At 57.8% G+C, this 57671-nt stretch carries 40 protein-coding genes (1 of these 40 running past the window's edge); 12 read left to right on the forward strand and 28 right to left on the reverse strand.

The window, feature by feature from the left end:
• Positions 1 to 176 precede the first annotated feature (176 nt).
• The 13 genes from MRX98_RS11735 to MRX98_RS11795 form a co-directional block, all read right to left on the reverse strand.
• Positions 177 to 647 carry a class I SAM-dependent methyltransferase gene (locus tag MRX98_RS11735; RefSeq protein ID WP_281432323.1) on the reverse strand — a complete coding sequence of 157 codons (471 nt, stop codon included), beginning with the start codon at positions 645 to 647 and terminating at the stop codon, positions 177 to 179.
• A gap of 87 nt (positions 648 to 734) precedes the next feature.
• The gene (locus tag MRX98_RS11740; RefSeq protein ID WP_246908101.1) at positions 735 to 1295 is read right to left on the reverse strand and encodes a class I SAM-dependent methyltransferase; all 561 of its coding nucleotides are present in this window, start codon (positions 1293 to 1295) and stop codon (positions 735 to 737) included.
• On the reverse strand, positions 1288 to 2262 hold the full coding sequence (locus tag MRX98_RS11745) for a glycosyltransferase family 2 protein (RefSeq protein ID WP_246908103.1): 975 nt from the start codon (positions 2260 to 2262) through the stop codon (positions 1288 to 1290). Before MRX98_RS11745 ends, MRX98_RS11740 begins: the two co-directional genes overlap by 8 nt.
• Positions 2263 to 2412: 150 nt before the next feature.
• A complete protein-coding gene (locus MRX98_RS11750; protein ID WP_246908106.1) occupies positions 2413 to 3678 on the reverse strand; it encodes an FkbM family methyltransferase in 1266 nt (421 codons plus the stop codon).
• Positions 3679 to 4145: 467 nt separating this feature from the next.
• The gene (locus MRX98_RS11755; protein ID WP_246908109.1) at positions 4146 to 7925 is read right to left on the reverse strand and encodes a glycosyltransferase; all 3780 of its coding nucleotides are present in this window, start codon (positions 7923 to 7925) and stop codon (positions 4146 to 4148) included.
• Complete coding sequence (locus MRX98_RS11760; RefSeq protein ID WP_246908112.1) at positions 7925 to 10549, reverse strand: methyltransferase domain-containing protein; 2625 nt, start codon at positions 10547 to 10549, stop codon at positions 7925 to 7927. The genes MRX98_RS11755 and MRX98_RS11760 overlap by 1 nt, the downstream gene beginning before the upstream one ends.
• The gene (locus tag MRX98_RS11765) at positions 10546 to 10953 is read right to left on the reverse strand and encodes a metallophosphoesterase (protein WP_246908123.1); all 408 of its coding nucleotides are present in this window, start codon (positions 10951 to 10953) and stop codon (positions 10546 to 10548) included. The genes MRX98_RS11760 and MRX98_RS11765 overlap by 4 nt, the downstream gene beginning before the upstream one ends.
• Positions 10934 to 12253: an ABC transporter ATP-binding protein gene (locus MRX98_RS11770; RefSeq protein WP_246908126.1), complete on the reverse strand. Its 1320-nt coding sequence runs from the start codon at positions 12251 to 12253 to the stop codon at positions 10934 to 10936. Before MRX98_RS11770 ends, MRX98_RS11765 begins: the two co-directional genes overlap by 20 nt.
• Positions 12253 to 13074, reverse strand: a complete 822-nt coding sequence (locus MRX98_RS11775; protein WP_343217760.1) for an ABC transporter permease — start codon at positions 13072 to 13074, stop codon at positions 12253 to 12255. The genes MRX98_RS11770 and MRX98_RS11775 overlap by 1 nt, the downstream gene beginning before the upstream one ends.
• A 284-nt stretch (positions 13075 to 13358) precedes the next feature.
• A complete protein-coding gene (locus MRX98_RS11780) occupies positions 13359 to 13937 on the reverse strand; it encodes a winged helix-turn-helix transcriptional regulator (RefSeq protein ID WP_246908129.1) in 579 nt (192 codons plus the stop codon).
• A gap of 352 nt (positions 13938 to 14289) precedes the next feature.
• A complete protein-coding gene (locus tag MRX98_RS11785; protein ID WP_246908132.1) occupies positions 14290 to 16701 on the reverse strand; it encodes a PKD domain-containing protein in 2412 nt (803 codons plus the stop codon).
• A gap of 17 nt (positions 16702 to 16718) precedes the next feature.
• A complete protein-coding gene (locus MRX98_RS11790; protein WP_246908135.1) occupies positions 16719 to 17522 on the reverse strand; it encodes a hypothetical protein in 804 nt (267 codons plus the stop codon).
• Positions 17523 to 18215: 693 nt separating this feature from the next.
• Positions 18216 to 20015: a hypothetical protein gene (locus MRX98_RS11795; protein ID WP_246908138.1), complete on the reverse strand. Its 1800-nt coding sequence runs from the start codon at positions 20013 to 20015 to the stop codon at positions 18216 to 18218.
• 233 nt (positions 20016 to 20248) lie between these two features.
• Between MRX98_RS11795 and MRX98_RS11800 the strand changes: the two genes are divergently transcribed.
• The 5 genes from MRX98_RS11800 to MRX98_RS11820 all read left to right on the forward strand — a co-directional run bounded on the left by MRX98_RS11800 (position 20249) and on the right by MRX98_RS11820 (position 32887).
• The gene (locus tag MRX98_RS11800; RefSeq protein WP_246908141.1) at positions 20249 to 27580 is read left to right on the forward strand and encodes a beta-ketoacyl synthase N-terminal-like domain-containing protein; all 7332 of its coding nucleotides are present in this window, start codon (positions 20249 to 20251) and stop codon (positions 27578 to 27580) included.
• Entirely contained in the window at positions 27577 to 28617 is a 1041-nt protein-coding gene (locus MRX98_RS11805; RefSeq protein ID WP_246908151.1) for a 3-oxoacyl-ACP synthase III, read from the forward strand. Before MRX98_RS11800 ends, MRX98_RS11805 begins: the two co-directional genes overlap by 4 nt.
• 5 nt (positions 28618 to 28622) lie before the next feature.
• Positions 28623 to 29552 carry an alpha/beta fold hydrolase gene (locus MRX98_RS11810; protein WP_246908154.1) on the forward strand — a complete coding sequence of 310 codons (930 nt, stop codon included), beginning with the start codon at positions 28623 to 28625 and terminating at the stop codon, positions 29550 to 29552.
• A 273-nt stretch (positions 29553 to 29825) separates the two neighbouring features.
• On the forward strand, positions 29826 to 31523 hold the full coding sequence (locus MRX98_RS11815) for a fatty acid CoA ligase family protein (protein ID WP_246908156.1): 1698 nt from the start codon (positions 29826 to 29828) through the stop codon (positions 31521 to 31523).
• A gap of 275 nt (positions 31524 to 31798) precedes the next feature.
• Positions 31799 to 32887, forward strand: a complete 1089-nt coding sequence (locus MRX98_RS11820) for an NAD-dependent epimerase/dehydratase family protein (protein WP_246908158.1) — start codon at positions 31799 to 31801, stop codon at positions 32885 to 32887.
• Positions 32888 to 32911: 24 nt separating this feature from the next.
• Here the strand turns inward: MRX98_RS11820 and MRX98_RS11825 are convergent, their stop codons facing one another.
• Positions 32912 to 35755, reverse strand: coding sequence for a DEAD/DEAH box helicase (locus tag MRX98_RS11825; RefSeq protein WP_246908161.1), 2844 nt, complete (start codon positions 35753 to 35755; stop codon positions 32912 to 32914).
• A gap of 349 nt (positions 35756 to 36104) precedes the next feature.
• Here MRX98_RS11825 and MRX98_RS11830 point away from each other — a divergent pair, with 349 nt between their 5' ends.
• Positions 36105 to 37370 carry a hemolysin family protein gene (locus MRX98_RS11830; protein WP_246908164.1) on the forward strand — a complete coding sequence of 422 codons (1266 nt, stop codon included), beginning with the start codon at positions 36105 to 36107 and terminating at the stop codon, positions 37368 to 37370.
• A gap of 29 nt (positions 37371 to 37399) precedes the next feature.
• On the opposite strand, the gene efp is transcribed toward MRX98_RS11830, so the two are convergent.
• Positions 37400 to 37963 (reverse strand): elongation factor P, encoded by a 564-nt coding sequence (gene efp, locus MRX98_RS11835; protein ID WP_246908167.1) that lies wholly within the window; start codon positions 37961 to 37963, stop codon positions 37400 to 37402.
• Positions 37964 to 37987: 24 nt separating this feature from the next.
• Positions 37988 to 38803: a phosphoribosylanthranilate isomerase gene (locus tag MRX98_RS11840; protein ID WP_246908187.1), complete on the reverse strand. Its 816-nt coding sequence runs from the start codon at positions 38801 to 38803 to the stop codon at positions 37988 to 37990.
• 255 nt (positions 38804 to 39058) lie between these two features.
• On the opposite strand from MRX98_RS11840, the gene guaA reads away from it, so the two are divergent.
• Positions 39059 to 40588, forward strand: coding sequence for a glutamine-hydrolyzing GMP synthase (gene guaA, locus MRX98_RS11845; protein ID WP_246908294.1), 1530 nt, complete (start codon positions 39059 to 39061; stop codon positions 40586 to 40588).
• Positions 40589 to 40595: 7 nt separating this feature from the next.
• Positions 40596 to 41465 carry a hypothetical protein gene (locus MRX98_RS11850; RefSeq protein ID WP_246908297.1) on the forward strand — a complete coding sequence of 290 codons (870 nt, stop codon included), beginning with the start codon at positions 40596 to 40598 and terminating at the stop codon, positions 41463 to 41465.
• Positions 41466 to 41735: 270 nt separating this feature from the next.
• Here the strand turns inward: MRX98_RS11850 and MRX98_RS11855 are convergent, their stop codons facing one another.
• Both MRX98_RS11855 and kdsB read right to left on the reverse strand, forming a co-directional pair.
• Positions 41736 to 43454, reverse strand: a complete 1719-nt coding sequence (locus MRX98_RS11855) for a long-chain-fatty-acid--CoA ligase (RefSeq protein WP_246908300.1) — start codon at positions 43452 to 43454, stop codon at positions 41736 to 41738.
• A gap of 71 nt (positions 43455 to 43525) precedes the next feature.
• Positions 43526 to 44263, reverse strand: a complete 738-nt coding sequence (gene kdsB, locus MRX98_RS11860; protein WP_246908304.1) for a 3-deoxy-manno-octulosonate cytidylyltransferase — start codon at positions 44261 to 44263, stop codon at positions 43526 to 43528.
• 186 nt (positions 44264 to 44449) lie between these two features.
• Between kdsB and larB the strand changes: the two genes are divergently transcribed.
• Positions 44450 to 45199: a nickel pincer cofactor biosynthesis protein LarB gene (gene larB, locus MRX98_RS11865; RefSeq protein ID WP_246908331.1), complete on the forward strand. Its 750-nt coding sequence runs from the start codon at positions 44450 to 44452 to the stop codon at positions 45197 to 45199.
• Here the strand turns inward: larB and MRX98_RS11870 are convergent.
• Entirely contained in the window at positions 45190 to 46578 is a 1389-nt protein-coding gene (locus MRX98_RS11870; protein ID WP_246908334.1) for an HD domain-containing phosphohydrolase, read from the reverse strand. The genes larB and MRX98_RS11870 overlap by 10 nt on opposite strands.
• Positions 46579 to 46593: 15 nt before the next feature.
• Positions 46594 to 47901 (reverse strand): response regulator, encoded by a 1308-nt coding sequence (locus MRX98_RS22030; RefSeq protein WP_281432324.1) that lies wholly within the window; start codon positions 47899 to 47901, stop codon positions 46594 to 46596.
• Positions 47902 to 48176: 275 nt separating this feature from the next.
• Between MRX98_RS22030 and MRX98_RS11890 the strand changes: the two genes are divergently transcribed.
• The 3 genes from MRX98_RS11890 to MRX98_RS11900 are packed head-to-tail and all read left to right on the forward strand — an operon-like array spanning position 48177 to position 50869.
• Positions 48177 to 49337 (forward strand): HD-GYP domain-containing protein, encoded by a 1161-nt coding sequence (locus MRX98_RS11890; protein WP_246908337.1) that lies wholly within the window; start codon positions 48177 to 48179, stop codon positions 49335 to 49337.
• Between the two features lie 9 nt (positions 49338 to 49346).
• Positions 49347 to 50141, forward strand: a complete 795-nt coding sequence (locus MRX98_RS11895) for a motility protein A (RefSeq protein WP_246908351.1) — start codon at positions 49347 to 49349, stop codon at positions 50139 to 50141.
• Positions 50141 to 50869 (forward strand): flagellar motor protein MotB, encoded by a 729-nt coding sequence (locus MRX98_RS11900; RefSeq protein WP_246908354.1) that lies wholly within the window; start codon positions 50141 to 50143, stop codon positions 50867 to 50869. The genes MRX98_RS11895 and MRX98_RS11900 overlap by 1 nt, the downstream gene beginning before the upstream one ends.
• A gap of 388 nt (positions 50870 to 51257) precedes the next feature.
• On the opposite strand, the gene flgL is transcribed toward MRX98_RS11900, so the two are convergent.
• From flgL to flgA, 8 genes are all read right to left on the reverse strand, one after another.
• Complete coding sequence (gene flgL, locus MRX98_RS11905) at positions 51258 to 52133, reverse strand: flagellar hook-associated protein FlgL (protein WP_246908357.1); 876 nt, start codon at positions 52131 to 52133, stop codon at positions 51258 to 51260.
• A gap of 27 nt (positions 52134 to 52160) precedes the next feature.
• Positions 52161 to 53558, reverse strand: coding sequence for a flagellar hook-associated protein FlgK (flgK, locus tag MRX98_RS11910; RefSeq protein ID WP_281432325.1), 1398 nt, complete (start codon positions 53556 to 53558; stop codon positions 52161 to 52163).
• Positions 53559 to 53658: 100 nt separating this feature from the next.
• Positions 53659 to 54147, reverse strand: coding sequence for a flagellar protein FlgN (locus MRX98_RS11915; RefSeq protein ID WP_246908362.1), 489 nt, complete (start codon positions 54145 to 54147; stop codon positions 53659 to 53661).
• A gap of 16 nt (positions 54148 to 54163) precedes the next feature.
• Complete coding sequence (flgM, locus tag MRX98_RS11920) at positions 54164 to 54502, reverse strand: flagellar biosynthesis anti-sigma factor FlgM (RefSeq protein WP_246908364.1); 339 nt, start codon at positions 54500 to 54502, stop codon at positions 54164 to 54166.
• A gap of 351 nt (positions 54503 to 54853) precedes the next feature.
• Positions 54854 to 55174 carry a rod-binding protein gene (locus tag MRX98_RS11925; RefSeq protein WP_246908366.1) on the reverse strand — a complete coding sequence of 107 codons (321 nt, stop codon included), beginning with the start codon at positions 55172 to 55174 and terminating at the stop codon, positions 54854 to 54856.
• The gene (locus MRX98_RS11930) at positions 55174 to 56310 is read right to left on the reverse strand and encodes a flagellar basal body P-ring protein FlgI (RefSeq protein WP_246908368.1); all 1137 of its coding nucleotides are present in this window, start codon (positions 56308 to 56310) and stop codon (positions 55174 to 55176) included. Before MRX98_RS11930 ends, MRX98_RS11925 begins: the two co-directional genes overlap by 1 nt.
• Before the next feature lie 54 nt (positions 56311 to 56364).
• The gene (locus MRX98_RS11935) at positions 56365 to 57063 is read right to left on the reverse strand and encodes a flagellar basal body L-ring protein FlgH (protein ID WP_246908371.1); all 699 of its coding nucleotides are present in this window, start codon (positions 57061 to 57063) and stop codon (positions 56365 to 56367) included.
• A 199-nt stretch (positions 57064 to 57262) separates the two neighbouring features.
• Positions 57263 to 57671, reverse strand: the 3' portion of a protein-coding gene (gene flgA, locus MRX98_RS11940; RefSeq protein ID WP_246908374.1) for a flagellar basal body P-ring formation chaperone FlgA. The gene runs 590 nt beyond the window's last position; only the last 409 of its 999 coding nucleotides appear in the window; the start codon falls outside the window, past its right edge — the gene reads right to left on this strand; it ends in the stop codon at positions 57263 to 57265.

A 57671-nucleotide genomic window follows, 5' to 3' on the forward strand; every position in this document is an offset into this window, starting at 1 on the left:
TTCGATTTTCATCCGGTTTCTTTCCTGACCCGTGCAGTTGATTAACACTACTATAACACGGGTTTTTGAAACCGGATTATTCCTCCTGTAAGGGCCGCTGTCGAACGAACGATACGTTAATGGCAAAGGGCAACGCGCATTGTAAAACGATGGGCTCTGAAGGCCCACACTTGCCCCTATGCTTCAAACAGGAGCAGTCCTTGCTGCCACTTCATTTTTGCTTTTTTCGTGAAAAACCCTGTCAAGTCTTTTTTTCTGTTTTTGAAAATTTTCCGCTGAATAGTAACTACAACGTTTAAGTAAGGCATTACAAAATCAATGAATTGTTCAGCAGTTAAGCCTAATCCCGGGTTTTCGAGATGTTCAAGCACTTCGCAGCATACGATCAGATCGGCACTATCGCGGCCAAGCTTAATATCATATATACTGCATACTAAAAAAAACATCTGACGGCAGGTCGCTGTTCTGCGCATTCTACGCGCTATTCTAATGACTTTGTCCGAAAAATCGCCTCCTCGCGCTTCGATACCCTGCTGGTTCCAACCGAGCACCCAGTAACCTCCTTCACATCCTATCTCGTGAATAGTGCGAGGTGCAACTTTCGATATAAGGCCGAAAGCGCATCGGAAAACCCCTTCATAATCCAACGCACGATAGGGTTCCCTGAGCCGTATTTATCGTTCGCATTCACAATAATTACCCAGCCCTCTTGCATTCCACCAGAAATTTTCATTCTATGGATTCCTCGCGAAAACGGCTAATTGATTACCCCCAAATAAAAAACGGGAGTACTTGACCATCATTAGTCCGACAGACTTACTAAGCGTAGAAAGTTCTTCTCGATCAAGCAATTTTTCATGCTCGTCATTCGCATGTTTAGAGAATAAGCCGATGGAAGCGCCTATACAATGTACCCAGTCTATTGATGGGTGAGGTGTTGTGATTACGATGCGTCCATTGGGTTCATCTTTCAAGCATTGCGTGAGAGTTCTTAGAAAATTTGCAGGATTTTGAACATGTTCAATCACTGCTAGCGACACAACAGTGTCAAATTTTTCCTTCACTGAGTGAAGTTCTTTTTGAAAAGAATGACGCGGAAAAGCATTTTCAGCAGTCTTCAATGAAGCCTCATCTATTTCAACACCAACATATGATTCGGGGTTTATCAACCCCGCCAAAGCTCCAGAACCGCAACCAACATCTAGAATACGGCCCATGAGAAACGGCCTGACAGCCATAATTCGATGTCTACGCAAAAAAGGAGAAAGCAATCCTTCAGTACCCTGATCAGCCATTGTCGGGTGCTCCCCCATGAATATTCTCGTTCCGGCAAGTTAAAACATTTAAATTAAATCTCACATTCTCCAAAAGCTTCCGGTTTGCCGCCTGTAAATCGGCAATAAAGGCAATGAGGAAAGCTTGGAACCCCATGCCCATAAGCACGCTAGCAAGAATAAGCGACTGAACGTGCCCATCACCGTTTCCCAATATAAAATGCCAAAGAAAGCGCAGCCCTATTAAAAAACCAGAACCGAATAGCACAGCACCAATTAAGCCAAAAAAACGGAAGGGTCGGTAGATCACAAAGATACGAACAATAGTTACAATGCTGCGCTTAATGTATTGCGGGATGTTCTTTACAAGGCGGGAGGGGCGAAGATCTTCATTCACCCGGATCGGTACCGATGCGATGGCCATGTTTTTCTGGCCTGCCTGAATGATGGTTTCCAACGTATAGGTGTAATCATTAAATACCATCAAGTGCTGAGCGGCAGCGCGGCTCATCGCCCGGAATCCACTGGGTGCGTCAGGGATGTCGGTCTTGCTGGCGACGCGCACCACCCAACTCCCGAGTCTCTGAAGTATTTTCTTGATCGGAGAGAAATGCTCTATGGTCTCTATTGGACGGGCGCCTACCACGATATCAGCGCGGTGCTCCATAATGGGCCTCGTTAAGGTCGGGATGTCGTCAGCGTTGTATTGATTATCCGCATCGGTATTTACAATGACGTCAGCACCAAGTCGCAAACAGGCGTCCAGTCCAGTCATGAAGCCTCTGGCCAGACCTTGATTGCGGGTATGGCAAACGACGTGATCAACACCGTTTTCACGGGCGATGCGTAAAGTTTCGTCGGTGCTGCCATCGTCGATGACGAGCCATTCAACGGAATCGAAACCGGGCACTTGACGCGGCAACGCACCCAGAGTGATAGCAATTGTGCCAGCTTCGTTATAGCAAGGTATCTGTATAATGAGTTTCAATGAGCATTTCTCCCTATCTCAGTAATATTTACCGCCTTTGCTTGATCAAAACCGGATAAATAATATTGCCCACTGATGGTGCAAGAAGGATTAGTGTACACGAAACTGCGAGGAAGCGGGTCAGTCGAATGATGCTATGTGTATGTGCACTTAAACAACTGCTACCGATGCATTTACACATTTGAACCCCATGTCTTCAAACCAGCAAATACCTTCTTGGACTACTGTTAGGATCAATTTGAAGTCTCCCTTTTCGCTGGGCGCAACTATTTTAACAATATCCTGTACAGACTCTCCGGGGGGTACGACTTGACTCGACAGTTGTGTCCGCAAGCCTTCATAGGCATGGAAACTACCATCAATATTTTGCCAATGGTAGGAAAGGAACACTGGGTGAATACCCGAACCATCCCAAGGTTCATTGCTTTCGTTGGTTAAGGTGACTGGAATTTCAAGGACTTGTCCGATCTGAACGGAAGAAGGGATTAGTTCTGCCTTCAGTGATCCGTTTGGTATAGTTACCGTCGTTTTGTGGTCAGAATTGCTTTGTGAAATTAAACCGGTGGCCTTGTCGAAAACCGATCTTACACGCCCCACGAACGAATTTTCAATATTCATTGAAGTAGCAGCAGAAAGCGCGTTCAATTTGGCCTTAAGCGATTGATCAAATCCGCCTACAATATTTGGGAATCGCTGTCGAACCACATGTTCATGCATAACATAATAGGACCGATCTGCATCATGAAGATCAATGATGGTTGAGTTGTCCGTGTCAATCGCAAACAGGTAAGGAAAAGCCGAGCGCATGAAATCCAGAAAATCCGGAATTGTGATCCTCTGAAGAACATCCAGACAGAAATGATTCATTTCCATTACCACCGTTGGTCTGTGTTTCTGTAGGAATCCCATTCCACCTTTAATTACATCCAGCTCGAACCCTTCAACATCAATTTTCAGGAAATTCGGTATTATTTCGGCATTGCCAAAATAATGATCGACTGTATCAATCCGAATGTTTTCTGTCACATGCCCTGTTTCTATCCTAATTTTATTACTAACAAAGCCTCCAGAGCGGTTGTTTATTGCGAATGTGATGGTCAGTGACTCAGCTATGCTACCAAATCCGAGACTAAAAGCCTCAACGTTATTTGCACCGGCCTGAAAAAGGTTCCCAATAAGGATCTTATAGGTCGATGGGCTCGGTTCAAACGCAAAAACCTTACGAGCCAAGGAAGCAAACAATATCGCGGTCATTCCTATATTTGCACCGATATCAGCCACCACATCATTTGAACCGATGAGGGTGCGAAACAACTGCACCATGTGGGGTTCGAAGTCGACGCCCACCGCATCCAGATAATTATCATCCGACGCGATGGAATAAACTTTGTCACCTATCCTGACGTTTTTATTCACAGCATGTCTCCCGCAATTTACAATTGTAGAGTTGCGCAGTAATAACGATTTTCATTAGCCATCCCGCTCTTTGCTTCCAAGTCATGAATAGCATTGCTTCCGAAAGTGGGACGCATTTTTTCTCATAAAGAGCGATCCACTCCAACACCGCGTTTTTTAACCCCTCGCAATTGTTGGCTTTGAAATAAAAAGCTTTCGCTTTTGCCACCTCAAGAAACACAGGAATATCCCTTGCAAGGTTCGAGTTCATCTGCGACTGGCTTCGAAATCCAAACAGCATTATCAAATTTGGTGATTACATTTAACCATTGTTGATGCACTATGTCAGCGTGATGTTTCACTTCCAAAAAATGAGAGAATTTTATCGGCATCAAATCATAAACCAGGAATACTATATATACTCCCGCACGATTCATTGCTTCCAGATAACATTCATGAACTCTTGGTATATAAGGCGTGTTGGCCTCTTATCCGATTTTCATTGCTGTCTGGGGATCTTTACTAAGAATTCTTTGCAAGAGTTGTGCAGCACTTGCTTTCCATGTCGACCAAGGCATGCTTGTGGACTTAGGATGCTTGTCTGCTGAGAGGAGTGTCAGCCATTCCGTGACCGCCTGCGCGATACTTTCTGGTGATTTACCCTTGAAATAAAAGGCATATTCGCCTGCAACCTCTCGAAATACAGGGATATCACGCGCAAGTATAGGCAGTTTGTGCTGAGCCGCTTCAATAAGTGGCAGGCCGTAACCCTCACCATAGGATGCAGCGATTAAGCAGGTACTGGTCGAATAAAGCTCTTCAAGGTTAGTATCTGTAACGGAATCCAACCAAAAAAGATGATTATCTAGTTCAGGGTGGGTTACAATGCGTTCGATTATCTGAGGAATGTCGCGGCGCAATTCTTCAGGTATACCTTTCCAGCCTTCTTTGCCAACAATTACCAGGTTTACATCAAGACCCTTGTTCCAAAGATGGCTGAAGCCTTCAATCACCTGAGTATAGCCTTTGCGAGGCTCAATTGTACCAACCATAATGAATGTAGGTCTTGTTTTAAATTGGTCTATTGCCCATTGAGGGGTGTCGTTGAATCCTTCTATAAAAGGAAAATTGTTGAAATCAGCGCCGAGGTGAAACCAATCTATTTTGAAAGTTCGTTCACTCGAAACACCATTCTCTTCAATCCATTCACTAAGCTCTTCAGCCACCACTTTTGAAATGCAAATGGCCCCCTCTGATTTCGCCACGATTTGCAGCCAGTTATTATGGGATATGTCCGCACCCGGCGGAAAGAACTGAGGCATTTTGACAGGCAATAGATCATACACAATAAAATGAATTGAAACACCGGTGTTTCGATAGAATTTCAGTAATCCTTGAGCTTCCGCATCGATTAACATTTGTCCGGACAAGTCGACGCATAACAAGATGTCTCCATTAATTGGCTCTACCACCTCATCATGAAATCCGTTGGTGGGACATTTAAGCAACTCCAAGGTGTACATAGTGGCATACCTATAATGCCAGAAACCACCCCTATCACATAAATAGACGGGTTCTACCCTGTACCCTTCTAATGGTCCTTCAATCAGACCCTTTACCAATGCTGATACTACACGCTCAATGCCAGTTTTCAAATATGTTCTGCATGTGGCCGATATATCGACCAGGATTTTTTTTGCCGGTTGCTTAAGAGGAAAAGACTGCGCGATTGATTGGGACAGCGACTTGCATTCATCGTCTGTAGGCTGGTGGCTGTCCAGGTTGATGATGAAATCGAGCAAGGCATGCGTATCACATAGCGATGCGGTATGGAAATTTTCAATGGCTTCAGCAAATTGTTGAGCGCAATTGCTCGGAGAATGGCGATTCTGGATATATTCTTGAGAACGCTTTCCGAGCAATTTGCATCTTTCTCTATCTTGTCTCAGGTGTTCAAGTGCCTCTGTAAGTTGGCGTACTTCGAAATTTTCCGGAAGCATCCACACTGCATCGAAAGGTAATTCAGCCATGGCACCATTAGCATTTACTATTGTAGGTACCCCGTGATTCATGCAATCCAGCACTGTTCCAGATGTCTCACCACGTGAAGTTGAACGTAGCTGGACAGCGATATCGGTAGCGGAAAGGTAGGTCCAGAAGGTCGACATGTCCACCCATCCAGTCATTCGAACTCCTTTATCCGAATCGCTGGAATTTAGAATTTTGTTAAGAAGGGCACCATACTTTCCACCATGCTTGGCGCCAACGAAGATCAGCACGCAATTTTTGTCTTTAGCTAAATTCGAATGTATCCAGGCATCCAAAAGGAGGTGGTTCAGTTTTGAAGGATCCATTCCGCCAAAACAGCATACCACAAAATCATGCATCCCGAGACCGAGTGCTGCACGGCTTTGGGCACGGTCGCGTTGTGCAATGAATTTCCGAGGATGAGGTACTACTTTCCAATCATTATCAAAAACCGCCCCGTACCATTCCGTTGCTAAACTGCGTGAATATTCAGAGTGCACTATAATACCCTTTGCGCACTGAAGAACATCAAAATTGGCTGGATATTTAACCTTTACATCATAAGAGTTATCAGAATGGTAGCGTTCTTTAGTGGCAGGATATCCATGAGAAAGGTAAAGCGATTTGGCCCAGCTGTTTTGGCCAACTCCGTTTTCTTCCAGGTAGCCCAGCATTGAACTAAGAAAAAAATCGTGGAGCACCACGGTGCCAGGAATGTCTATAATTAGGGACAGCATGTGTTGATGAAAGGGCGAATTGCCGATATGGTATAGAACACGATCCAAATTATGGGCATTTTCCCTTAACCATTGTACATCCCGGATAGGACAATTGCTATGCACCCATTCATCGGTAACACTTTCTTGATTTACGACTGCAACGATGTCGTAATATTTGGTTAGCGCAGGTATAAATTCAGCACTATAATTGGCAATTCCTGTTTGTTCAGGGGGAAGAGGCGAAACGTATGCTAACTTAGGACGATGATTTGGTGTTGCGATTGCGCGTCTTTCTGATTTGTTTGCATAAAGCTTCTCATAAGCTGCAATTGCCATCTTTGCGCAATGATCCCATGAAAACATGCGTGATTGCCTGAGACCATGCAACCTGAGCTCTTTCCTGAATTCTACCGAATCTAATATTTGGGCGAGTTTTTGTGTAATTGCTGCTTCATCATAGGGATCGAAAAGTGCATCCTTGCAATTTAAAACCTCTGGTATGCTTGTAACATTGGCACCAATTACCGCCGCTCCGCAGGACATTGCTTCCAGTGCAGTTAGCCCAAAACCCTCGTGCAAAGACGGAAGCACGAAGACCGTACACAAATTATAAATTTGAGCCAGAACTTCATCGCTAATGTAACCCGTGAATAGTAAGCGATCTTTACTAAGGTTTATCGACTTGGCCAATTGCTGCAGCTCAGTCATTTCGTTGCAGTTGATTTTGCCTACCAATACCAATTGATGTGTTTCGTACAAAGATTTTGGCAAGTGCGCGTAGGCTCGGATCAACCGTTTCAAATTTTTCCGTTCATCTGCCCCGCCTGAATACATAATGAAAGGTTGCGTGATCTGAAAATGATTGAAAAGTTTATGTTTTTCAATATTAGAAATTTCTATTGGACGAAAAATTGAGTCGCAGGCGCTGAATATATTCACAATTTGATCATTGGAAAACTTCAACTGGCTTCGTGCTTCTAATGCTGCCGATTCGGATATAGCTAAAAGCATCCTTGCCCGTTTTAGGCTCTCAATCTTTCGATGATAGTAGCTTGAATATACAGGGTTAGGCTTGAGATAAGTATCTTCTTGCAGTAAGGGAATTAAATCATAAAGTATTACAGCCGTAGGACAATGAGAGGAAAAAACCCCGATACTCGTCACAGCATCATCAACATAACCTTCAAACAAGCTTGATATTTGCACCACGTCAGGGTTTAAGCTGGATAGAAATGCTTCACGGATACCCTCTGCAACTTTTCTCCGCCAAGAATTGCCGGATACACAATCACGCACTGGTCCAGGAGCGTGCCACGTCCGTATGTTAGTTTGAGGCAATATATTATCGAAGGTTTTGCGTATCGATTCGATTGTGTCAGGAAACAGCCCACTTAAAGCTAAAATAATTTCATTATTTCCCCTATTTTGAGCAATAGCCTTGGCAAGTGACATTGTGTATCGGCCGATACCGCGAAACCGGCTTTCCGATTGTGCCCCCTGCATGTCGATAACAATCCTCATTACCTTACTTCTCCATTCCTTTCTATAGCGATTTTGAGATCATTGTAAATCCTTCTCGTCCTGGGCGTAAAATTTTGTATATTCAACAATCTTTCGTTTTCTTCGAAATAAGAATTTTCGACCTGTGTTGTAAAAGCATCTTTGGGGGCATCGACAAACTTATTATCACTAAAACAATCCCTTTCAGAAATATGACAAGAATTGTCATGGGCAACCAAACCTTGATTGCAGGCGAATAGTTTGAGATGAGCATGTATTAAAGGGTAACCGCTTAATCTTCTATTCAACCAATTCCTTAAGTAAGGTTTGTTGAAAATTCTCCGCATCGTCACCCGTAATAGCTGCCGCGCAATGGCTTTGAAAAATCGTATCGGAATCCTGCAAAACCACCTTAAACCAGCCGTCAGTATACGCAATGGCCATGTGATACGCCAAGAGTTGCTTTGCAAAATGGCTTGCACACGCTCTTCATGAGAAGTTGCGAGTACTCGCCAATGATTGGACGCTTCGAGTGATGCGGTCAATTGCGCTTGCAAGGTTTGAACTTGCGCCTCTTTTTCTTGAGCCTTAACGTACCAACTATGTGTATTGTCTAGCGAGGCTCTGTGGTCCTCCTGAAGTTTGAGAAGTTGCTCCTGCAGAGATTCTTGATTTATCCGCGCTTCATCAACCCTACCGATGGATAGTTGCAATTCTCGGTTTGTTTCCTCTAAGCTTGATTCTAAACGAACAATTGTTTCTCTATTTTTGGATGCTTCCTTTTTAAGAACGTCTCTTTCTTCCTTCAGTACGCCTATATTTTCATTAAGTTCCGCAAACTCTCTTTCCAGCTTGCGGATTTTCGCATTTGAATTTACTAAAATATCTTCAATCTTTTGCTTTTCGGTCAGCAGATTCTTGATTTCCGATTTTGCCTGTTGTTCCGTTTCCCTCTCCCGGGTCTCTGCGGCAATAGCTCGCTGCTCAAGCTCAGCAGCACGCGTCTCGGTTTGCAACAAGCGATTTTCCATGCGGGAAAATTGATCCTTGGACCACGCAACCTGTTTCTCGAGATGTTCAGCAAGGGAAAACCTGTCTCTGAGGGAATTACCTATGTGGGATATGGATTGGCTTAGGGTGGTGATTTCTCTTGCATAGGTCTCCATGGAGGCTTGCACTGTGGCGCCCACTCGATGCTCCCCTTCGTCCAGCCGATGCTTTAGGTGCTGCATATACAGCTTTTGCGCCTGTAAGGCTTCTTCAATCGCTTTGAACCATATGTCGGAGCTTTCCGGAGGTTGAGTCTCATTTTCCCTGATCGGAATTGCATCAAGCGTGTCGCGCATCAGTTTGAAGCACCATTCCTTTAGCGGTCTTTGCCACAGCAGAGCGGCCCATCCCTGGAATGGTTGCGGCAAGGTGAAAGGGCTGATGGAAACGGTGCGTAATGGATCCGGATCATCCACAACCCCTGTGGTTAGTTCTCTGACGAAAATGAAAAAGGATAAGAAGAGGTTTTCAGGCCAGACGCAATCTTGGGCAATAGATGAGATCGATCCGTAATCGATCAGGCTTGCATTTCCATTTTGGGCGATAAGAATATTCCAGGTTCTAACATCGTCATGATACAAGTTTTCAGCTTCTAGTGCTGCAAGTTGATCCAAGATGTCTCGTAGTATGGAGATGGGGTCATAATGAGCGCCCTCACGTATTAAATCCAGCAGCAATTTGCCCTCATCACGGGCTATCACAACCCATCCTTCACTTTCATTTGAACCTGAAACAATGCATTGCGATGTGGGAAAACAGGGTGGCGGATTGGTAAGAAAGAAGGTTTCGCGACCGAATTCCGCTCTGTTTTTAGGTCCGAGGCGGTGTTGGAAATTGTAAAATTTCAAAATTTTATTATCACTGAAGTAGTAGCGCCGGCTTCCGGCGTGGGCTCCCCTGGCCATGAAATGCGGATCGGTTGTCCATTCATCGAATCGGTCCGCATAACCACCCAGGACCCAACACAAATTACTCGCGATGCACAATGGACGCTTAATCGGGGCAAGGTGGGTTTCATGTCGTGCCAATTCATGAACGAAGGCGCAACCCTCCAATAGGCTGCGAGGGTCCTCGGGCTGGGAAGGGCCCCAGTAGAGCGGCTCTTCCCGCAACGCCAGCTCCAGGATCATGGCGCCGGCTTTGTCGAGCGTTTGATGAATCAGGTTTTTTGCTGCATCCACACCCGACTCATGTATAATGTGGTGAAATACGCTGAGCCCAAGAACAAGGTCGTATTGATCTTTCTCAATCCGTCCGAGTACGTTCTCCACGCGCCCGATTTCAAATGTCACTTTCATATCGGGATTTTCAACGGCCACCGCATTACAGATTGCAATGTTCTTATCCAGGTAGTCGACCCCGTGGACGGTAGCGCCCCTGGCTGCAAGGCTCAAGCTGAAGAACCCCTGGGCGCATCCGAGATCAAGAACTTTAAGAGGTCGATCAACAACCTTTTGCAGAGCGTCGTAAACGCTGATGATGGTCGCTAACCGATCCGTACAAGGCCTTGCAACAGCCTCCGACAACTCGGGGTGCCCATAAATCGGCTGGTAGACCTCGGGAAGTTCCTTGACAAGTACTGTCAATGGGTTCATTGCCGCACCCCTTGCGCTTGAATGACGACAACGTCATCCACCAGGTCCTCTTCGATAATGAAACATGGAGGCCCTAATCGGTCCAGTGCGTTTTTAACCGTCGGAAGTAGGTCCGGCCGGTCATGAACAAGGTCGCCCAGAAATACGACAAAATCGAACGGTTCTTCCTGATGCAAGCGATTCAGGGCTTCAATCAATTTGTTGTAATCCTGTTCAAACGGGGTATCGGGTTGCCCCCAATGCCCATCGGCGGCAACGGCGAAACGCAATTTGGTATCATGCCCGCTTTCGTGGGTTTCCGAAGCGCATGCCGTGATGTGCAGGAAAAGCAGTACGATTTGCACAAATGTCGCGATATGTTGAAGTCCGATCTTGGCGCGCCTTTCAGTTGCAGGTGTGGCCATTCAGTTGCCTTTGCTGTTCGATGGTTTCAAAAGAGGCGGTGAGGTCGACGAGCCCCCAAAACTGTATCGTTCGGCCGACATGTATCATTACGGAATCGTAGCGACGCTCGATGGGCTCCAAATTCGTGAGCGGGTCTCCAGATGAAATGCCGAAGGAAATCAGGTAGTGGCCTTCATTGAGTGCCATGGGCAGGGAAAACCGGAACACTTTGATGTTGCCGGCTTCGGCGGCGAGGTGCGACCGGCCTTCATTGGCGATAAAGGAGTTGGTGCCGTAGAGAAAGATGCCCTCGAGGGTTTTAATTAGAAAACCGGGTACGACGCTGGAAAAATCATTGTCGAAACGAACCTTAAAATAGAAATCGGTTTGTGCATTGCTTTCTATGCGCGAGGGGTAATGCTCGCCCTGGGCCACGATGAGATAATCGAGAATAGCGCCGCCGCCCTGTCCCCAGCGATGCTCTTCCACGCAATACCCAGGCCTGGTGTGAAAAACATCATCGTCGCCATTGAGCATTTGGGTGCCCGCGCAGCCGAATTGACAAGAACCTTGAACCTCAGGGCAAGGGGACTTGCCGAAGAGTTCGTCCAGGTATCGGTTGGTGACTTGTCGCGACGACCCATCCTGTTCGACATGCCCGTTTTTGAGCAGGATTGCGCGTTCGCAGTGCTTTACGATGTCACCCACGCTGTGGGAGACAAGCAAGAGGGTTGTTCCCTGTTGCTTGAATCGGGCGATTCGCTGAAAGCATTTTGCTTGAAAATAGGCATCGCCAACGGCCATTGCCTCATCGATGATCAGGGTGTCCGGGCGAACGGCGGTTGCGGCGCTGAACGCCAGTCGCATTTGCATTCCGCTGGAATATATGCGCACCGGTTGATCGATGTAGTCGCCGATATCGGCGAACTTTTCGATTTCCGGCAGCAAGTCTTTGATCTCATCGATGCCCAGACCCATGAGTTGCCCCGCCATGAAAACATTTTGGCGGCCTGTAAAATCGGGGTGAAAGCCCATGCCCAGTTCCAACATTGCCGCCAGGCGCCCGTGGGTCTGAACAGTACCCGTTGAAGGCTGGAGAGTGCCGGTGATCAGTTTGAGCAAGGTGCTCTTGCCTGCGCCGTTGACACCGACAATGCCCACCGCCTCTCCGGGGTCGATGGTGAAGTTGATGTCCTGCAAGACCCACTTGGGTATGTGATGGGGGCGGTTTCCCGGCAAAATCCATTCGGCAAGCCGTGCCCAACGCGTGGGATAATGTTTGAAAGCTTTGCCAAGGCCGTCGACGGCGATTGCAACCATTATAGTTCGTCCACCATTTCGCCGGCACTTCTGCGGAAAAGCAACATGCCCCAACTGCACAGCAAAAGTGCCAAGGCTGTTACCGGCCAGAGCGAGATCCAATCGGGCCATTGGCCGGTGACAAGAATAGTCTGGTAGGCAGCCATTAGTTGGGTCATCGGGTTGAAGGCGATCATGCCGCGCACTCTCTCCGACAGAATGGAGATGGGATAAACGATCGGGGTGAGCCAGAACCAAAACTGCAACACCACGGTAAACAGTTGGCCGACATCGCGAAAGAAGACATTGAGGACGCCAATAACAATGCCAAGACCGATGGCAAAGGCGATTTGAACGGCCAGCACCGGTAATAGCGCCAGATAGGTCCACCCGGGAAAGTTGCCGGAGAGAATCAGAAAACAGGTGAAAAGACCGAAGATTATGGCAAAGTTCAAACCTGCGCCGGCCACCACGGTTACCGGCAGGCAGAGCCGGGGAAAATTGATCTTTTTAAGTAGATTGGCATTCTCGAGAAATATGTTTTGCGCCCTCGTGGTGATTTCGGCAAACAAGCCCCAGGTCAACAATCCGGCGCAAAGGTATATACTGTAGGCAAAGGTGCTGTCCACCTCGGGAAGCTTCATGCGCATGATTTGCGAGAAGATCACCGTATAGACGATGATCATCGCCAGGGGGTTGAGGAATGTCCACGCTGCCCCCAGTATCGAATTGCGATATTTAAGCTGAAACTCCCGCTTAACGCTGCCGGCGATGAAGCTTCGATAATTCCACAGAGCATGAAACATCGGAAGAAACGGGCGGCTTTTGACAATCGAGCTCACTGGGACGCAACCTTTTTGTGATCGGTCAAGATGGTAATGCGCGTCAATGAAAGGCCGAGGCGGCGGGGAACCACCAAAAACCAACGTTGCCGGCGCGATCCGCTGGACGAGACGATGGCGCAGTGCCGGTATTTGTCTTCGAAGCTGTGGCGCCGGATGCGGCCCGAGCGGGTCGATGATGGCGGAGATGTTGTCGAATCGCTCGCGCTTGCGGGTAGTGGCTGTTTTGTATTGCTCATGATCTCTTGTTGCCCGTCACCCGTGGCGCCATGTGCCGGTGCGGACTAATATTGAATCATGGGTACTTGTTTTTTGCGTGGCACGGGCAATGGTTTGTATTTGCCGCCTTCCGGCGGGATCCGGGTGTCCAGCAGTCGATCGAAATGGAGGTCGATGAGCGCGCTTGCGGGGATGACGGTTTGACCCAAAAAAAGCTGGCCTGCTTTTTCGTCGTCGATGACGGCCGCAAGCTCCAGGTTGGTTTGCTTGAGGGCCAGGTAGGCGATTTCGGCGATTTCGTTGGAACCGTAGAGTACAATGGTGCGCACGCCTTCTTGTTCCAACTGCTTCAAGGTGTTCTCGAGTTTGGATTTGGCCATTCTGTAGAAATCAAGGGAGTGCTGGATAAAGTCGCAGGTCAGGCGGGTTTTTTCCAGCAGGCCCTTGGGGGTGAGCAGGTACCCTACCCTGTTCCTGGGATAAGTGCGAATTTTAAAATAGCTTTTTTGCACCAACTGCTTGATGTAGAGGTTGACCAATCCCAGGGAGACATCCAGTCGTTCTGCCAGTTCCCGCTGGGTGGGCGGATTCTCTTTGTCCATTTCCTGCAGTAGTGTGAGGGTGCGGATGTCGCGCAGCTTCATTGGGTCGGAGTCGGTGTCGAATTTGCGGGGTTGCTGGTGAGCTGGAGGTAGCTCCGCCTGGTGGATTACGGATACAGATCCAGTCGATGAGAGGGCCGCGGTCGTGAGTTCATCGGCATCATGTCGCCTTCGTCCATGGCACGGTTCCATCCGGAAGCGCGAATATGATGGGCTTGAGAATGTGTTCAGCGCTTCTTGTTCATCAATTGAACATGATTCGCATTGAAAGGCAAGCAAAAAATGATGCGTATTTTTCCGTTCAATATTCTTTTCACTTCTCAGGCTTCAAAAGGCGGTGTAAGAGGCAGGGCGCCCGGCATGTTCATCGTGCCGGGCGCCTTGCGGAAACATTTTAATTAAAGGATCCGTCGACACGGGTACTTTTGTTGATTGAAGGGCTGACGTGTATGTAAAATTGAGCTCGTTGCCCCTGGGCTACGGGTACGGATATGTTGAAGTTCTCCAGCGTGCCGGGCATGAAACGCTTCTCATATCTTTGTTCGGTTTGTGACCAGGCCCGGACATCCAGGTAAGCCTCCCGCACACTGGGGCCGGAAGGCAAGGGAACGTATACCGTGCCGGAGATGGTCAGCGCCTCGCCATCCATCATCCCGGTGAAGGTGCGCGTTCTCTGGTTCGCCTCCCACCATTTATCTGATTCCGGGGAGTCGACGTAACTGGTATCGCCGGCGCCGGTGATGGTGTAACTGATCCATGGCAGGTCGTCACTGGGTCTGAAAGTACCGGAAGTGGTGGACCCCTGTCCGGAGTCACTTGCCTGGGTGATGTTGATGGTCATCGAATCCACTGCCAGAAATACCCTGTCAACTGTTTCGAGTGTGACTTCGGGGTAGAAGCGATCACCGGCGTTCAAGTTGTAATAGGTGTGGCTGGCCCGCGACGTTGCACCGGGCTGCACGATCTCGGTGAAGGTGTTGCCGTCACCGAATTTCCAGGTAAACCGATAGGTGGCTTCGGGGCGCCCCACCGCCTCGAAATTATGGGTGACCCGGGTTGCACCCCGTTGCAATTCATAGGTCACGATACGGGGCGGCAAAATGGTGACGGTGGCCTCTTCGGATTCAAACAGGAACGATTCGCTTTGAAAATGACGGGTTCCGGCTTTGATCTCGATATGCACCGACTGGAGGTTTTCGATGCGGTAGAATTCTTCTTCTTCGGTCAGCGCCTCTCCCGCTAAGGGTGCGTAAAGCTGCAAATCCCTTCGTTCCAGGGAGCCGTCGGGCATTTCGATCTTGTCCAGCTTGCCATTCCTGAAATACAGTTCGCGTGTTTTGACCGCGTTGTCCTCTTCGCTGATGACCAGCTTGGCCGCGCCGGTGTATTCGACGAGCAATTCGTAGTCGGACCAGGCTTTGTCCCTTGCCTGATAATGCTCCATTTCAGCGTCGATGCGGATCACGTTGCGGGAATAATTATTGCGGCCGGGCGCATTGCCCTGCTGAATCCCTTCGTCGGTGTAGGTGGCTTTCAGCTCCAGGGTCGGGAAAAACATGTCCATGAGATCCGCATTGGCGTAAATCGCAATGGGCAGCAGCACCTTGGCCTGATCCGGGGCGTAAGCGTTGGGTATGTGGTACCGGCCGTGTTTACCAAGTAAGCGCCCCGCTGATTCCAGCGGGTCTACCAAGACCGACTGGTCCGGATCGAACCAGTGAAAGCTGAGGCGCTCTTGGGCCATGGTCATGAGCATCCAGTCGAACGCACCGCCTTTTCCTTCATATCGCTTAACTCTGCGTTGGATCAGGTAGCCTTGAACCCGAGTGTATCGTTCCTGCAAGTCGGCAAACTGCGGAGACGGATAGGGAAGCGCCAAAAACCTGTCGTAATGATTGGGTATGACATGGGAGGGTTGGTCGTAAATGGTGTCGGCGGAATAGAAATTCTCGTTGATAAAAGTGGCTACCCGGTGAAAAAGTGCCTCCGGTTTCTGTTGGGTGCCTCCCGCGCCGGCGAGAAAGGGGGTTAGGCGGGGATCCAACAGGGGATCCCGGGCTGCGCTGCGCACATGCTCACTGAAAACCCTGGATTCGATGGGCTCATCCAAGGCGTGGGCATCGTTGCGAACATGGGCCGGCTGGGTCATGTCGGCCAGCATGTGCATGGATTCACCGAGCGCACGGTAGGCCAACGCCAGGTAAGTTCGGCGCTGATCGGCATGATCGACCGGGACCAGGTTCAGATTGAGCTTGAAGTGGCTCTGCGAAAGCATCGGCGGCAGGGGACGTTCATCATCCACTTCCATGGCCAGTTTGTAATAAACAAGCCCCTGCTTGAAACTGAATGGGTTGTCCGGATGATCCAGGGCCCATGTTCTTGCGTCAATTTCGGGCGATTCGTAAAGAACGCCATGGACGATCCACCCATCCGTCAGATAGTGTTCAACACGGCCCAACGGATCATAAAAATGGCGGAGAGATGCATACAGATGGGGCTCGTCGGCCCAGTCTCCCCCCAAAACAATCCACTGCGCCATTGTGTAATTGCCAAGTGTTAATTGATAATCCTTTACATACAGGCATGAGCTGTCAACAGCGATACCCCGGTAGGGCTCGTTGCGCAGGTCGCGGGTTATGGGGCTCAGACTGTATTTTTCCTTGTTTTGCATCTGGGACAAAAACAGGTTGACGGCCTCGTGGTTGATTTGCCTGTGCGTTCCCTGATTCCATGCAGAAGCATTTTGGGTCATAGACGGTATAAGGAAAGCACAAAGGAACATGCATGTAAGCAATCTCGAATTCATCAATCACCGCCCTTTCTTTAGAAATCCATCAGCATCCAGGTGTCGTCGTGTTTCATCCAGCGCACATAGAAGGTGAATCCGTCGATCTCAAGCGCATACTCCGCCGTTCTTTGCGTTGAATCGGCCGCGGGCTCCGCCGGAGGGCTGAGAAAACCCATCCGGGCGCGATCCAGCAGCACACCGAATGCCGGCATGGCATCGGGGTTGTGGCTGAACAGTGCCTGGTACACATCCCTTTGGTCTTCTTGGATGAACGCCACGGCGCTATGGATATCCTTGTTGCGGGCAGCCTGCTGAAATCCGGCAAGCCGTCTTGAGATGGCTTGCGTTTCAGCTGCGAGATCCGGGGCCCTTTGCCAGTCCCAGTCGTCGATCCCAAGCAAATCCTCATCGGGTATGCGGGCGCTGACGATGACAGGTCTGGATCTGTGAATTTGACCGGACGGTGTTTCTGCTTCCACCTGAACCCAGTATCTGTGGCCACCGGTGAGTCCACTGACGGTCACTGGAGATACGTGATCGTTTTCAACCATGGCGCTCCTGTCGGAAAAACAATCCTGGGAACGACCGATCAGCGAACCGGACTCGGGATGCTCCTCGGTCAGGCAAACGTTGAAAACGGCTCCTGGAAAACGATCCTCGTTCCAGTGCAGTTCCGCACCGAATTCCAATGACGTCGCCTCGAGAACAAGGAGAGACCGTTCATACACCGGCACCGGCGATGGTTCCGTTCCGCCGGATCCGCCGTCTCCGCCACCTCCACCGCATCCGATCAACGCAAACCAGAAAGCAGCAACTACAATCCACGATTTGAGCTTCATAAATCTCTCCTTATACAAGCGTCTAAGCGCATACCGTGCCGTCACGGAATTATGCGCATTGGTTTGCCGGAGGTCTTATAGAACAAGAATGAACCGCCTTCAACTCTCGCTCCTGCTTACTCGCAGTCTCTTCCAATCATGAATTTTTCGGAAACCGGTTTGATTGAATCCGATTAGCATTAGCAGGATTCAACTATACGAATCATTAACGCGATTATTATCGGCACAAGGGAGGAATTTCTTGAGCTTTAATTTGACTACCGAGGAAATCACCGCTACCGAAGCAACCAAAGCGCAACCAATCCATCGAATTAGAATATTACACCAAGGGATATAAAGGAAATTCCGGTTCGTCTTCTTGAGGTGCGATTCCGTATTGCCCCTCTCAGTACTCCTGATTTACCGTTTGGTGTGTTTTATGCTCTCGTTTTCAACCGAATGCAGCCGTCGGTTGATTTGGACAGCAGCGCGCCGTCGGACGCTTCCATGATCGGCTCGTCGGTGGGCAGGGTTTTAGAAAGACGGTGGATTTGTCGGCGCGCTCGGAATTTTCAGCAGAAGACGGATTGGGTCGCTTTGGAGTCTGATGAACAGAAACTGAATATCTGAAGAACGTCCCTAAACTCCCTCCCTAAACTCCCTAAACTCCTTAACCGTGCTCTTCTAAATGCATGAAGGGGATGGTGTCAAGGATTAATGTGCCGGTTCGGGTACGGGCACGGCCACGGGTGTGATGCGTTCGATCTCATCGCGCAGCTTTTGCAGTTCCTGAAGGAATTTTTCCTGTTTCTCCTTGAAGAAGCGGCACGCCAGGTCCTGGTAGTAGTCGGTGCCTTCCAGAAGGCTCTTTTTGAAAGATTCGAAGTAGCTCCAGGGCCGGTTGGAGATCTGATGGGTGAAACGCTTGATTTCCACGCACAGGTACTCTTTGTTGAGGCGCATCTCTTCCAGGAACATGTGGGAGCGCTCATGGTTGACCATGACGCACAGGCGACCGTAGATGTGATTGACCATCTCATCCAGGGAGAAGGTGCGGCGGAAATTGCGGATGTTGGGGCCGCAGCAGACCGCCGGCGCCACCGCCTTGTGCCCGTTCCGGCTCAAGCTGACGCTGCCGCCCAGGTCGTGACAGATGCATGCCTTGGCCAGCACCGCTTCACGCACCATGGCCTGCGCCGCCTCGGAGAGTTCCTCCTCGGGCAAGTGGGACAGCTTGAGGGCCACGTATTCGCGGGAGGCGGTGCAAATGGGTTTATCCGTAAACTCGCTGTTGATGCGCGCATACCCTTTGGGGCAGTCACTGCCGGGTCGGCCGGTGGCGATCCGGCGCTGCCGCTGCCGTTCGCTGGCCGAGGTGCGCAGATTCCAGAACGGAACCCCCAGAGGAGACGCGTCGCTGAGGTAGATATCTTCCTTGTTCGCATTGCAGAGCCGCTCCAGGTGAACGGAATCCACATTGGTCACTTCGGGCACCACCATGAAGGGGGTGCCCCAACCCGTGCCGTCCACCTGGTAGTATTGCAGAAGCATGTTGTTTTCCTCGGCCGTACCGATGCCGCCCTGGACGGTGACGCGGATCGGAGGCGGCTCGGTCGGGGCATGCCGCCCCATGCCCGCCAACGCCTTTGCGTAGATCCGGAAGAGACATTCCGTCAGCTCTTGGCGATTCTGTTTGAACAGCTCCAGTACGGGTCCCATCAGGTTGCAGTCGGCCGCGAAGGCGTGCCCGCCGCAGTTGAGGCCCGACTCGATGCGAAACTCGGAGATCCACAAGCCCCGCTTGGCCAGGAATTTCCCCTGGACCAGCGCCGAGCGGTAGTCACTGACCTTCAGAATGATGCTTTTGACGGGGCCGGCGGTGTCGCAGGGGAAAAAATCGTCAAAGCAGGCGGCGTAGGTGTAAAGGCGCTGGTTGATGCCGGCGGAGAAGACCATGGCGGATCGCAGCGTGCTTTTGGCGAAGCCGCGCAGGGCGGCCATTGCATCAGCGAATTCGGCGGGCAGCTTGGCGCCGTTGCGATAGCGGTCCATGTCCAGCTTGGTCATGATGTTCACATCGATGCGGCCGGGTACGATATGACGGCGCAGCTCGGCCTGCAGGCTCTGAAGCTCGCGGGTGTCGGTCACGGTTTGCATTTGCAGGTATGCGTCGCGCAACGGCGAAGGGGGCAACAGCTCAAAGTAGCGGCAGATGTCACTGCCCGCATCGAAGGGCGCCTGCCGCAGTTGCCGCACCTGGCGAGCCACCAGCTCATCGACCAGGTCCAGGTAGGCCGTGATGCGCCGGGCCCTCGCGTCGGGTGCGGAAGCCTTTATGGCAGTGAACGGCAATTGGTGCTGTCGGCTATGATATTTGCGCGCCTGCTCGATGATCACATCATCCACCAAAGAGATGACCGAAGTGATGCCGTACCGGGCGACGCGCAACGGCGTGTCCAGCGTGAACCCGGTGCCCATGACCGGGATGTGAAAGGAGTGGGGGCTGGAAAGCATTTTTCTGTCTCTTAGCCGATGTTCAAAAGAGTTGAGGCGGGTGCGCCGCGTGCAAGGCAGACAAAGGTAAAGCCCACCCACCATATCCCGCAATGGCTTTGGTTACAAGGAATAGATGGGCAGGAGTTTATGGTTTCGATACCGATTTAAATCCAAACTCGAGTTGCATTAAAGGTCTAAGTCGGATATATGGTCTATTTTTAATCAAATCAATGCAGTAAGTGGGTTTTTGTATGGAAAACAAACCGTTTGTGGCCGTGGTGGGAATGTCCGGGGTTTTTCCGGGTGCGATGGGTGTCGGGCCGTTTTGGGATAACATTAGCGGTAAAGTGGATGCCGTGGCAGAGGTGCCGGCGGCGCGTTGGGGCACGCTGGTGGATTGGGTCTACAGCGACAAGCCGGCGCCGGACCGCACCTATTCCCGCCGGGCCTGCCTGGTGAATACATTTGAATGGGACGGCGGCGGTACGGCGCTGGATCCCGCTTTTTTACAGCGCCTGGAGCCATGGTTCCAGTGGGTGGTTTACGGGGCGCGCGAGGCGCTGGCCGATTGCCGCACGGAAGGCTTGGACCTGGCGCGGGCGGGGGTGATCCTGGCCGCCATCGCGTTGCCCACCGCTGCATCTTCCCTGCTTTCGCGCCAAATCCTTTCCGAACCGCTGTTTGCCGGCATCGGCCGCGCTGCCGCAGACGCTGCTGTACCGTCGGCCGAAACCCGGTTCGCCGCCCGGGTGGTCGCGCGACCGGCGGCCCTGGTGGCCCGGGCGCTGGGGCTGGGTGGCGAGGTGTACACCCTGGATGCGGCCTGCGCTTCCTCCCTTTACGCGGTGCAGTTGGCCTGCACGGCCTTGCAGGCGGGGCGGGCCGACCTGATGATCGCCGGCGGGGTCTCCGGAGCGGACAATCTTTACACCCAGATCGGCTTCAGCCAGTTGCGCGCCCTCTCCCCTTCGGGCCGCTGCGCGCCCTTCGACAAGACGGCGGATGGTCTGGTGGTGGGTGAAGGGGCCGGTGTGGTGGTGCTCAAACGCTTGGACGACGCGGTGCGGGACGGGGATCCCGTTTACGGTGTGATCCGGGGCATCGGCCTGTCCAACGATATGCGGGGCAATTTGCTGGCGCCGGAATCGGACGGCCAGTTGCGGGCCATGCGGGCGGCCTATGCCGCTGCGGGCTGGCGGCCCTGGGATGTGGATTACATCGAATGCCACGGGGCCGGCACACCGGTGGGCGACGCCACGGAGCTGCGCAGCCTGCGCGCCTTGTGGGCCGATGCCCCGGCCGCGGCGGGTCCCTGCGCCCTGGGAGCGGTCAAGTCGATGATCGGCCACCTGCTTACCGGCGCCGGGGCGGCGGGCATGATCAAGGTCCTGCTGGGATTGCACCACCGCACCCTGCCACCTTCTCTGAAGTTTACGGCGCCGGCGGCGGACAGTCCGCTGCGCGACGGACCCTTCCGGGTGCAGACCGAGCCGGTGCCCTGGCCGGAACGGGATGACCGGCCGCCGCGGGCGGCGGTGAGCGCTTTCGGTTTCGGGGGCATCAACGCCCATCTGTTGCTGGAGGGCTGGCCCGCGGTGGCGGCGGACAAGCAGTCTGCGGCGGTGGCCGTGCAGCCGGTCCCGCCGGATGAATCGCCCCGGATGGCCGTCGACGATGAAACCACAGCCGTGGCCATCGTGGGCATGGATCTGCACCTGGGCCGTTTGGATGGCCTGACCGCTTTTGAACAGGCGGTGTTCGGCGGCCGCACGGCCATGATCCCGCCGCCCGAAGGCCGTTGGAAGGCGTCTGAAGCCGTTGACCGCCGGCTGGGCAAACCGTTGGCCGCTGCGGGCTTTGTGCAGGAGGTGGCGGTGAAAATGGGCGCCTTCCGCATACCGCCCGGGGAAATTCCCGACATCCTGCCCCAGCAGTTGCTGATGCTGCAGACGGCGGCCGGCGCCTTGCAGGATGCGGGCTTGCCCCTGCACCAGCACCGGGAATCCATGGGCGCGGTGATCGGCATCGCCTTCGACCAGGAAGCGGGGAATTTTCATTTGCGCTGGGTGCTGCCGGAGCTTCTGCAGCGGTTGCAGGACGGTGAAGGCGGCACGGAAAACGGCGCAGGCATCATCGGTCGACATGACGATCCGGCCCATGCCGACTGGTGGGCGGCCGCCCGGGAAGGGTGCGGGCCGCCCTTGACCGCCACGCGGACCTTGGGCGCCCTGGGCGGCATCGTGGCCAGCCGCATCGCCCGGGAGTTTCGTTTCGGCGCGCCCTCCTTCGTGGTGTCGGCCGAAGCGGCATCGGGATTGCGGGCGGTGGCCATCGCCGCCGATATGCTCCGTTCGGGCCGCGCGGACGCCATGTTGGTGGGGGCGGTGGATCTGACCTGTGACGAACGGAACCTGGCCACGCTTTACGATCGCACCACCCTGAGCACGACGGGGCGGGTGCGACCCTTCGACGCGGCGGCGGACGGTGGGTTGCCCGGCGAGGGCGCTGTGGCCCTGGTGCTCAAACGGTTGTCCGATGCCAGGGCGGACGGCGACCGCATCTATGCGTTAATCCGGGGCGTGGACGGTGCCCACGGCGGCAATGGCGATGCCACCCATCCCACCGTGTCCACCTACGCCCGTTCCCTCCAGGCGGCCCATCGGGCGGCGCAGGTGCCGGTCGAAGCCGTCGGGCTGGTGGAAACCCACGGCAGCGGGATTCCGGCCGAGGATGCCATCGAGGCCGAAGCCCTGCAACAAATGTTCAAATCCGGCGACCGTCCGCCGGAGCGGCGGGTGGCGGTCGGGGCGCTCAAACCCCTGACGGGCCACACCGGTGTGGCCGCCGGGTTGGCCTCCCTGGCCAAGGCGGCCCTGTCCCTGCACCACCGCCTGCTGCCGCCCCTGCCCCACTTTTTCGGACCCCGCCACGAGGGGTGGTCCGCCGATCATTTCCATTTTCCCCGTTCGGCCGCATACTGGGCCGCCGACCGCGACGACGGGCCGCGCACCGCCTGTGTGGGCGCCATGACGGCGGACGGCGGCTGCATGCACGCCATTTTGCAGCAGGCCGACGATGGGCAACCGGCGCGGACCCAAGCTATCCCGCCGGCGTCAGCACCCAGCCGTCCCATGGGCCCCCTGCCCTACGGGCTCTTCCTGCTCCACGGCGCGGAGACCGATGATCTGGCGGCCCGCCTGGATCAACTGGAAGCCATGGTGAACAAGGATACCGCCGTCCCCGCAGACAGCGCGATGGAGCGGCTTGCCCACCAGTGGTTCAGGCGCGATCCCGAACCGCACCGAGGCGGTCGTCATATGGCCCTCCTGGCACACAGCCCCCAAGAGCTGCGACAGCACATCGCCACGGCACGTCGCCTTCTGCAAAACAATGAAGAACGCTTGATGGGCGGCCGGGGCGGCGTGTGCTACCTACCCCGCTTCCAGGCGCAAGGCGACGGGGCCGGCGAAGTGGCTTTCGTCTTTCCGGGGTCGGGCAACCACTATGTGGGCATGGGGCGTCACCTGGGGACCCACTGGCCTGAAGTGTTGCGACAGATGGAGCATCGCACGGAGCAGCTGCGTTCCCAGATGCTGCCCCACCTCTTTGACCCCTGGCGCATCGAATGGGGACCGGGGTGGCAGTCCGAGGCCTACGAAGCCCTGGTGGCCGATCCGTTACACACCATTTTCGGCCAGGTGGTGTTCGGCGGTCAGATGGCCCGCCTGCTGCGCCGGTTCAACCTGCGGCCCGATGCGGTCATCGGCTACAGCCTGGGCGAGTCGGCCGGCCTCTTCGCCCTGGACGCCTGGCCGGACCACGGCCGCATGCTGGCCCGCCTGGCGGATTCCGACCTGTTCCGCACCCAGCTGTGCGGCCCCTGCGAAGCGCTGCGCCGGGCCTGGCGACTGCCGGCCGAACGGCCGATCCAATGGCGGGTGGCGGTGGTCAATCGCCCCGCCGCGCAAGTGGACGCCGCCCTGGCCCATACGCCCCATGTGCGACGCTTGATCGTCAACACACCCGGAGAATGCGTCATCGGCGGTCTGGAAGAGGAAGTTGCCGCCGTGGTGGCGCGGCTCAAATGTGAAGCCCTTTACCTGGACGGCGTGGTCACGGTGCACTGCGACGCGGCGCAACCGGTTGCCGAGGCCTACGCGGCGCTGCACCGCTTCCCGACCACGCCGGTGGCAGGGGTGCGGTTCTACAGCGGCGCGGCCGGGGCCGCCTACCCGGTCTCGGAGGAAGCGTGCGCCGCATCCATCCTGCGCCAGGCGCTGGAAGGCTTCGATTTTCCGCAAACCATCCGCCAGGCCTACGCGGACGGCGTACGGCTGTTCGTGGAGGTGGGTCCTCAAGGCTCCTGCACCCGCATGATCCGCCAAATTCTGGAGGACAAACCCCACCTGGCGGTGGCGGCCAATGCACGGGGCGAGGACGAGTGCCTGCCTCTGCTCAAATGCCTGGGCACCCTGGCCGCCGCGGGACAGCCGGTGGACCTGGCGCCGCTCTTTGGTTACGCGGAAACCTTCTTCGGTCGGCCTGGTCCGTCGGGCGGACAGGTGATCCGGGTGCCGGTGGGCGGACAAGCCCCCGTGCTGCCGCCCCTGCCTTCGGCGGCCCGAGAATCAACGACGGCGGCCGATGCAGCCGCTGAACCGGCGAGGACCGCAACTGCCGGGGCTGATGCCGTGTCCGCATCCGGGCCGCAGGCCGAGCGACCCGCGCCACCACGGCAAACGCCCGAACCACACCCGCAATCCGTGCCGGAATATCCCCATCGTGAAGGGCCGCCGCCCACCCCGCCCTACGGCCGCGCGGACGACCCCGACGTTGCGCAGGATGCCGAAGCCCGGGCGCTGCAGGCCATGATCGACGAACTCAGCGACAATGCGGCCGCCACGGCGCGGGCCCACGAGCAGTTTCTGGACCTGACCCGGGACATGACCCGCCAGATGAGTGAAGCGTTCCAGATGCAACACCAGTTGCTGGAGATGATGGCCGACATGGGATTGGGCCCCCAACCGCCGCGGTTGGACCCCGGGGGGCCACCGCCGCCTGCCGACCTGCCCGATCCCTATGTCACCGCGTCGCAGACGGCTGCGGCACCTTCGCCCGGCACGCCGGCCGGCCCGGCAGTTGCGCCGCAGGCGCCCGCCTTCACCCGCGAACAGTGCATGGCCTTCGCCGTGGGCGCGGTGGGAGAGGTGCTGGGCCCCGATTTCGCCGTCATCGACACTTACAAAGCCCGTGTGCGGCTGCCGGACGAACCGCTGATGCTGGTGGACCGCATCCTGCGGGTGGAAGGCGAAAAACGCAGCCTGGGCAGCGGCCGGGTGGTCACCGAGCACGATGTGCGCCCCGGCGCCTGGTACCTGGACGGCGACCGCGCGCCGGTGTGCATCTCGGTGGAGGCGGGCCAGGCGGACCTGTTCCTGTGCAGCTACCTGGGCATCGATCACCAGGTCAAAGGCGAACGCACCTACCGCCTGCTGGACGCCACCATCCGCTTTCATCGCGGCCTGCCCCGGCCGGGGGAAACCATCCGCTACGACATCCAGATCGACAAATTCGTGCGCCAGGGGGAAACCTATCTATTCTTCTTCCGTTACGAGGGACGCATCGGGGATCGCCCGTTGATCACCATGACCGACGGTTGTGCCGGGTTCTTCACCGAGCAAGAGGTGATCCAATCGGGCGGCATCCTGCTCTCCGCCGAGGATCGCGCGCCCGGGGCCCGGGTCGACGGCGCGCCGTTCACCCCCCTGGTGCCCCTGGCCGACACCACCTGCGACGATGATCAGGTGGAGGCCTTGCGCCGGGGCGATGCCGGCGCCTGCTTCGGTCCGGCTTTTGCCGGCGTCCGTCTGCCGCACGCCCTGCGCCTGCCCGGCGGGCGCATGCGCCTGATCCATCGCATCGTACAACTGCAACCCGGCGGCGGACGGTTCGGCAAGGGCTATGTCAAGGCCGAAGCCGACATCCACCCCGACGACTGGTTTCTCACCTGCCACTTCGTGGACGACCAGGTGATGCCCGGCACCTTGATGTACGAATGTTGCGCCCATGCCCTGCGGGTGCTGCTGCTGCGCCTGGGCTGGGTCACCGACCGCGCGGACACGGCCTACGAGCCGGTGCCCGGCCTGCCATGCCGCCTCAAGTGCCGCGGCCCGGTGACGCCCCGCACGCGCAAGGTGCACTACGCGGTGGAAATCAAGGAGATCGGCTACCGCCCCGAGCCCTACGTGGTGGCCGATGCCCACATGTACGCCGACGACCGCTACATCGTTTTCTTCAAGGACATGTCCATGCAGCTCACCGGCCTGGACGAGCCAACCATCGCCGACTTCTGGCATCGCCTGCACGGCGCTGCCGTGGACACGGGGCGATCCGCCGCCGTGCCGTCTTCGGAACGCCCGGCGGATGCGGCGCCGGTATCGACAACGCCCCTGTTCGGCCATGACCGGATCCTGGCCTTCGCCGTGGGCAACCCTTCCGAAGCCTTCGGCGAACCGTACCGGGTGTTCGACCGGCAGCGCACCATCGCCCGCCTGCCCGGTCCGCCCTACTGCTTCCTGGACCGCATCAGCGCCATCGAACCGCCGCCCTGGGAACTCAAGGCCGACGGTTGGGTGGAGGCCGCCTACGACGTGCCGGCCGACGCCTGGTACTTCGCCGCCGACCGCAGCGGCGTGATGCCCTTTGCCGTCTTGCTGGAGATCGCCCTGCAGCCCTGCGGCTGGCTGGCGGCCTATGCCGGCTCGGCCCTGCGCAGCGAAAAGGATCTCAAGTTCCGCAACCTGGGCGGCCAGGCCACGCTGCACCACAACATCCCGCCGGCCGACCGCACCCTGATCATGCGCACCCGCATAACCAAGGTGTCCGAAGCGGCCGACATGATCATCGAACATTTCGATTTCCAGGTGCTCTCCGATGATCGCCGGCCCATTTACACCGGCAGCACCTACTTCGGCTTTTTCACCGCCCGGGCACTGCAAGATCAGAAGGGCATGCGCACCGCCGTTTATGAACCAGCGGCGCCGCCGGCGGCCGATGCCGTCGTCGATCACCCCCTGCCCGTCGCCCCGCCCCGGAATCCGGACCAGGTGCCCGAGGCCACCGTCTTTTCCGCCGACGGCCTGCAAATGCCGGCCAAGGCCCTGGCCATGATCGACGTCATCGACCGGCTCGACCCTGCCGGTGGCCCCCAAGGCCTGGGCTATGTGCGCGGTCACAAGCGGGTCGATCCCGATGAGTGGTTTTTCAAGGCCCACTTTTACCAGGATCCGGTCTGCCCCGGCTCCCTGGGTATCGAATCCTTCATCCAATTGTTGAAGTTTTATGCGATACACCGTTGGCCCGACAAAATATCCAGCCACCGGTTCGAAATGGTCACCAGGCAGCCGCACCAGTGGGAATACCGCGGCCAGGTGATCCCCACCAACCGCAAGGTGACCGTGGAGGCCATGATCACCGGGGTCGACGACGGGGATGCCCCCTCCTTGACCGCCGACGGTTGGCTGCATGTGGACGGCTTGTGCATTTACAAGATGACGGGATTCCGACTGAGGTTGCAACGATGATCTACAACGATGTCACCATTGCCGGCTTGGGCTACGAACTGCCCCCCAACGTGATCACGTCGGACGATCTGGAGCAGCGCCTGGCGCCGGTATACGAAAAACTGCGCATCCAACCCGGCCAACTGGAAGCCTTGACCGGCATCGCCGAGCGGCGGTTCTGGGACCCGGGCTTTCGCCTCTCCCACGGCGCGGTGGCGGCGGGACGCAAGGCCCTGGCGGCGGCCCGGATCGCACCCCATGAGATCGGGCTGCTGATCTATGGCGGGGTGTGCCGCGAAAACCTGGAGCCGGCCACGGCCTGCGCGGTGGCCGACGGCCTGGGCATCGGTCCCCGGGCCCAAATATACGATGTGTCCAACGCCTGCCTGGGGGTGCTCAACGGCATGGTGCAGGTGGCCAATGCCATCGCCCTGGGGCAGATCAAGGCCGGGCTGGTGGTTTCCTGCGAATCGGCCCGCGCCATCGTGGAAGCCACCGTGCAGCGGCTGCTGGACAATCCCAGCATGGCGGTCTTCAGCGAGGCCCTGGCCACCCTCACCGGCGGATCGGGCGCCGTGGCGGTGGTGCTGTGCCACGCCTCCCTGGCTGCCGACGGCCACCGTCTGCTGGGCGGGGTGGCGCGCAACGCCACGCAACACCACCGGCTGTGCACCTGGGGTCCGGACGCCGGCTTTTCCTGTGGCGGCGACCACATGATGCGCACCGATGCGGTGGGGGTGCTCAAGCACGGGGTGGCCCTGGGCATCGAAACCTTCGAGGCTTTCCGCCGCGAGCTCTCCCTGAGCGCCGATCAGCCGGACAAGGTGGTGTGCCACCAGGTGGGATCGGCCCATCAGAAAACCATTTTGAACGCCTTCGGCATCGATCCGGCCCGCGATTTCGTCACCTACCGCTATCTGGGCAATATCGGCACCGTTTCCCTGCCCATCACGGCGGCCATCGCCGCCGAGCGGCAATTTTTGCAGCCAGGGGATCTGGTGGGCCTGCTGGGCATCGGCAGCGGGTTGAATTGCCTGATGCTGGCGGTGCAGTGGTGACGGCCATGGATCAATCCATCGACATGCGGCCCTTCGCCCATCTGTACCCCTTTCGTTCCCATTACCTGCCGCTGCGCGGGGGGCTGCGCTACCACTACCTGGACGAAGGCGCGGGCAGCCCCATGGTGATGGTGCACGGCAACCCCACCTGGTCCTTCTTCTTTCGCCGCCTGGTGACGGCCTTTCGCGACGAGTTCCGGGTGATCGTGCCCGACCACATGGGGTGCGGATTGTCGGACAAGCCGGATGCCAAGCGCTACGGCTTCCGCCTGACGGACCGGGTGGCCGACCTGACGGCCCTGCTGGACCATCTGGCGCCCCAAGGCCCCGTCACCCTGGTGGTGCACGACTGGGGCGGCATGATCGGACTGGCCTGGGCCCTGGACCACCTGGACCAGGTGGAACGTCTGGTGATCATGAACACCGCCGGTTTCTTTCCACCCGGCCGCAAAGCCATTCCCCAACGGCTGCGCCTGCTGCGCACCCCCAATCCACTGATGGACCGCCTGGTGCTGCACGCCAACCTGTTCGCCAGGGCCGCCCTGTACATGGCCCCTCGCCGACGCCTGGCCCCCGATGTCAAGGCGGGACTGATCGCACCCTACAACTGCCCCCGCCACCGGTTGGCAACTTTGAAATTCGTGCAGGACATTCCCCTAGGCCCAAGAGATCCCAGCGGCGCCATCGTGCAGCGGGTTTCCGACAATCTGGCGCGCATCGGCGACCGCCCCGTGCAACTGATCTGGGGCGCCCACGATTTCGTGTTCGATCGGTCCTATTACGAAGAGTGGCGGCGGCGGTTGCCGCTGGCGGAGGCGCATTGGATTTTTGAGGCGGGACATTATTTGATGGAGGATGTGCCGGAGGTTGTTGTTGGGATGATGCGGAATTTTGTTAGTGAAAATAGAGTTTTAAGTTTAAAGTTTAAAGTTTAAAGCAAGGAATGCTGTCGATTGTAAGGGGGGTGTGGGTGGACGAGGTGATGTGTGTTTCCAAGGGGTTGTGATAATCGGTATCGAAATCGGTAATGTCGATGGCCTTCTGCTGCGCTACACGATCGAGTACCCCCGTAGGGGCACGGCATGCCGTGCCCCTACGGGTTGGTTGCGTGATCACAATCCTTTCCACTTGATTCCTGCAAGCGATTGCCCTGGGAGTTTGGCTTCGTGTCTTGTATCGGGTGGCTTGGGGGTGGTATTAGGGCGGGCATGCATACTTATTTTGAAATTGAACCTGATGTGACGACGCCGGTGGCCGAGACGACGGTCAATGTGGCGTTACGCCTCAAGGAGATGGCCCGGCGGCAGCCTTACCGTCGGGCCGTTGTGTTTCCGGCGGCCCGGGATGCCAATGGGCGGGTGGCATACAGCCATCTCACCTTCCGGCAATTGGACCGGGAGTCGGACTGTTTCGCGCGGGGTTTGGCCTCGGTGGGGATCGGGCGCGGCACGCGGACGATTTTGATGGTGCGGCCCAGCCTGGAACTGTTCGCCCTGACCTATGCCATGCTCAAGGTGGGGGCGGTGTTCGTCATGGTGGATCCGGGCATGGGGGTGCGCCGCATGCTGGCCTGTTTGCGCGAGAGCCGCGCCCAGGCCATGATCGGGGTGTCGGCGGCCCACGCCCTGCGCACCCTTGCGCCGCGCTATTTCAAAGGGGTCAAGACAGCCGTCACCATTGGCCGCCGCTGGTTCTGGCGCGGTCCGACCCTCAAGGAGATCCGTCCCCTGCCCTGGCAGCCGTTTCCCGTGGCCGACACCGACCCCGACGAGATGGCCGCCATTCTCTTCACCACCGGCAGCACGGGCGCGGCCAAGGGGGCCGTTTACACCCACGGCACCTTCGATGCCCAGGTGCGGCTGATCCGGGACCGGTTCGACATTACGCCCGACGACATCGATCTGCCCACCTTTCCGTTGTTCAGCCTGTTCGACGCCGCCCTGGGCATGACCGCGGTCATCCCCGACATGGACCCCACACGGCCCGCCGACGTGGATCCGCGCAAAGTGGTCGAGGCGGTGGTCAACCAGGGAGTCACCAACATGTTCGCCTCGCCGGCCCTGCTCAACACGGTGGGGCGCTTCGGAGAGGAGAACGGCATCAAGCTGCCGTCCCTCAAGCGGGTTATCAGCGCCGGCGCCCCGGCGGCGCCGGCCAACATCGCCCGCTTCGCCGGCATGCTGGACGAAGGCGCGGAAATCCACACCGGTTACGGCGCCACAGAGGCCATGCCGGTCTCTTCCTTCGGCAGCAAGGAGATCCTTGGCGAGACCGCGGCCCGCACGGCCCAGGGCTTCGGCATCTGCGTGGGTCGCCCGATCCAGGAGCTGGACGTGCGCATCATCCGCATCAGCGACGAACCGATCCAGGAGTGGTCCGACGACCTGGAGGTGGCCGAGGACGGCGAGATCGGTGAAATCGTGGTGCGCGGCGCCATCGTCACCCGGCGCTATTTTCAACGGCCGCGGCAGGACGCCCTGTCCAAGATCCGGCAAGGAGAGGACATCTGGCATCGCATGGGGGATCTGGGATGGATGGACCGCAAGGGGCGCATCTGGTTCTGCGGCCGCAAGAGCCACCGGGTGATCACCCCCCACGGCACCCTCTTCACCATCCCCTGCGAAGCGATTTTCAACAACCACCCGGCGGTCTTTCGCAGCGCCCTGGTGGGCCTGGGCCAACCGCCCCGGCAACGGCCAGTGATCTGCATCGAGCTCGAGCCGGATCACCGCAAGGATGATCCGGAAAAATTGCACCGCGAGCTGATGGCCCTCGGCGCCGGGCATGTGCTCACCGAGAAGATCGAAACATTGCTGTTCCACCCCGCCTTCCCCGTGGATATTCGCCACAATTCGAAAATATTTCGGGAGAAGTTGGCGGAATGGGCTGAGAGGAAGGTTGGTTAAAATTATTGGGGCCCTTGCGGGCAGTGTTAAGTTTTGGCCCTGGCGGGCAGTTTTAAGTTTTAAGTGTTAAGTTTTAAGTTAATGTATTCTATCGATTTTATTTTTTTTTAAGGGATTAAGAGGAGATTGGGTTGAGCGGTTGATTGGGTCCAAATCGGGATCGGGATCGGGATCGTCTTTGATTTTATCAATTTTTTCGATTTCGATTTCGATGGGTGGAGAAGGTGTTGTGGGGTTTGGTGTGATTTGGTTGGGTTGATTGGATGGAGCGGGTGATGGGTATGAGTGGTGGTGGTGGTGGGGATGGTCGGCGGGTTTTGTTGGTTACGGGGGGTGGCGGGTTTTTGGGGGGCGCCATCGTTCGGTTGTTGGTGTCGCGTGGGGAGCGGGTGCGCAGTTTTTCGCGGGGATTGTATCCGGAGCTGGAAGCGCTGGGCGTGGAGCAGGTTCAGGGGGATCTGGCCGACGGCGTGGCGGTGCGGCAGGCTTGCAATGGGGTGGCGGCGGTTTTCCATGTGGCGGCCAAGGCGGGGGTCTGGGGCCCCTACGAGGACTATCACCGGGCCAACGTGGTGGGCACCGAGAATGTGATCGCCGCCTGCCGGGCGTGCGAAGTGGGACGATTGATATACACCAGCTCGCCCAGCGTGGTGTTCGATGGCCGGGACATGGCGGGCGTGGACGAATCGGCACCCTACCCCAAACGGTTTGCAACCCATTACCAAAGCACCAAGGCGCGGGCCGAGCAGGCGGTGGTTGCGGCGGCGCGCGCGGGACTGCCGGCCGTGGCCCTGCGGCCCCATCTGATATGGGGGCCGGGGGACAATCATCTGGTGCCCCGCATTCTGGCCCGCGCCAAGCGGCTGCGGCAGATCGGGAACGGCAGCAACAAGGTGGACACCATCTATATCGACAATGCGGCCTACGCCCACGTGCTGGCGGAGGAGCGTCTGCGGGAGAACCCCGAACTGTCCGGCCGCATCTATTTCATCAGCCAGGACGCGCCCATCGCCTTGTGGGAGATGGTCAACCGCATCATCATGGCAGGTGGCGGGCCGCCGGTGGAAAAGCGGGTCTCGCCCTTCGTCGCCCGGACGGTGGCCGGGCTGCTGGAGGCGGCCTACAAGATGCTGGGCATCGGTTCGGAGCCGCCCATGACCCGCTTCGTGGTCAACGAAATGGCCACCGCCCACTGGTTCGACATCCAAGCGGCCAAGCGGGATTTGGGCTATGTGCCCATGGTGGACACCGAGGAGGGGTTGCGGCGTCTGGCGGCCCACCTGCAACCCAAGGGCAGCACAGGCAGCGTCCACGGCGGGCAGCAACAAGGCGACCCACGACCGGCGGCGGTCGGCGCAAAATAGCGATAGCTGCCGATAGCTGTCGGATCAAAGGGCCAGCGGCACCCTGAACCGGATACCCTGCCGGTCGCTGTAAATCAAGTGGCCTTTTTCCAGTGCATAGCGGTAGAGGTCGCGGGTGATGCGGACGTCTTCGCGGCAGTAGTCGATGATCTGATCCATGCGGCCCTCGCGCCACCAGCGCAGGGCATCCAAACCGTCGGCGCTTTTCGTGGCGCCCAGGGTGGCCCGGGCCAGGTGGTCCAGTGAGAGCCGGTGGCCCAGGGTTTGCCGCACCAGGGTCAACAGGTCCACGGTCTGCAGGCGTTCGAAATCGAAAAGGGTGTATCCGGCAAGCACCTGGTAGTCGAAGCGCACGATGTTGAACCCCACCACCCTCTCCAGCCGGGAGAGGTGCTCGACCAGCGCCGCCATGTCCTTTTCCAGATAGACGAAATAGTCGTCCGCGCGGCTGTCGTACACCACGCCGCAGCTCATTTTCATCTTGCGGGCCATGTGCCAACCGCCCACATCCTCCGCCGAACGCTGGGTCTCCAGGTCGAAAACGCCGTAGTGGTGCTGTTGCGGGTTGCGGCGGGAGCAGGTCACGACGGTGGGCGCCGGCGGTGTTGCAGGCATGGGTGGCGGGGCGGTTGCCGGCGGCGGCGCCAGGGCTTCCAGCAGCAGACGGGCGCCGTGTTTGTCGATGGGCTGATTGCCCGATCCGCATTTGGGCGAATGCACGCAGGCCGGGCAGCCGTTGTCACAGTTGCAGCGCTCGATCACTTGCAGGGCGCGGTGCAGCAGGTCGACGGCCCGCACGAAGGCTTCCCGGCTGAAGCCGGCGCCGCCGGGGATGCCGTCGTAAATGAAGATGGCGGCGCTGCCGGTGTGGGGATGGTAGTTGGTGGAGAGGCCGCCCAGGTCGTTGCGGTCGGCCAGCACCAAGAGGGGCATGATGGCAATGGCCGCATGTTCGGCGGCATGCAGGGCGCCCATCGTGTCCGACCCGGCGGCGGTCACCGCCCGCAATGCCGCGGCCGGCACCTCGAACCAGATGCCCTCTGTATCGAATACGTGGGCCGGGGCATCCAGGGGAATCCGCTGCATCGGCCGGCCGTTGGCACTGCGCACGGTTTCATATCCGGTCACCTGATCGGTCACCCGCAACCGGCCGATGCACACCCGGCAGGTGGCCAGGTCGTGGCGCGCTTCCTCCTGCACCACGTCCACATCGGATCGCGCCAGCACCCGCGTGTAGTAATCCACCTGCATCTCACTTGCGTAAACCACCTGGTGGGGCGGGTCCACCGTTTCCACCCGGTAGGTCACCCCCTCGTGCAGGTAGATGGCACCGGGGTGGGCCTCGCGATAGAGGCGCAGGTCATCGATCTCGCCGATGGTGCTGTTGCTGGCCGGATCCACGATCCGGTGGCGCAACCCGCTGCCCCGCAAATGGACTTTCAAGTGGGGCCGGCGGCGCGCGGCATGCCATTGCAGTCCGTCGGCCGTGGTGCGCAATTCTCCCGTGGATGCCAGCTCCGCCACGACGGCCGCCACGGCGGGCAGCCCGATCCATGGCTCGTCGACGGCAAGGGGCAGCTCCGCGGCGGCGCAGACCAGGTGGGCCGCCAGCGCCGTCCGGTTGATGGGATTGACCACCGCCGCCTCGGCCCGGCCCTGGAAAAAGGCCTCCGGTGTGGCGATGAAGTAGTGATCCAGGGCGTCCTGCCCAGCGATCATGATCAATCCCGCCGGCTGGCCCTGGCGCCCCACCCGCCCGCTGCGCTGCCAGGTGGCGGTCATGGAACCGGGATAGCCCACCAGGATGCACAGATCCAGATCCCCGATGTCGATACCCAGTTCGAGGGCGCTGGTGCTGACCACCGCCAGCAGGTCGCCGCTTTTCAAACGGGCTTCGATCCGCCGCCGCGCCTCGGGCAGCAGCCCCGCGCGATAGACATTGACCTTGGCGGCTTGCGGGTCGCGGCCTTCCTGCACCCACAAGGCGATCAACTCGGCCATCTTGCGCGACTGGGTGTAGACGATGGTGCGCAGGCGCCGGGACAAGGCCGCTTTGAGCAATTGGATGGCCGCGCGGGAGGGGCTCTCTTCCGGGTCGATGAGGGCCAGATGGCGGCCTCCCTGGGGCGCGCCGCTCTCGTTGATGGTGGTGACCGGAAGGCCGATCAACTGCTCCGCCAGCCTTCCCGGATCGGCCACGGTGGCCGAGGCGCACACGAAGACCGGCGCGGCGCCGTAATGGTCGCAAACCCGCCGCAGGCGCCGCACCACCTGGGCCATGTGGGCGCCCAGCATGCCGCGGTAAGTGTGCACCTCGTCGATCACCACCAGTTGCAAATGACGGAAGAAGGGCGCCCATAGGTCGTGGTGGGGCAAAAGGGCGAGGTGCACCATCTCGGGGTTGGTGATCACCACGCTGGGCGGCGCACGCCGGATCTTGCGTCGCTGGTAATCGTTGGTGTCGCCGTCGTAGATGGCGGCGCCGGGCGCCCGGGACGGGTCGTCCACCTGCCCGGCCCAATGGACCAATGTGTTGAACTGGTCCTGGGCCAGCGCCTTGAGGGGAAAAATGTAGAGCGCCCGCGCATGGGGGTCGCGCGCCACGGCATCCAAGAGCGGCACGTTGTAGATCAGGGTCTTGCCGCTGGCAGTGGGCGTGGCCACCACCGTGTGGCGCCCCGCCAGAACGGCCGACAGGGCGGCTGCCTGGTGGCTGTAAAGCCGGTCGAAGCCGAGCCGTGTCAGCACGGCCTTGACGCCGGGGTGAAGTTCCGCGGGCATGGGCGCGAAAGCAGCGGGGCGACCCGCCATGAAGCGATAAGCGGCCACCTGGCGGCCGAAACGCTCGGACCCACGCAAAGCCTGCATATATTCATCAACTGAATTGGGGGACGTCCTGAACTTTTTAACTTTGGCGTTTATCGCGCTCATGATTTCCATTGATTCGGAGTGATGCTTTTTTGATCGATTATTGTTTCAAAATCCCTTGAAGTTATGCTATAAAATCGACATTCTAAAACGGCACCCACGGCAGCGCGCAGAGTGCCTTTGTCGGGAGGAAAAAGCAAGTCTTGGATGACGACCCCCATTTACCGGGTTGGAAAACACCTTCTGAGCATCTGAACCACCCCCCTGCCTCTCCATTGCGCCCCACCACCTCAAGTGGGCCGGCGGCGTCGATGTATTTTTGTGCATTCTATCCAGGAAACGGAACCCAATGACCGATCAAGTCGTTCTTCTATTGATCCTGCTGATGCTTTCGGGTTTTTTCTCCTCATCGGAGACGGCCCTGTTTTCCATCAGCCGCAGCAAGGCGCGCCACATCTCCAAACAGAAAGGCCGGGCCAACGCACTAATTTATCAATTGAAAAACAATCCTCACCGGTTGCTCTCCACCATTCTGATCGGCAACAACATCGTCAATGTGGCCGCCTCGGCCCTGGCCACCAAGCTTGCCCTGGAAATGTTTCCAGGCTACGCGGTGGGTGTGGCCACCGGTGTGATGACCCTGCTGATTCTGGTCTTCGGCGAGGTATTGCCCAAATCGGTGGCCACGCGCAACAACATTCTCATCGCCCGCATGGTCATCTTCCCCATCTACTGGATGTCCATCCTGTTCCGGCCGGTGGTATTTTTTCTCGATTTCATCCCCAAGCTCACCGGGCGCATCAAGCGCACCCCGTCGGTCACCGAGGAGGAGCTGATCACCTTTGTGGAGGTGGTGCGCGAAGAGGGTGAAATCAAGGAGGAAGAGCACAAACTGATCCACCGCATTTTCGAGTTCGACGACACCAACGCCTCGGAAATCATGACCCCCCGGGCGGACATGTTCGTCATCCAGGCCGAAGCTCCCCTGGATCTGCAAACCATCACCGATTCGGGTTTCACCCGCATACCCGTTATCGAGGATACCATCGACAACGTGGTGGGGGTGCTCAACATCAAGGATGTGCTGGCCCACCAGGCCAAAACCAACGGCATGCCCACTGTGCGCGATCTGATGCGCCCGCCCTATTTCGTGCCGGAACACAAGAAGCTGGACTCACTCTTGAGGCAATTTCAGAAACGCAAAACCCACATGGCCATCGTGGTGGATGAGCACGGCGGGGTATCGGGTCTGATCACATTGGAAGATGCCCTGGAAGAGCTGGTGGGGGACATCCGCGACGAGACCGACAAGGAAGAGAAGCGGATCGTCAAACGCAAGAACAAAGAGTGGATCGTGATGGGCAAAACCGAAATCGACGAGGTCAACGAGGTGATCGGGATGAACATCCCGGAGTCCACCGAATACGACACCTTCTCGGGCTATGTATTGGAGCAGATCGGACGCATCCCCCAAGTGGACGAGACCATCGCCCTCGAAGGTTTCGAAGTGGTGGTCAAATCCATGGCGGGCAATCGCATCAAGGAGTACCTGGTGCGCCAACTGGAAACCACTCCACGCCTGATCGAGGCGCCCCGGCCCTTGCCCGAGCCCTGAGCGCTCGTCCTATCCCGTCCAATTTTGTCCTATCCCTTGACCCGCTCTACATAATCACCGGTGCGGGTGTCGATACGAATCATCTCGCCTTCGTTGACGAAGGGCGGCACTTGCACCACATGGCCGGTCTCCAGGGTGGCCGGCTTGGTGCTGCCTCCGGCAGTGTCGCCTTTGGCCCACGGTTCGGCCTGGGTGATGCGCAGTTCCACGAAGTTGGGCAGGGTGATGCCGATGGGCTTGCCCTGGAACAACAGCACGTCGCACACCGTGTTCTCCTTGAGGAAGACCTTGGCGTCGCCCACCTGCTCGGCACTGAGCATCTCCTGATCATAGGTGGAGTTGTTCATGAAACAGTATTGGCTGCCGTCGAAATAGAGGTACTCCATGGTCACCTCTTCCAGATCGGCCGGCATGAATTTCTCACCGGAGCGGTAGGTGCGGTCGAACTGGTTGCCGGTGAGCATGTTTTTCAGTTTGCACTTGTACAGTGCCTGTCCCTTGCCCGGCTTGACGAATTCGAACTGCACGATGACGTAAGGCTCACCGTCGATCTCGAGTTTCAAACCTTTTCTTAAATCTCCACTTTCAAGCATTGTACAGGATCTCCCTTCCCGTCATCATATCGTTGGTCGTTGAACGTTAAAACGCTGCTGTCCTATCGATGCATCGCCGCCCGCCAGGGCCACCGTCTCGCGAACAGCGCTCACCATGGCCCCCACTTTGCGCGGGTCTTTTTTGAAACGGATGGGGCGTCCCCGGGCATCAACGGCGTTGGTCAAGGTACAACTGTCCACCCCTGCCGGCCCCACCTGCGCGATGCCCGCACGCACGTTATGAGGGCCGATACCGCCGGCCAGAATCACCGGAACGGCACTGCGGCGCACCAGTTCGCGGGCCACCCCCCAATCGCAAATGCGACCGGTGATGCCCACGAATCCGCTGACCGGCTGCTCGTCCGGCCCGTCGCCACCATTCTTGTCGCACAACACGGTGTCGGTCAGAAACCAGTCGCTCAACGGTTCGAACAGTTCCGCCAGCGCCAGGGACGGCAAGGCATCGCCACGGCCCTGCTCGCCGATGGCAATGGAGCGCATGACGGCCACATCGGGAAACCGCCGGCGAATTTGCCGCTGCAATTCGAGGGCCGCGGCCACCGTCGGATCTTCTACGTTGGCGGAAGGCAAGGCATCACAGAAATGGATAATGTCGGGATGGTAAAAATCAATGGCCCGGCCGATGACGTCCACGTCTTGAAACAAGGGAATCAAACTGCTCTTGGCCCCTGCCGCCCGAACCGTCGCAATGGCCTCCTGCAACGGTTCGTCGCGCCACTGGTCCGAGGAAACCAGCACGCTGCCGATGTGGTCCACGCCCAGTTCCAACATGGTCCGGGCCTCGGCAACGGTTTGAATTTCGTAGATCTGAATTTTCATTTATACCTCGTGATATGGCGACTGCTGGTAGCATAAACGTTCGGGGATGACAAGGGAGGATTGGGGTGCGTTGGTTGGCAGGTTAGATCGTTATAAAGACAGTTTAAAGTTTAAAGTTAAAAGTTTAAAGCAAGGAATGCTGTCAATTGAAAGATGGTTTGTGCTTGACTTTTGCGGCGGGTTCTTTCATATTCGCCGTGTCTTGAAAGTGGTTTAACTGCTTTTCTTTATTGTATAAATTCAAAAAGGCCTTCCATGATTCTGATCATCGACTTCGGATCGCAGTTCAATCAGTTGATCGCCCGGCGCGTGCGTGAATGCGGGGTTTATTGCAACATCGAGCCGCCCACCGTCTCCCTGGAGCGTATTCGGGAGCTTGATCCCCAAGGCATTGTGCTCTCCGGGGGGCCATCGAGCATCTACGCGGCCGACAGCCCGCGCATGGACCCCGGGGTTTTCGATTTGGGATTGCCGGTTTTGGGCATCTGCTACGGCATGCAGTTCATGGTGGACACCCTGGGGGGCGAGGTGCGCAAATCGCAGAAACGGGAATATGGTTTTGCCGAGCTGCGGATTCAACACACCGACCCCCTTTTCAAGGATGTGCCGGATCGCAATACGGTTTGGATGAGCCACGGCGATTCCATTTCCCGCGTGCCCCAAGGGTTTGCCGTCACCGCCGATACCGAGAACACGCCAGTGGCGGCGGCGGCCGATTATGGCCGACGGTTCTACGGCCTGCAGTTTCACCCCGAGGTGGTGCACACCCCCAAGGGCAAGACGATGTTGCGCAACTTTCTGTTCGATGTGTGCGGCTGCAAACGCAACTGGACCATGAAGGCCTTCGCCCGCCGGGCGATAGCGGATATACGGCGCCAGGTGGGTGATCGCAAGGTGATTCTGGGATTGAGCGGCGGGGTGGACTCGTCGGTGACCGCGATGCTGATCCACAGAGCCATCGGCCACCAGTTGACCTGCATTTTCGTGGACAACGGGTTGCTGCGAATGGACGAGGCCAGGAAACTCAAGAAAACCTTTAAAGATCACTTGCAGATCAACATTCGCTTCGTCAATGCGCGCAGTCTGTTCTTGAAGGCCCTGGCCAAGGTGAGCGAGCCGGAACGCAAGCGCAAAATCATCGGCAAACGTTTCATGGAGGTGTTCGAAGCCGAAGCCCGCAAGATCGAGGGGGCCGATTTCCTGGCCCAGGGCACCCTCTATCCGGACGTGATCGAGTCCCGCTCGGCCTTCGGCGGCCCCTCGGCGGTGATCAAGTCCCACCACAACGTGGGCGGCCTGCCCAAACGGATGAAGCTCAAGTTGATCGAACCGCTACAATACCTGTTCAAGGACGAGGTGCGCAAGCTGGGCAAGCAGCTGGGCCTCGATCCGGAGCTGGTATGGCGACAGCCCTTCCCGGGGCCGGGCCTGGCGATCCGCGTCATCGGCGAGGTGTCGGAGAGGCGCTTGAACATTCTGCGGGAAGTGGATCATGTGCTGGTCGAAGAGATCAAGGCGGCCGGCTATTACCGCAAATTGTGGCAATCTTTCGCCGTGCTGCTGCCCATCAAAAGTGTCGGCATCATGGGCGACAGCCGCACTTACGAGCACATCGTGGCCATCCGGGCGGTTACCAGCAAGGACGCCATGACCGCCGACTGGGCGCGTCTGCCCCACGACCTGCTGGGCCGTATTTCCAACCGGATCATCAACGAAGTACGCGGCGTGAACCGCGTGGTCTACGATATCAGCTCCAAACCGCCAAGCACCATCGAATGGGAATGACAGGATCATGACGGACAGACCGGACGACAAGGACCCGTTGGAGGAAGGCGGCGAACAGTTCAAGATGCGCATCGATGCCAACGGCGATGACGTGGAGGAAACCCCCGTCGCATCGGAAATCAACGAGCTGCGGCTGGAAAAGATCAGTCAGCGGGTGACCCTGATCTCCATCATCATCCCTGTACTGATCGTGGTGGTGTTGGTGATTGCCTACCTGGACATGAAAAAACGGGTGGTGCAGACGGAAGACAGCGGCGCCATCGAGTTTCGCAAGCTTTCCAGCGACCTGGAATCCCGCTTTTCCTCTCTCTCCTTGCGCCAGGCGCAGTTGGAGGAGGATCTGGCGCAACTGACCGCCAGTAACGACCACGCCATGGCCGGCATCCAGGTGCGTTTCGAAAAGATGCATGACGCCTTGAACGAACTGCGGGGCATCGCCCTGGACCAAAAGCGCCTGGACGCGGTGCGGGCGTCACTGGAGAAAGAAATCCAGGCGGTAGCCGCGACGGTGGCGGCCGCCGACAAAACCGCCAAGGAAAACAACGCCTTGATGAAAGAGTTGCAGACCCAGGTGGTGCAACAGGGCGAAACGCTCTCGACCACCGCGCCGCGCATGGCGGAACTGGAAAAACAGCTCAAGGCGATGGACGAGCGCAAGCTCGACAAGCAGGGGCTGGACTTGCCGCTGCGGCTGGAAGCCCTGAAGATCGAAACCAATCTCAAGGCGGAGATCAATGCGCTCCAAAAGCGGCTGGAGGCGCTGGAAGGCAGGCTGTCACAGACGCCAACCCGCACGCCTGCACCCGCCCCACCCGCCCCGTCGCCCGCACCGCGGTCCGCCCAGGACGAGGAATTGGAGACACAGGTAATCGAATAGCGGCGGGTGGCCGGTTGGTGCTCGCGAAAAAACAACTTCCCCTTTTATGCATCCCTGCTTCAGGCCGTCTTGGTTTGATCAGCGGATTCAAAATCCTCGGAATAGCTCGCTATGCCTCCGGTTTTGAAACCGCTGATCAAACCAATCCGATTCAAATCCGGGCGCCTAAAATGCGAATTTATTCTTTCGCGAGCCCTGAGTCGTCGCAAGGGTGCGGTATACGGTGCCTGTAGGGCTTCGGTGCAAGGGCACGGCATGCCGTGCCCCTACCTATACCTCCACCGCCTTGGCCAGAAATTTGTCCAGGCGGTTGCGGATGAGGCGCTTGCTGAATTTGCCGACGCTGGTTTTGGGAATCTCGTCGACGATGGCCACCAGCTTGGGCAACATCCACTTGGTGATTTTGCCCTTTTCGACCCCCTCGGCTTTGAGGAAAGCGATCAGGTCGTGGGGCCCTTTGTCGCTGCCGGCCACCAGCTTGACTACGGCCATGGCCTTCTCCCCCCACACTGGGTCCGGAACGCCCACCACCGTGGCCTCCAGAACAAAGTCGGCCATGGCGGCCAGGTTTTCCAGTAAAACGGTGGGCACCATCTCCGAGCCGCTGCGGATCACGTCGGACATGCGGTCGACGATGGTCAGAAACTGCTCGTCGTCAACGGTGGCCAGATCTCCGGTGTGAAACCAATCGCCATACCACACCTCGGCGGTCTTGCGCGGGTCCTTGAAGTATTTTTCCATCACCCAGGGGCCGCGCACCACGATTTCGCCGATGGTTTTATTGTCCCGCGGCACCGGTACGCCATCGCCGTCCAGCACCTCCACTTCCAGGCCGGGAACGGGCAATCCGGTCTTGACGCGCACTTGATCCAATTTCTCCACGGGCCAGTCGTGCATGTGCTTCTTGACGAAGGCGGTGACGGAGACCGGCGCGGTTTCGGTCATCCCGTAGCCCGAGGCGGCGCGCATGTTGGGGATCCGTTTTTCGATTTTTTCCTTCAGACCCAGCGGCAGCGCACCGCCGCCGACGCCCAGGGACACCAGACTGGACAGGTCGTAGCGGTCGATCTCATCGGATTCCAGTAGCAGCGCCAGGATGGTGGGCACCACCGCGGCATGGGTCACCTTCTCGGTCTGCACCAGGTCGCAGAAACCTTCAACGGTGAAAGTACCGGGCAGGACGATCTTGGCGGCCCGGAAAACATAGGCGAAGGGCTGGCTCCAAGCGTGGATGTGGAACATGGGGGTGGTGATCATGGGCACATCGTTCTCCCCCAAGCGCTCGGTCTGCGGGTCGTTGTTGAAGTTGGCCAGTGCCGTCAGGTGCAGGGTTTGCAGGTAAAGGGCGCGATGGGTGAACATGGCGCCCTTGGGTTGTCCGGTGGTGGCGGTGGTGTAGCAGAGGGTGGCGTAAGTGTCTTCGTGCAGATAGGGCCAATCGAAATCGGACGGTTCCGCGGCGATCAGCTCCTCGTAGGCGTACAGCGGCTCGATGACGGTTTCGGGCAAACCGGGCTGGTCGGACATGTAGACGAAGGCTTGCACCGTATCCTTGATGCGGTCGTAGACGCTTTCCACCATGGGCAGCAGGACATCGTCGAAAAACAGTACCTTGTCTTCGGCGTGGGTGATGGTGTACACCACGTGTTCCTCGGCCAGGCGTACATTGATGCAGTGCAGCATGGCGCCCGAACACGGCACGGCGTAGTAGAGTTCCATGTGCCGGTGGGTGTTCAACGCCATGGTGCCGATGCGATCGCCCGGCGCTTCCGGCTTGCCCGCATGAACGCCCAAACGAGCCAGGGCATTGGCCAGGCGACAAGTGCGCGCGTACCACTGTCGCCAGGTGAAGCGTTGGTATTCGGCGCTGATGTGGTTGCGATAGACCAAACCGATATGGTCCGGATAGAGCCGTACCGGTCGTTGCATGAAGGTTTTGAGCAGCAGGGGGTAATGGGTACTGAACTCCGGATAGGTGCGAACCACCATAATGGGATTCTCCTTCCCTGGAAATGAAAATGATGTAATTTTTATAGCGCGGAACGGCGGTAAAGGCAATGCTACATGGCGGTCAGCATCTTCTCGATGCGTGCAATATCCTCGGGAAGATCCACCTCGGGGGAGTCGTAAGGGGTGATCACCACTTTGATGGTGTGGCCGTATTCCAGCGCCCGCAGCTGTTCCAGTTTTTCCATCCGCTCCAGGTGCCCGGTGGGCAATTGACGGAAAACATCCAAAAAACGCCGGGTGTAGGCGTAGACCCCCAGATGTTTGAAGGCTTGCATCTCGGGCAGGCCGTCGCGGTCGAAGGGGATGGCGGCGCGTGAGAAGTAGAGGGCGTTGCTGTTTTGGTCCATGACCACTTTGCAATCCTTGGGATTGGTGTACTCTTGCCAATCCCGGATGACGAAGGCCAGGGTGCTCATGCCCAGATCGGCATCCGCCAACAACGGCGCCACAACGGCGTCGAAACACGCGGACCGCACCAGCGGTTGATCCCCTTGCACATTGATGACGATATCGTCACCCGCCAGGGCCATCTGCTCGGCAACTTCGGCGACACGATCCGTACCGGATCGGTTTTCAGCCGATGTCATGCGCACCCGTCCGCCGAAGCGCCCCACCGCATCGGCGATGCGTTGATCGTCCGTGGCCACCACGACCTCCGACACCCGCTGCGCCCGCGCGGCGCTCTCGTAAACATGCTGGATCATCGGTTTGCCGGCAATCGGCGCCAGCGGTTTGCCTTCGAAGCGGGTGGAACCGTAACGGGCGGGAATAATGGCCACAATACGCATGGATGCCGTCCTTGATTTTCGGGAAATGGTGTTTGGGTGCTGGGTATACCTTTTGCTGCAATTCAATGCAAGGGGCGGTGGAGCGATGCGTAGCCGGTGGAAAAAATAGTTTAAAGTTCAAACTTTAAACTATCTCTGATACATAGCCGAGAAGGAAATACAATTCAGGCACTATCAGAGGTGTAAATGAACAAAGACATATTGACTGATATTCTGAAAGCGGTTGCCGACGGTGGCCTGGACATCGATGCGGCCCGGCAGCGCTTGGCGGATATGGCCATGGAGGATATCGATTTTGCGCACATCGACCACCACAGGAGTTTGCGCAAGGGGTTTCCGGAGGTGATTTTCGGCGAGGGCAAATCGGCGGCGCAGATCGTGGGGATCATGGAGCGGATGCAGCTTCAGGAGCAGGTGTTGCTCGTGACGCGGGTGGATGCCGTCAAGGCGGCGGCGGTGTTGGAGCGGTTTGCCGAAGCGCGCTACGATACCGAGGCGCGCATGATCGTTTGGCAGCGGGCGCCGCTGCCCAAGACCGGGCTGGGCACAATCCTGGTGGTTTCGGCCGGCACATCGGACATTCCGGTGGCGCGGGAGGCGTGCCTTACGGCCGATGCCATGGGCAATGTGGTCAAATCGGTGTTCGATGTGGGCGTGGCCGGTATTCACCGTTTGATGGCCCATCGGTCCTTGCTCGAAGAGGCGCGGGTATTGATCGTGGTGGCCGGCATGGAGGGCGCCCTGCCCAGCGTGGTGGCCGGCATGGTCAGCCGACCGGTGATCGCCGTGCCCACCAGTGTCGGTTACGGGGTGAACCTGGGCGGTCTGACCGCCCTTTTCGGCATGCTCACCAGTTGCAGTTCCAATGTGGCGGTGGTCAATATCGACAACGGTTTCGGCGCCGGCTACATGGCCGCCAGCATCAATCAGCCCTGATGGGGGTTCAGGGCGACCTTCACCGTTTCGTCGATCATTCCCCGCTGTCCGATGGTTTGGATCGAACGGATGGATGAAGCCGTCAAACGCGCCCCGCGAGTCAACAGCAGGCGGCCGTCCTTGAGCCGCAGGTCTTGGATCAACACCATATCCGCTTGCAAGCGATCCAGGGGAAGAGCCATCTCAGGCAATTCGCGCCCAACCGTGCCGAGCTGTGCAATCAGCGCATTCACCACCTTGACGTCATATTTTTTCCCCGCCTCCAGGAGCAATTTGCGCTCCGCCATCTCATGCACCAGCGTTTCGGGATCTTGATCCAACGCGACCTCGCCCACCACCGCGGGGTCGAAACGGCGTCGAATCATAGCGGCCAGTTTCTTTTCCTGCCGGGGCCATGTGGCCAGCATGTGGCAATAGTCGGAAACCGCCAGAAGCACCCGCGACGCCAAGGGAATTTGGTCCGCCTGCAAGCCGTTGGGGAATCCGTTGCCGTCTGCATGTTCATGGTGATGGAGCACGATCTCCCCCACGGCGGTCAGTTTCTCCACGCGCGATAGAATCAGCGCGCCGATCCGGGGGTGTTCGATGAACTGTCGGCGCTCTTCCTCCGAGAGCTGCTCATCCTCCTTGCGCCACAAGGCTTCCGGCAGATGGATCAGCCCGATGTCGTGAATCATGCCCGCCATTTCCAAAGTATCCAGCTCGCTGCCGGACAAGCCGAGGGCCTCCCCCACCCTACGGGACAGCGGCGCCACTTGCCGCATGTAACGACCCAGGTCAGGGTTCAGCACTTCCACGGTGGAAGAGAGCAGGCGCACCACTTCCATGAAACTCTCTTCGAGCATCCGGTTGGCCGCTGCCAGGGCTTCGCTTTTCTCCACCACTTGGCGAGTGCGTTCCGCCACCTTGCCTTCAAGCTCCTGGTTGAGCCGGCTGAGCTGCTGGTTCTGCGCAATGGTCAGCTCGGTCAAGCGCTGGTTTTCGGAAAGCAGCTCGAAGTGTTCCAACGACTGGCGCACCTGCAGCAGCAGGTCTTCATCGTTCCAGGGTTTGGACAGATAACGATGGATCTCGCCCCGGTTGACCGCCTGGATGACCGCTTCCAGATCCGAATAACCGGTGAGCAGATAACGAATGGCACGGGGTTGCAGATCCTTGGCCTGCTCCAGAAATTGGGCCCCGTTCATCACCGGCATGCGTTGATCCGATATGATCATGGAGACGGGCGGCTCCTGCCGGCCGAGCACTTCCAAGGCTTCGGGACCGCTCTGGGCCGTCAGGATCCGGTACCCCTCCTTGCGAAACAATCTTTGCAAGGCCCGGGTGATGGAAATCTCGTCATCGACAAGCAGCAAAGTGTGATCGCGGGTCAATGGCACGGTGCCGCTCCTCCCCTACCCGTCCATCACCGGCAAGCGCACCGTGAAGGTGGTGCCGCACCCCGGCGTACTGTCCACGTCAATGGCGCCGTTGTGCTTGTGGATGATGTTGTAAGCGATGTTCATGCCCAATCCCGTTCCCTTGCCCACATCCTTGGTGGTGAAAAAGGGGTCGAAGATTTTTCCCAAATGTTCAGGGGCGATGCCGCAGCCGTTGTCCTCAATGGTGACTTCGACAAAGCGATCAACGTGCCGTGTGCGCACCTTAATGCGGCCTTTTTTCTCGATGGACTGGGCCGCGTTGACCAGGATATTCATGAAGACCTGGTTCAACTGGTGCGGATAGCCCTGCACCATGGGCAACGTGCCCAGATCGGTTTCCACGACGGCCTTGTATTTAAGTTCGTTGTTGACCACATTGAGCGTGGCATCCAACCCTTTGTTGATATCCGTTGGTTGCAAACGATCCTCGCCCGGGTGGGCGAAATCCTTCAGGTCCAACACAATCTTCTTGATGCGGTTGGTGCCTTCCCGACAATCGCCCATCAGGTCGGTGATATCGGACAACAGGTAATCCAGATCGATCTCTTTCTCATAATCGACCGCGGCGGCCACGGCCGTCGCGAGGGCTTCATCACCAATGGGTGATCGGGCTTCGCGCGCCTGCAAAGCCGCCAGCAACTCGCGGTATTTGGTAATCAGCGCCACCAGCTCTTTCTGGTAGTCGCCCAGGGTCTTGAGATTACTGCTCACGAAGCCGGTGGGGTTGTTAATCTCGTGGGCCACGCCCGCCGCGAGCTGGCCGATGGAGGCCATCTTTTCCGAGTGAACCATTTGCGCCTGGGTCTCCTCCAACCGCTTGAGCGTATTCTCCAAGCGTTTGTTTTTTTCTTCGATCTGGGCGGCGTAGCGCAGCACCTCGTGTTTCATGCGGCGGTGGTCCTCTTCGAGGCCGACCACCCGCAGACCGGTTTGCAGGCGCGCCCGGAGCTCATCCGGATCGAAGGGTTTGCTGATGTAATCGTCCGCGCCGGCTTGAAAAACCGCCACCAGGTCCTTTTGATGATCCCGCGAGGTCAGCATGATGATGTAGACATACCGGTCCAAACGAGCTTCGCGGATGTTGCGGCACAGGGTCAGGCCATCCATTTCGGGCATCATCCAATCGGTGACGACCATGCGCACCGATCGCTGCCGGACTTGCTCCCAAGCCTGGATTCCGTTTTCGGTGACCACCACCCGGTGGCCCATTTCCTCGACCATTTTTTTCAGCAAACTGCGCGAAAGCAGGTCATCTTCGGAGATCAGAATTTCCATCGACATTGCGGATTTCACCGTTTAGGGAATAGGTGTGTCGAAATTTTGGTCGGTCAGCTCCCTTTCATGATTTCCATTGTAACGCATATCGGCCGAAATGCCCAAATGCTTTAGTCAACCCAAACAAGTCCGCCCGCACAAAGGGCACCATCAAGGGTTCCTCCCCGTTGCCCCTCCCTCAAGTCCCCGCCCTTATCAACCGATATACAAGTGAGCTCCACGGCTGCGGTCGCTGCGCAAGTCGGTTCCGCAGTGGATATCAGGGCGAAAGGAATCGGTCCATGCACATAGTTGCAGTTGGTTTGAGTACGGCCCTGGCCGCGACTTCGGAAAAAATTTTGACCCAATGGGGGCACACCGTAACGGCGGTGACCGCGACGCGTCGGGCGCTGGACACCATTGCGGCCGATGGGGTCGACATGGTCATGGCCGCCTATCCACTGCCGGATGGGCAAACGAACGAATTTTTAACCGGACTCAAAGAGGCGGCGAACACCCGCACGCCCTATCTGCTGCTGTTGACGGAAGGCGCCGCGTGGCCGGATGGGGACAGTGCCTATCCCGTCCTCGACCTCCACGATGTGAGTGCCCACCCCATCGATGCCGCCCTCCTGCGCAGCAAGACAGCCCTGGCGGAACGTCTGTCCGCCCTCGGGCAGGATCTGGACCGCAAGTTGCTGGTCATTCGTCGCAACTATTACCAGACCGTGGAAACCCTCAGCCGCCTGATCGAGGCCTACGACGAAAGTGTCGGCGCCCATTGCCGCCGCGTCGGCCGCTTGGCCCTCCACTTGGCCAAGCGGCATCCCGCAGTGGATGCCGCGGCCTACCCGGTCGTCGAAGCCGCCGGGATGCTCCACGATATCGGCATGGTCGGTCTGCCGGCGGCGGTCCTGAAGAAACGGCGCACGGAACTGGCGGGCAGCGAAGGCATGCTGTACCGCTCCCACGCCGAACGGGGCGAAGCGGTTCTGGGCGCCACGGACCTGCTGCGGCCGGTGGCCCGCTTGGTGCGCTCCCATCACGAACAACACAACGGCCGCGGCTTTCCCGACGGCCTGAAGGGAGACCGGATTCCCGTGGGTGCGGCCATCGTGTCGGCGGCCTCGCTTTACGACGACCTGGTGCACAGAGAGCGGGTCGACCCCAAGCGGGTGCCCGAACAGCTGCAACGCTGCCGGGGCTATCAACTGCGGCCCGATTTAATAGGGCTGTTGTTGGAGGCCAACTTGGAGTTGATGCAGAAAGAAAACCAACGGGTTGATCGAATGGTGGATATTGAATCGCTGGAAGCCGGCATGGTGCTGTCGCGAGAGGTGCTGATGAAAAGCGGCGCCTTTTGCATGGCGCCCAATACACCGCTGAGTGAAGAAATCATCAAAAAACTAAAGCATTATTACGAAATGGGCAATATAGCCAACAAGGTGTTTGTCAAAAAATAAGGAAGCGTCATGGACATCGCAACCATCATCGGCCTGGTCAGCGGCACCCTGCTGATCGCATCGGCCATCGCAATGGGGGGCTCGGCGATCATCTTCGTCAACCCGCCGAGTTTGCTCATTGTGGTCGGAGGCACCATCGCCACCACCTTCATCAAGTTCAAGATGAGCGATGTGATCAACTCCATCCGGGTAGCCTTGAAGGCCTTTGCCTTCAAAGCCTCCGATCCGGAAGAGATCATCCAGGAGATGGTGGGGTTCACCCGCATCGCCAAAAAAGAAGGCCTGATCGCCCTCGAAAAGGAGACCGCCACCGACCCCTTCGCCGGCAAAGCCCTGCGCTATTTGTCCGACGGATTCGATGAAGGGTTGATCGAGGACATGCTCAACAAGGATATCCGCCTGACCGTGCGCCGTCATGAAATCGGTCAGAATGTGTTCAAAGGAATGGCCGAGAGCGCACCCGCTTTCGGCATGATCGGCACCCTGATCGGTCTGGTGAAAATGCTGGCTTCCATGGACGATCCGTCCAACATCGGTCCGGCCATGGCCATCGCCCTGTTGACCACGCTTTACGGCGTGCTGCTGGCCAACTTCCTGTTTCAACCCCTGGCCGAGAAATTGAGCTTGCGCAGCGAACAGGAGCAACTCAACAAGAGCATCATCGTGGAAGCGGCCATCGGCATCAACCGCGGTGTCTCGCCGCTGGTGCTCGAAGAGTCCCTTAAAATCTTTCTTTCCCCCAAGGAACGCGACAGGGAGAAAGAAGTCGAAGCACAGGCCGAACCGGTGGCCGAGGTGGAATAATGGGCGCTTTTCTCGAAGCAAAGCCCAAGCAGGAGAAAGGGGCCGCCAAATGGGTGGTCACCTTCGCCGACCTGATGAGCCTGCTGCTCTGCTTTTTCGTCCTGCTGCTCTCCTTTTCCGAAATCGACCGTCAAAAATATAAACAGGTGGCCGGCTCCCTGCTCAACGCCTTCGGCGTGCAGCGCAAGGAGCGGGTGATGGAGATGCCCAAGGGGATGAAAATCATCGCCAAGGATTTCGACCAGCAAATCATCGAAACCCGCATACGCGAAGACCTGGGCCGGGAGATCGACGATATGCTCTCCACCCAGCTGGAGTCCTTCAATGATCAAGTCGATCTGGAGGTGGACGAAAACCAGATCCTGCTGCGCTTCATGGGCGAGAGCACCTTCGAATCAGGTCGTGATGAGATCCGCGATCAGCTCAAACCCCTGCTGCGGGACTTGGCCCGCGTGCTGGCCAAGGAACCGGGCGACATCGTTGTATCCGGCCACACCGACAATGTACCCATCCGCGGCGGCCGCTACCCCACCAACCTGCGCCTGTCCATCGCCCGCGCCGCCGCAGTGGCGGAATTCATGCTCTCCAACTCCGACATGGACCCCGGACGCGTCTCCACCATGGGCTTCGGCGAATACCGCCCCATCGCAACCAATGAAACGGGTAGGGGGAGGGAGAAGAATCGGAGGGTTGAGATTATTTTGAGTAATTTGCCGCAGGCGAGGTAGGTCAAAAGAAAGCGTTTTAAGTGTTAAGTTTTAAGTTTTAAGTTAAGGAATTCTATCGGTTAGAGATGGTTGGGGGTTGTTCGGGCAGATGGGTTCTTTCACGCAACCAACCCGTGGGGGCACGGCACGCCGTGCCCGGGTAGCCCCGTTCAACCCATGCGGGCAAACCTCACACCGTAGGGGCACGCACGGGCACGGCATGCCGTGCCCCTACGGGGGTACCCGACCTTGTAGCGCAGCAGAAGGTCATCGGCATTACGGATATAACCATCCGAGAGCAGTCAAAAGAACTTCAAAAGCCACATCAGCCCATCCACCCCACCGCCTACAATCGATAGAATTCCTTAACTTAAAACTTAACACTTAACACTTAAATCTATCTTTATCTTTATCGCAGAAAATCAACCAAACTCGGCTGAATCATCTTAGCCGAGGTCGCCAACGTACTTTCATACGCCGTCTGGTGCAGTTGCCAGTCGATGATGGCCGCGGCCAGGTCGGTATCCTCGGTGCGGGAGAGCATGTCTTCGGTGTTGACTTTGAAGTGTTTGTTGTGGTTTTGGGTGGCGACCAGCCGTTGGTGCTGGCCGGCGTTGGTGGCCCGGACGGCGTTCAGGTTTTCGATGACCGCTGTCATGCGGCCCATTTGATCGGTGATGGCTTGGCCGTCGTCGGCCCGCAGGCCGTCTTCCAGTGCCATCAGGACGTCGAAGACATCTTCCTCGCCCTGGAAAATCGCCGCGCCGTCGGTCAACAGGCCCAATTGCAGCCCTTCGCCGATCATGTAGTCCTTGGTGCCGCTGTCTCCGTTGTAAATATAGCCATCTGCGACCGGGTCGAAGACAAAGGGCTCGGTGTGCACCTGATGACCGGCGAACAGATAGTTGCCGTTGTGCTTGGAGTTGGCCAGTTGCACGACCTGTTCGCGGATGTTGGCTACCTGGTCGGCCATTGTGTCCCGCATGTTCGGATCACTGTCGGCGGCGATCTTCTTGGCTTGGGTCAGGAATTCGGTCACCGCATCGAGAATGCTCTCCATGTTGTCGACCTGCACCTTGCCGTTCTCGATGTTCCGGTTGTACTGTTCCAGGTTGCTGATGGATTGGCGATAACCGAGCACCTGGCCCATGCCGATGGGGTCGTCCGAGGGGCGATTGATCCTTTTTCCGCTGGAGATGCGCTCCTGTGCGCTGAGCAGGTTGCGGGTGTGCTGCAACAGGTATCCCTTGATGTTGGACGCCATCATGGCGTTGCTGATTCGCACGGTACTCTCCTTCAGGCCTATCGCGGCCTAGCGCACCAGACCGATGAGGGTCTGCATCAGTTCGTCGGTGGTGGTGATCAGTTTGGCCGCCGCATTGTAGGCGTGCTGATACTGCACCAGGTTGACCATCTCTTCGTCCAGGGAAACCCCCGCCACCTCTTCGCGGTAATTGCTCAAATGCTTCATCATGGCGGTCTGGTGCCCGAAGTTCAATCCGGCGCGGCGGGTGTCGTTACCCACATCCCCCACCAGCGCGGCATAAAAATCACCGAAGGTGGAAGCATTCTCGGACATGGTGAGCGCGTTTTGCAGTTCGGCCGTGGCGATGGCGTTGCTGTTGTCGCCGGGGGTAAAAGCCTGGCCGGCGGCCGCGATATGGTTGACGTTGCCCACGATCTCCGGGTTGATGGCGATGGACAGGGCGTTGCCGTCGCTTTCCGGAACGAAAAACGGGCGCTGCACATCATCATCGATGCCGTACCCGCTGCCGTGAAGGGCGTTGACCTCCGAAATCATATTCTCGGCCAGCACGTTCAGGCGGCCCAGGTAGCCCTCGATCACCCGATCCCTCGCCTCGATCCACCCTTTCAGCTCGCCCGATTGGATGTGGGTGGTGATGTCCAGGGTGTTGCCGCTGCTGTCCTTCCAGTGCACATTCTGCTTGCCCTCGATGTTCTCGGTGACCAGGTCCCAGGTGAACGCCCGCTCCACAAGCGGCTTGCCGTTGCCCACCGTGATGGTCATGTTGCCGTCGCCGTCCTCGAAACTTTCGATGTCGATCAGCTTGGCCAACTCCAGCACCAGCAGGTCCCGCTGATCGCGGTAGTCGTTGGCGTTGTGGCCCGTCACCTCCACCTTGGTGATCTTGCCGTTCAATTCGGCGATCTGGTCGGCCATACGGTTGATGTCCGTCACCACGGAGTTGATGCTGGTGTTGATATCCTTCTGGGCGTTCTGGATGTTCTTGCTCAACTGGTTGAAGGTGCTGGTCAGGTATTGGCCCGCCGAAAGCACGCTGTTGCGCTCCACATGGCCGGTGGGGTTGTTGGACAGATCCTGCCAGGAATTCCAGAAGCCCGACATGGCGGTGCTCAAACCGTAGCCGCTCACCTCGTCGAACAACACTTCGATCTTTTCCAGGGCGGTGCGCTGGGCTTCCCAACGTCCCAGGTTCTCGTTTTCGGTGTTCATCTGGGACTGGACGAACTGGTCGTGAAATCGCTGGATCTTCTGCTGGGCGACCACCCCCGTGCTCATGGTGGTGTTGAGCACCCGCACCGGCGTCGCCTGTTCCATGTTCAACCGCTGGCGCGAATAACCGGGCGTATTGACATTGGCAATATTGTTGCCCGTAATGTCGATGGCCTTCTGCTGCGTCAACAACGCACTCCGACCAATCTGAAGAAGTCCCGCTATATTCGGCATAACCCCACCCCCAAAAATAACCCAATCAACCCAACAAACTCTAAACGACAGAATTCCTTAACTTAAAACTTAAAACTTAACACTTAAAACTATCTTCTATTTACCCCTGCACCACCAACCGTCCGACCTGCAACCCGCTATTGCACATATTTCCGGACTGCCCATACACATCGGTGGTGCCGGACCAGTGTTGGAAAAATCCCAGGTTGCTTTTGACCAACCGCAGGCAGTGATCGATCACGCCGCGGCACTCACGGTTGGCCTTGGCGACATCTTCGATGAGGGGTTGCAGCTCGTTTTGCAGTTGCTGCAGCCGTTCTTGTTGCCCTGTTTCAACACGCTCCGTCAGGACGGAAAGCCGCATTTGGTCAGGGGGCAAGCCCAGCATCCCGGCCAGGCGGTGCATCACTCCGGCACGCCGTTGCTCGAGCTTTTGAATGTGGGCCACCACCGCTTGTTTCTGTTCGCCGGAAGCTGTGATGGCCCCCAGGTCGGCGCGGATAGCGGCATCGTGCTCGGCGCGGATGATGCCCGGCAGTTGGCCGTAAGACGCCATGGTTTGTTCCAACACCTCGATCAGCTGTTCCACCCATTGCTCCATTTGCTTACACCCTGACATCAATGGATTGGAGAACCATTTCGTTCTCCATGGATTCCTTCAACATGGCCGTGGCCGCCTGCTCGCCGTTGACATTGTAGGTGCCTTGGGCCACTTCCATTTTGACCTGCGCCACTTTTTCCTCGCGCACCTCGGGCAATGCCTGCGCTGCCCGTGAGGCCTGCTGCACTTCCCGTGCGCGCTCGGACAGCTCCACGCGATCCCCTTCCGCCACCGGTCGGGTCTCCTCCTGCCGCTCGTAGCCGGCCGACGCCGCGCGTTGCCGCTGCACATTCTGCAGGTAGGCGCTCAGCTCCACCGTACCGTTATTGCCGTCCACTTTCATTCCGGACCTCCTTTTGCCATCGTGTTCCATGCGGTTGCGCTTCCGTTTCGAATCAGTACGCCTGCGAACCGGACCGGCCGGTTCTCCACCCGCTGTCGGGCGTCGGCAGTTGTACACCGCTCGTTACGGTCATCGGCAACCTACAGAACAAACTTTAGGGCTCGCGGAAAAATAACTTCCCATTTTATGCATCCCTGCTTCAGGCCGTCTTGGCCCGATCGGCGGATTCAAAATCCTCGGAATAGCTCGCTATGCCTCCGGTTTTGAATCCGCCGATCAAACCAATCCGACCCAAATCAGGGCGCCTAAAATGCGAATTTATTTTTCCGCGAGCCCTTAGCAAAATCTGCTTCACATGCGATCCTTCAATTGGCGGAACAACACCGCCGCCAGCCCCATGCCGCGGTGGCGGGCAATGGACTGGGCCATCTCGCTGTCCAGCATGGCGGTGTACATCTCCTCCGCCCGACCGCCGCCGAAGAGGTCCCCCTCGGGTACGGTGCGGCGCATTTGCTGCATCATGTGCTGAATGAACAACGCTTCGAAATCCTGGCAGGTCCGCTCCAACTGTGCGGCACTTTGCTCCGGCACCTTGTTGTCGACGCCGGCCACCCGCATCGCACCCGGTGGTGCATACCCCAGGGGACCGAAACCGTGTATCCCGTCGGTCATCAGATCACCTCCAGTTCCGCCTGCAAGGCGCCGGCCGATTTGATGGCCTGGAAAATGGCGATCAAATCCCGCGGCGACACCCCGAGGGCGTTGAGCGCGTTGACCACCTCGCCGATGCTGGTCCCCTCAGGGAGCACCACCAACTGGTTTTCCCCCTCGCCGATGGACACCTGGGTGTCGGGCACCAGAACCGTTTCACCCTCGGAAAAGGGCAACGGCTGGGACACCCGGGGATACTCCTTGACGATGATGCTCAGGTTGCCGTGGGCGATGGCGATGGTGTTGATGCGCACGTTTTCGCCCATCACCACGGTTCCGGTGCGCTCGTTGATCACCACCCGGGCCGTCACGTCCGGCGTCACTTCCAACGCCTCGATCATGGCCACCAGTTCCACCAGCTTGCCCGCGTAGCTGGGCGGCACCTGCAACTCGATGGTGCCGGCGTCCGCGGCGGCGGCGATGGGATCGAAAAACAGCCCGTTGATGGCATCGGCCACCCGCGTCACGGTGGTGAAGTCGGGTCGCTGCAAGCTCAGGGTCAGGGAGGTGCGCTGATTGAAATCGGCGTGAATGTCCCGCTCCACCAGGGCCCCGCCGATCAGACGGCCCACCGTGGGAAAGTTTTTGCTGATGCTGGCGCCGGCACCGCTGGCCTGGAACCCGCCCGTGTTCACCGGTCCCTGGGCAACGGCATACACCTGGCCGTTGGCGGCCCGCAGCGGCGTGAGCAGCAAAGTGCCGCCCTGCAGGTTCTGGGCGTCGCCGATGGAGCTGACCAGGGCGTCGATGCGCCCGCCGGCCCGTGCAAAAGGCGGCAGATCGGCGGTCACCATCACCGCCGCCACATTTTTGACGCGCACATCCTTGGCGTCCACGGTGACCCCCATCTTTTCCAGCATGCTGACCATGGACTGCACGGTAAAACTGGAGCGGTTGCCGTCACCGGTGCCGTCCAGGCCCACCACCAGCCCGTAGCCCACCAGTTGATTGTTGCGCACCCCTTTGATGTTGGCGATGTCCTTGATGCGCACCGCGGCCGCTCCGGCAGAGCCCACCAGCAACAGGATCAACAGCGCCGCCAGCGCCGCCGTAGCGAAACGTCTTGTGCAATGTCTTCCGGCCTGATTCATGGCCATCGGTCCACCCCTTCCACATCTGCAAATCCGTTGATCGATGCCAACGGGTATTTTTCAAAACGGCCACACCTTGTCCAAGGCCCGCACCAGCCAACCGGGCTTCTGGCGGTCGTTGAGCACCCCCTTGCCGCTGTAGGCGATGCGGGCGTCGGCGATATAGGTGGACTGAATCACGTTGTTCGCCGAAATGTCCCGCGGACGCACCAGGCCGGTGAGGGTGATCAACTGGTTTTCATGATTGACGCGTACCTCCCGGTTGCCCTCGATGGCCAGCGTGCCGTTGGGCAGCACGTCCACCACCCGGGCCGTCATATAGGCGGTCAAGTCGCCCCGTCGCTCCGTCGATCCGGTGCCTTCGAAATCGCTGCCGATGTTGCCGGCGACCTTGCCGAAGGGATTGAAAAAGGGTGAATCCGCCGGATGGCGCTTTTCGGCCCCGAAAAAGCTGTCCAGCCCCGCCGACAAAGAGGTGCTGCGGTCGGTCTTGGTGGTGGCCTTGTTGGTGGCCGTGGCGCTCTCCACGATGCGCACGGTGACGATATCCCCCACCTGCCGCGCTTTGTTGTTGGCGAACAGGGTCCCCAGGCCGCCGCGCTCATCCCACAAGGAGCCGTCCGAAGGCCCCACCGGCGCGGCCGCTGCCGGCGCGACCGCATGGGACGACGGCACCCGCACCGGCTCGGCCATCGCCTTGGCGCCGGACCCCGCGCAACCCGTCAGCGTTCCGGCCGTCAACACAACGACCGCCATCATCACGAGCGCCAAGGCGGACCCATTGCGCACATTGCTCTTATTGTGTGTATCGTAAACCCGAATCATACCCCTATCCCCCGGCATTATGCATTGTCCCATTAATTGAAAATCGAAATCGAAATCGGTATCTGTATCGGTATCGAAATCGAGCCTGAAGACGGAACAGCATCGATCGCCAAAACGATGGATGGGCGACCTTCTAATAAGCGATTTCAACCGTCTGCCCATCCACCACCCGGGCATGGATGTCCATGCGGGAACGGGCATTGAGCAATCGAATGGTCTCGCCGACGGCGCCGTTCTCCTGGGCCACGGCCTGGGTGGTGATGCGCAAACGCTCGCTTTCGACCACCACTTGCACCACGTCCCCCCGACGGATCACCGGCGGCTGGTGAATATGATCGCTGCGCAGCACGCTGTTGGCCGCAAGAGGGCGGCTGGTCCGCTGTCCCAGCACGTCTTGCGGGTCGAAAACGGCGCTGGTCGGCACCCGCGCGAGATTCATGCGTTCGGTTTTCAAATCCGCCGCCGTGATGGGTTGATTGCGCCCCAAGGGTTTGGCCGCCAACACCACCTCCTGCCACACCTCGATGTAAGTGGGCACGCTG

This window comes from Desulfatitalea alkaliphila (assembly GCF_022968795.1).
GTDB classification, from domain to species: domain Bacteria; phylum Desulfobacterota; class Desulfobacteria; order Desulfobacterales; family Desulfosarcinaceae; genus Desulfatitalea; species Desulfatitalea alkaliphila.

What these genes read in the sequence shown, in the direction of transcription:
- MRX98_RS11755 (WP_246908109.1), bottom strand. Translation starts at nt 7,925, where the DNA reads ATGAGGATTGTTATCGACATGCAGGGGGCACAATCGGAAAGCCGGTTT.
- MRX98_RS11785 (WP_246908132.1), bottom strand. Translation starts at nt 16,701, where the DNA reads ATGAATTCGAGATTGCTTACATGCATGTTCCTTTGTGCTTTCCTTATA.
- kdsB (WP_246908304.1), bottom strand. Translation starts at nt 44,263, where the DNA reads ATGCGTATTGTGGCCATTATTCCCGCCCGTTACGGTTCCACCCGCTTC.
- MRX98_RS11855 (WP_246908300.1), bottom strand. Translation starts at nt 43,454, where the DNA reads ATGGTGGTTCGCACCTATCCGGAGTTCAGTACCCATTACCCCCTGCTG.
- flgK (WP_281432325.1), bottom strand. Translation starts at nt 53,558, where the DNA reads ATGCCGAATATAGCGGGACTTCTTCAGATTGGTCGGAGTGCGTTGTTG.
- MRX98_RS11805 (WP_246908151.1), top strand. Translation starts at nt 27,577, where the DNA reads ATGATCTACAACGATGTCACCATTGCCGGCTTGGGCTACGAACTGCCC.
- MRX98_RS11930 (WP_246908368.1), bottom strand. Translation starts at nt 56,310, where the DNA reads ATGGCCATGAATCAGGCCGGAAGACATTGCACAAGACGTTTCGCTACG.
- MRX98_RS11925 (WP_246908366.1), bottom strand. Translation starts at nt 55,174, where the DNA reads ATGACCGACGGGATACACGGTTTCGGTCCCCTGGGGTATGCACCACCG.
- efp (WP_246908167.1), bottom strand. Translation starts at nt 37,963, where the DNA reads ATGCTTGAAAGTGGAGATTTAAGAAAAGGTTTGAAACTCGAGATCGAC.
- flgM (WP_246908364.1), bottom strand. Translation starts at nt 54,502, where the DNA reads ATGAAAGTGGACGGCAATAACGGTACGGTGGAGCTGAGCGCCTACCTG.
- MRX98_RS11780 (WP_246908129.1), bottom strand. Translation starts at nt 13,937, where the DNA reads ATGAAGCTGCGCGACATCCGCACCCTCACACTACTGCAGGAAATGGAC.
- MRX98_RS11900 (WP_246908354.1), top strand. Translation starts at nt 50,141, where the DNA reads ATGGGCGCTTTTCTCGAAGCAAAGCCCAAGCAGGAGAAAGGGGCCGCC.
- MRX98_RS22030 (WP_281432324.1), bottom strand. Translation starts at nt 47,901, where the DNA reads ATGTCGATGGAAATTCTGATCTCCGAAGATGACCTGCTTTCGCGCAGT.
- MRX98_RS11895 (WP_246908351.1), top strand. Translation starts at nt 49,347, where the DNA reads ATGGACATCGCAACCATCATCGGCCTGGTCAGCGGCACCCTGCTGATC.
- MRX98_RS11890 (WP_246908337.1), top strand. Translation starts at nt 48,177, where the DNA reads ATGCACATAGTTGCAGTTGGTTTGAGTACGGCCCTGGCCGCGACTTCG.
- MRX98_RS11795 (WP_246908138.1), bottom strand. Translation starts at nt 20,015, where the DNA reads ATGCTTTCCAGCCCCCACTCCTTTCACATCCCGGTCATGGGCACCGGG.
- MRX98_RS11840 (WP_246908187.1), bottom strand. Translation starts at nt 38,803, where the DNA reads ATGAAAATTCAGATCTACGAAATTCAAACCGTTGCCGAGGCCCGGACC.
- MRX98_RS11820 (WP_246908158.1), top strand. Translation starts at nt 31,799, where the DNA reads ATGGGTATGAGTGGTGGTGGTGGTGGGGATGGTCGGCGGGTTTTGTTG.
- MRX98_RS11810 (WP_246908154.1), top strand. Translation starts at nt 28,623, where the DNA reads ATGGATCAATCCATCGACATGCGGCCCTTCGCCCATCTGTACCCCTTT.
- larB (WP_246908331.1), top strand. Translation starts at nt 44,450, where the DNA reads ATGAACAAAGACATATTGACTGATATTCTGAAAGCGGTTGCCGACGGT.
- MRX98_RS11770 (WP_246908126.1), bottom strand. Translation starts at nt 12,253, where the DNA reads ATGGTTGCAATCGCCGTCGACGGCCTTGGCAAAGCTTTCAAACATTAT.
- MRX98_RS11760 (WP_246908112.1), bottom strand. Translation starts at nt 10,549, where the DNA reads ATGAACCCATTGACAGTACTTGTCAAGGAACTTCCCGAGGTCTACCAG.
- MRX98_RS11740 (WP_246908101.1), bottom strand. Translation starts at nt 1,295, where the DNA reads ATGGCTGATCAGGGTACTGAAGGATTGCTTTCTCCTTTTTTGCGTAGA.
- MRX98_RS11790 (WP_246908135.1), bottom strand. Translation starts at nt 17,522, where the DNA reads ATGAAGCTCAAATCGTGGATTGTAGTTGCTGCTTTCTGGTTTGCGTTG.
- MRX98_RS11765 (WP_246908123.1), bottom strand. Translation starts at nt 10,953, where the DNA reads ATGGCCACACCTGCAACTGAAAGGCGCGCCAAGATCGGACTTCAACAT.
- guaA (WP_246908294.1), top strand. Translation starts at nt 39,059, where the DNA reads ATGATTCTGATCATCGACTTCGGATCGCAGTTCAATCAGTTGATCGCC.
- MRX98_RS11830 (WP_246908164.1), top strand. Translation starts at nt 36,105, where the DNA reads ATGACCGATCAAGTCGTTCTTCTATTGATCCTGCTGATGCTTTCGGGT.
- MRX98_RS11800 (WP_246908141.1), top strand. Translation starts at nt 20,249, where the DNA reads ATGGAAAACAAACCGTTTGTGGCCGTGGTGGGAATGTCCGGGGTTTTT.
- MRX98_RS11815 (WP_246908156.1), top strand. Translation starts at nt 29,826, where the DNA reads ATGCATACTTATTTTGAAATTGAACCTGATGTGACGACGCCGGTGGCC.
- MRX98_RS11850 (WP_246908297.1), top strand. Translation starts at nt 40,596, where the DNA reads ATGACGGACAGACCGGACGACAAGGACCCGTTGGAGGAAGGCGGCGAA.
- MRX98_RS11825 (WP_246908161.1), bottom strand. Translation starts at nt 35,755, where the DNA reads ATGCAGGCTTTGCGTGGGTCCGAGCGTTTCGGCCGCCAGGTGGCCGCT.
- MRX98_RS11935 (WP_246908371.1), bottom strand. Translation starts at nt 57,063, where the DNA reads ATGATGGCGGTCGTTGTGTTGACGGCCGGAACGCTGACGGGTTGCGCG.